Annotated in this window: 54 protein-coding genes, 2 pseudogenes and 1 riboswitch (2 of these 57 running past the window's edge); of the genes and pseudogenes, 25 read left to right on the top strand and 31 right to left on the bottom strand. The window is 70.0% G+C overall.

Annotation, left to right across the window (positions count from 1 at the left end; translation table 11 throughout):
• A protein-coding gene (locus EST54_RS00500) for a M28 family metallopeptidase (protein ID WP_129243535.1) crosses the window boundary here: on the top strand, window positions 1–485 show its 3' portion. It extends 460 nt beyond the left edge of the window; the window shows 485 of its 945 coding nt (coding positions 461–945); the start codon falls outside the window, past its left edge; it ends in the stop codon at window positions 483–485.
• 39 nt (window positions 486–524) lie between these two features.
• On the opposite strand, the gene EST54_RS00505 is transcribed toward EST54_RS00500, so the two are convergent.
• The 9 genes and pseudogenes from EST54_RS00505 to EST54_RS00545 all read right to left on the bottom strand — a co-directional run bounded on the left by EST54_RS00505 (window position 525) and on the right by EST54_RS00545 (window position 10,080).
• A complete protein-coding gene (locus tag EST54_RS00505; protein ID WP_129243538.1) occupies window positions 525–839 on the bottom strand; it encodes a type II toxin-antitoxin system Phd/YefM family antitoxin in 315 nt (104 codons plus the stop codon).
• Window positions 840–1,520: 681 nt separating this feature from the next.
• Window positions 1,521–1,888, bottom strand: a pseudogene (locus EST54_RS00510) (transposase); the annotation flags it as partial.
• Between the two features lie 77 nt (window positions 1,889–1,965).
• Entirely contained in the window at window positions 1,966–2,712 is a 747-nt protein-coding gene (locus EST54_RS00515; RefSeq protein ID WP_129243541.1) for a SpoIIAA family protein, read from the bottom strand.
• 581 nt (window positions 2,713–3,293) lie between these two features.
• Entirely contained in the window at window positions 3,294–3,548 is a 255-nt protein-coding gene (locus tag EST54_RS00520; RefSeq protein WP_167511454.1) for an acyl carrier protein, read from the bottom strand.
• Window positions 3,545–4,945, bottom strand: a complete 1,401-nt coding sequence (locus EST54_RS00525; protein WP_129243544.1) for a 2-oxo acid dehydrogenase subunit E2 — start codon at window positions 4,943–4,945, stop codon at window positions 3,545–3,547. Before EST54_RS00525 ends, EST54_RS00520 begins: the two co-directional genes overlap by 4 nt.
• A gap of 2 nt (window positions 4,946–4,947) precedes the next feature.
• Window positions 4,948–5,943, bottom strand: coding sequence for an alpha-ketoacid dehydrogenase subunit beta (locus EST54_RS00530; RefSeq protein ID WP_129243547.1), 996 nt, complete (start codon window positions 5,941–5,943; stop codon window positions 4,948–4,950).
• 2 nt (window positions 5,944–5,945) lie between these two features.
• Window positions 5,946–7,049, bottom strand: a complete 1,104-nt coding sequence (gene pdhA, locus EST54_RS00535) for a pyruvate dehydrogenase (acetyl-transferring) E1 component subunit alpha (protein ID WP_129243550.1) — start codon at window positions 7,047–7,049, stop codon at window positions 5,946–5,948.
• Window positions 7,046–8,839, bottom strand: a complete 1,794-nt coding sequence (acsA, locus tag EST54_RS00540) for an acetate--CoA ligase (protein WP_129243553.1) — start codon at window positions 8,837–8,839, stop codon at window positions 7,046–7,048. The genes pdhA and acsA overlap by 4 nt, the downstream gene beginning before the upstream one ends.
• A gap of 251 nt (window positions 8,840–9,090) precedes the next feature.
• Window positions 9,091–10,080 (bottom strand): Acg family FMN-binding oxidoreductase, encoded by a 990-nt coding sequence (locus EST54_RS00545; RefSeq protein ID WP_129243556.1) that lies wholly within the window; start codon window positions 10,078–10,080, stop codon window positions 9,091–9,093.
• Between the two features lie 229 nt (window positions 10,081–10,309).
• On the opposite strand from EST54_RS00545, the gene EST54_RS00550 reads away from it, so the two are divergent.
• Together EST54_RS00550 and EST54_RS00555 are read left to right on the top strand one after the other, a co-directional pair.
• Window positions 10,310–11,002 carry a CBS domain-containing protein gene (locus EST54_RS00550; RefSeq protein WP_129243559.1) on the top strand — a complete coding sequence of 231 codons (693 nt, stop codon included), beginning with the start codon at window positions 10,310–10,312 and terminating at the stop codon, window positions 11,000–11,002.
• Between the two features lie 127 nt (window positions 11,003–11,129).
• Window positions 11,130–11,840, top strand: a complete 711-nt coding sequence (locus EST54_RS00555; RefSeq protein ID WP_239013860.1) for a helix-turn-helix domain-containing protein — start codon at window positions 11,130–11,132, stop codon at window positions 11,838–11,840.
• A gap of 615 nt (window positions 11,841–12,455) precedes the next feature.
• On the opposite strand, the gene EST54_RS00560 is transcribed toward EST54_RS00555, so the two are convergent.
• A complete protein-coding gene (locus EST54_RS00560) occupies window positions 12,456–12,863 on the bottom strand; it encodes a Crp/Fnr family transcriptional regulator (protein WP_372448280.1) in 408 nt (135 codons plus the stop codon).
• 50 nt (window positions 12,864–12,913) lie between these two features.
• Window positions 12,914–13,618, bottom strand: a complete 705-nt coding sequence (locus EST54_RS36090) for a universal stress protein (RefSeq protein WP_392567414.1) — start codon at window positions 13,616–13,618, stop codon at window positions 12,914–12,916.
• A gap of 243 nt (window positions 13,619–13,861) precedes the next feature.
• On the opposite strand from EST54_RS36090, the gene EST54_RS34225 reads away from it, so the two are divergent.
• The gene (locus EST54_RS34225; protein WP_239013859.1) at window positions 13,862–14,674 is read left to right on the top strand and encodes a universal stress protein; all 813 of its coding nucleotides are present in this window, start codon (window positions 13,862–13,864) and stop codon (window positions 14,672–14,674) included.
• 397 nt (window positions 14,675–15,071) lie between these two features.
• Window positions 15,072–15,929: a universal stress protein gene (locus EST54_RS00575; protein ID WP_129243568.1), complete on the top strand. Its 858-nt coding sequence runs from the start codon at window positions 15,072–15,074 to the stop codon at window positions 15,927–15,929.
• A 166-nt stretch (window positions 15,930–16,095) separates the two neighbouring features.
• On the opposite strand, the gene EST54_RS00580 is transcribed toward EST54_RS00575, so the two are convergent.
• The 5 genes from EST54_RS00580 to EST54_RS00600 are packed head-to-tail and all read right to left on the bottom strand — an operon-like array spanning window position 16,096 to window position 20,710.
• A complete protein-coding gene (locus EST54_RS00580) occupies window positions 16,096–17,469 on the bottom strand; it encodes a Ni/Fe hydrogenase subunit alpha (protein WP_129243570.1) in 1,374 nt (457 codons plus the stop codon).
• Window positions 17,466–18,254, bottom strand: coding sequence for an NADH-quinone oxidoreductase subunit B family protein (locus EST54_RS00585; protein ID WP_129243573.1), 789 nt, complete (start codon window positions 18,252–18,254; stop codon window positions 17,466–17,468). The genes EST54_RS00580 and EST54_RS00585 overlap by 4 nt, the downstream gene beginning before the upstream one ends.
• A 1-nt stretch (window position 18,255) precedes the next feature.
• Entirely contained in the window at window positions 18,256–19,080 is an 825-nt protein-coding gene (locus EST54_RS00590; RefSeq protein WP_239013858.1) for an FAD/NAD(P)-binding protein, read from the bottom strand.
• Window positions 19,077–19,559, bottom strand: coding sequence for a cyclic nucleotide-binding domain-containing protein (locus EST54_RS00595; protein ID WP_129243576.1), 483 nt, complete (start codon window positions 19,557–19,559; stop codon window positions 19,077–19,079). The genes EST54_RS00590 and EST54_RS00595 overlap by 4 nt, the downstream gene beginning before the upstream one ends.
• Window positions 19,556–20,710 carry a 4Fe-4S dicluster domain-containing protein gene (locus EST54_RS00600; RefSeq protein WP_129243579.1) on the bottom strand — a complete coding sequence of 385 codons (1,155 nt, stop codon included), beginning with the start codon at window positions 20,708–20,710 and terminating at the stop codon, window positions 19,556–19,558. The genes EST54_RS00595 and EST54_RS00600 overlap by 4 nt, the downstream gene beginning before the upstream one ends.
• A gap of 181 nt (window positions 20,711–20,891) precedes the next feature.
• Between EST54_RS00600 and EST54_RS00605 the strand changes: the two genes are divergently transcribed.
• Window positions 20,892–21,398, top strand: coding sequence for a hydrogenase maturation protease (locus EST54_RS00605; protein WP_129243582.1), 507 nt, complete (start codon window positions 20,892–20,894; stop codon window positions 21,396–21,398).
• A 122-nt stretch (window positions 21,399–21,520) separates the two neighbouring features.
• On the opposite strand, the gene EST54_RS00610 is transcribed toward EST54_RS00605, so the two are convergent.
• Window positions 21,521–22,414, bottom strand: coding sequence for a universal stress protein (locus EST54_RS00610; RefSeq protein WP_129243585.1), 894 nt, complete (start codon window positions 22,412–22,414; stop codon window positions 21,521–21,523).
• Between the two features lie 288 nt (window positions 22,415–22,702).
• Here EST54_RS00610 and EST54_RS00615 point away from each other — a divergent pair, with 288 nt between their 5' ends.
• Window positions 22,703–24,412, top strand: coding sequence for a sensor histidine kinase (locus EST54_RS00615; RefSeq protein ID WP_129243727.1), 1,710 nt, complete (start codon window positions 22,703–22,705; stop codon window positions 24,410–24,412).
• A 246-nt stretch (window positions 24,413–24,658) separates the two neighbouring features.
• Window positions 24,659–25,159, top strand: coding sequence for an Rv1733c family protein (locus EST54_RS36330; protein ID WP_455343354.1), 501 nt, complete (start codon window positions 24,659–24,661; stop codon window positions 25,157–25,159).
• A 72-nt stretch (window positions 25,160–25,231) separates the two neighbouring features.
• Here EST54_RS36330 and EST54_RS00625 read toward each other — a convergent pair whose 3' ends face one another.
• From EST54_RS00625 to EST54_RS00635, 3 genes are all read right to left on the bottom strand, one after another.
• A complete protein-coding gene (locus EST54_RS00625; RefSeq protein WP_239013856.1) occupies window positions 25,232–25,822 on the bottom strand; it encodes a CBS domain-containing protein in 591 nt (196 codons plus the stop codon).
• A gap of 57 nt (window positions 25,823–25,879) precedes the next feature.
• A complete protein-coding gene (locus EST54_RS00630) occupies window positions 25,880–28,576 on the bottom strand; it encodes a bifunctional acetate--CoA ligase family protein/GNAT family N-acetyltransferase (RefSeq protein WP_129243591.1) in 2,697 nt (898 codons plus the stop codon).
• A 158-nt stretch (window positions 28,577–28,734) separates the two neighbouring features.
• The gene (locus EST54_RS00635) at window positions 28,735–29,427 is read right to left on the bottom strand and encodes a CBS domain-containing protein (RefSeq protein ID WP_129243593.1); all 693 of its coding nucleotides are present in this window, start codon (window positions 29,425–29,427) and stop codon (window positions 28,735–28,737) included.
• A 292-nt stretch (window positions 29,428–29,719) separates the two neighbouring features.
• Between EST54_RS00635 and EST54_RS00640 the strand changes: the two genes are divergently transcribed.
• Window positions 29,720–30,100: a hypothetical protein gene (locus EST54_RS00640; protein WP_129243596.1), complete on the top strand. Its 381-nt coding sequence runs from the start codon at window positions 29,720–29,722 to the stop codon at window positions 30,098–30,100.
• 43 nt (window positions 30,101–30,143) lie between these two features.
• A complete protein-coding gene (locus EST54_RS00645; protein WP_129243599.1) occupies window positions 30,144–31,631 on the top strand; it encodes an AAA family ATPase in 1,488 nt (495 codons plus the stop codon).
• 23 nt (window positions 31,632–31,654) lie between these two features.
• On the opposite strand, the gene EST54_RS00650 is transcribed toward EST54_RS00645, so the two are convergent.
• Window positions 31,655–32,074 (bottom strand): CBS domain-containing protein, encoded by a 420-nt coding sequence (locus EST54_RS00650; RefSeq protein ID WP_129243601.1) that lies wholly within the window; start codon window positions 32,072–32,074, stop codon window positions 31,655–31,657.
• Between the two features lie 337 nt (window positions 32,075–32,411).
• Here EST54_RS00650 and ftsH point away from each other — a divergent pair, with 337 nt between their 5' ends.
• On the top strand, window positions 32,412–34,355 hold the full coding sequence (gene ftsH, locus EST54_RS00655) for an ATP-dependent zinc metalloprotease FtsH (RefSeq protein WP_129243605.1): 1,944 nt from the start codon (window positions 32,412–32,414) through the stop codon (window positions 34,353–34,355).
• A 217-nt stretch (window positions 34,356–34,572) separates the two neighbouring features.
• On the opposite strand, the gene EST54_RS00660 is transcribed toward ftsH, so the two are convergent.
• From EST54_RS00660 to EST54_RS00675, 4 genes are all read right to left on the bottom strand, one after another.
• A complete protein-coding gene (locus EST54_RS00660) occupies window positions 34,573–35,055 on the bottom strand; it encodes an Hsp20/alpha crystallin family protein (RefSeq protein ID WP_129243608.1) in 483 nt (160 codons plus the stop codon).
• Between the two features lie 141 nt (window positions 35,056–35,196).
• Window positions 35,197–35,892: a CBS domain-containing protein gene (locus EST54_RS00665; RefSeq protein WP_129243611.1), complete on the bottom strand. Its 696-nt coding sequence runs from the start codon at window positions 35,890–35,892 to the stop codon at window positions 35,197–35,199.
• Between the two features lie 80 nt (window positions 35,893–35,972).
• Window positions 35,973–36,956 carry a 1-phosphofructokinase family hexose kinase gene (locus EST54_RS00670; protein ID WP_129243614.1) on the bottom strand — a complete coding sequence of 328 codons (984 nt, stop codon included), beginning with the start codon at window positions 36,954–36,956 and terminating at the stop codon, window positions 35,973–35,975.
• Complete coding sequence (locus EST54_RS00675; RefSeq protein ID WP_129243618.1) at window positions 36,953–37,327, bottom strand: hypothetical protein; 375 nt, start codon at window positions 37,325–37,327, stop codon at window positions 36,953–36,955. The genes EST54_RS00670 and EST54_RS00675 overlap by 4 nt, the downstream gene beginning before the upstream one ends.
• Window positions 37,328–37,931: 604 nt before the next feature.
• Here EST54_RS00675 and EST54_RS00680 point away from each other — a divergent pair.
• From EST54_RS00680 to EST54_RS00690, 3 genes are read left to right on the top strand one after another with little or no spacing between them, the layout of a single operon-like run.
• Window positions 37,932–38,120 (top strand): hypothetical protein, encoded by a 189-nt coding sequence (locus tag EST54_RS00680; protein WP_129243623.1) that lies wholly within the window; start codon window positions 37,932–37,934, stop codon window positions 38,118–38,120.
• The gene (locus tag EST54_RS00685; protein ID WP_129243626.1) at window positions 38,117–38,761 is read left to right on the top strand and encodes a cytochrome b N-terminal domain-containing protein; all 645 of its coding nucleotides are present in this window, start codon (window positions 38,117–38,119) and stop codon (window positions 38,759–38,761) included. Before EST54_RS00680 ends, EST54_RS00685 begins: the two co-directional genes overlap by 4 nt.
• A complete protein-coding gene (locus tag EST54_RS00690) occupies window positions 38,758–39,714 on the top strand; it encodes a hypothetical protein (RefSeq protein WP_129243628.1) in 957 nt (318 codons plus the stop codon). Before EST54_RS00685 ends, EST54_RS00690 begins: the two co-directional genes overlap by 4 nt.
• Window positions 39,715–39,813: 99 nt before the next feature.
• Here EST54_RS00690 and EST54_RS35810 read toward each other — a convergent pair.
• Window positions 39,814–40,290 (bottom strand): annotated as a pseudogene (locus EST54_RS35810) (hypothetical protein); the annotation flags it as partial.
• A gap of 207 nt (window positions 40,291–40,497) precedes the next feature.
• On the opposite strand from EST54_RS35810, the gene EST54_RS00705 reads away from it, so the two are divergent.
• From EST54_RS00705 to EST54_RS00715, 3 genes are all read left to right on the top strand, one after another.
• The gene (locus tag EST54_RS00705; protein WP_129243631.1) at window positions 40,498–41,133 is read left to right on the top strand and encodes an ATP-dependent Clp protease proteolytic subunit; all 636 of its coding nucleotides are present in this window, start codon (window positions 40,498–40,500) and stop codon (window positions 41,131–41,133) included.
• Window positions 41,134–41,139: 6 nt separating this feature from the next.
• A complete protein-coding gene (locus EST54_RS00710; protein WP_129243633.1) occupies window positions 41,140–41,448 on the top strand; it encodes a hypothetical protein in 309 nt (102 codons plus the stop codon).
• 285 nt (window positions 41,449–41,733) lie between these two features.
• Window positions 41,734–41,926: riboswitch (cyclic di-AMP (ydaO/yuaA leader) on the top strand.
• A 4-nt stretch (window positions 41,927–41,930) separates the two neighbouring features.
• Window positions 41,931–42,404, top strand: a complete 474-nt coding sequence (locus EST54_RS00715) for a C40 family peptidase (protein WP_129243636.1) — start codon at window positions 41,931–41,933, stop codon at window positions 42,402–42,404.
• A gap of 121 nt (window positions 42,405–42,525) precedes the next feature.
• On the opposite strand, the gene EST54_RS00720 is transcribed toward EST54_RS00715, so the two are convergent.
• On the bottom strand, window positions 42,526–43,740 hold the full coding sequence (locus EST54_RS00720; RefSeq protein ID WP_129243639.1) for an 8-amino-7-oxononanoate synthase: 1,215 nt from the start codon (window positions 43,738–43,740) through the stop codon (window positions 42,526–42,528).
• Between the two features lie 156 nt (window positions 43,741–43,896).
• On the opposite strand from EST54_RS00720, the gene bioB reads away from it, so the two are divergent.
• The 4 genes from bioB to EST54_RS00740 all read left to right on the top strand — a co-directional run bounded on the left by bioB (window position 43,897) and on the right by EST54_RS00740 (window position 48,043).
• Window positions 43,897–45,057 (top strand): biotin synthase BioB, encoded by a 1,161-nt coding sequence (gene bioB, locus EST54_RS00725; protein ID WP_129243642.1) that lies wholly within the window; start codon window positions 43,897–43,899, stop codon window positions 45,055–45,057.
• A complete protein-coding gene (locus EST54_RS00730; protein WP_129243645.1) occupies window positions 45,050–46,354 on the top strand; it encodes an adenosylmethionine--8-amino-7-oxononanoate transaminase in 1,305 nt (434 codons plus the stop codon). Before bioB ends, EST54_RS00730 begins: the two co-directional genes overlap by 8 nt.
• Window positions 46,355–46,515: 161 nt before the next feature.
• Entirely contained in the window at window positions 46,516–47,217 is a 702-nt protein-coding gene (gene bioD / locus EST54_RS00735; RefSeq protein ID WP_129243648.1) for a dethiobiotin synthase, read from the top strand.
• 154 nt (window positions 47,218–47,371) lie between these two features.
• Window positions 47,372–48,043, top strand: coding sequence for a class I SAM-dependent methyltransferase (locus EST54_RS00740; RefSeq protein ID WP_129243651.1), 672 nt, complete (start codon window positions 47,372–47,374; stop codon window positions 48,041–48,043).
• Window positions 48,044–48,073: 30 nt separating this feature from the next.
• On the opposite strand, the gene EST54_RS00745 is transcribed toward EST54_RS00740, so the two are convergent.
• From EST54_RS00745 to EST54_RS00755, 3 genes are all read right to left on the bottom strand, one after another.
• Window positions 48,074–48,445, bottom strand: coding sequence for a fic family toxin-antitoxin system, toxin component (locus tag EST54_RS00745; RefSeq protein ID WP_129243654.1), 372 nt, complete (start codon window positions 48,443–48,445; stop codon window positions 48,074–48,076).
• A complete protein-coding gene (locus EST54_RS00750; protein ID WP_129243657.1) occupies window positions 48,442–48,714 on the bottom strand; it encodes a toxin-antitoxin system HicB family antitoxin in 273 nt (90 codons plus the stop codon). Before EST54_RS00750 ends, EST54_RS00745 begins: the two co-directional genes overlap by 4 nt.
• 172 nt (window positions 48,715–48,886) lie before the next feature.
• Complete coding sequence (locus EST54_RS00755) at window positions 48,887–49,522, bottom strand: CAP domain-containing protein (protein ID WP_244942412.1); 636 nt, start codon at window positions 49,520–49,522, stop codon at window positions 48,887–48,889.
• Between the two features lie 556 nt (window positions 49,523–50,078).
• On the opposite strand from EST54_RS00755, the gene EST54_RS00760 reads away from it, so the two are divergent.
• From EST54_RS00760 to EST54_RS00775, 4 genes are all read left to right on the top strand, one after another.
• Window positions 50,079–50,504 (top strand): GNAT family N-acetyltransferase, encoded by a 426-nt coding sequence (locus EST54_RS00760; protein ID WP_129243663.1) that lies wholly within the window; start codon window positions 50,079–50,081, stop codon window positions 50,502–50,504.
• A 256-nt stretch (window positions 50,505–50,760) separates the two neighbouring features.
• The gene (locus EST54_RS00765; protein WP_129243666.1) at window positions 50,761–52,104 is read left to right on the top strand and encodes a hemolysin family protein; all 1,344 of its coding nucleotides are present in this window, start codon (window positions 50,761–50,763) and stop codon (window positions 52,102–52,104) included.
• On the top strand, window positions 52,101–53,120 hold the full coding sequence (locus tag EST54_RS00770) for a hemolysin family protein (protein WP_129243669.1): 1,020 nt from the start codon (window positions 52,101–52,103) through the stop codon (window positions 53,118–53,120). Before EST54_RS00765 ends, EST54_RS00770 begins: the two co-directional genes overlap by 4 nt.
• A gap of 120 nt (window positions 53,121–53,240) precedes the next feature.
• Window positions 53,241–54,488, top strand: coding sequence for an FAD-dependent oxidoreductase (locus EST54_RS00775; RefSeq protein WP_129243672.1), 1,248 nt, complete (start codon window positions 53,241–53,243; stop codon window positions 54,486–54,488).
• On the opposite strand, the gene EST54_RS00780 is transcribed toward EST54_RS00775, so the two are convergent.
• A protein-coding gene (locus EST54_RS00780) for a TetR/AcrR family transcriptional regulator (RefSeq protein ID WP_129243674.1) crosses the window boundary here: on the bottom strand, window positions 54,457–55,042 show its 3' portion. 38 nt of this gene lie beyond the right edge of the window; 586 of the gene's 624 nt are visible here — the last part of the coding sequence; its start codon lies off the right edge, out of view; it ends in the stop codon at window positions 54,457–54,459. The genes EST54_RS00775 and EST54_RS00780 overlap by 32 nt on opposite strands.

Genomic DNA, 55,042 nt, shown 5'->3' on the forward strand with positions numbered 1-55,042 from the left:
ACCTCAAGCCCACCAAGCACCTCCGCTTCGCCTGGTTCGGCGACGAGGAGGACGGCATGGTCGGCTCGAAGGCCTATGTCGACAAGCTCGGCGCCGACAAGTCGAAGATCGACTCGTATCTGAACTTCGACATGATCGGCTCACCCAACCCGGGCTACTTCGTCTACGACGACGACACCCGCCTGGAGAAGGTCTTCAAGGACTGGTTCGCCACCAAGAACATCGCCACCGAGAAGGAGACCGAGGGCGACGGGCGCTCCGACCACGCCTCCTTCAAGGACGCCGGCATCCCGGTCGGCGGCCTGTTCTCCGGCGCCGACTACATCAAGACCGAGAAGCAGGCGAAGGCCTGGGGCGGCACGGCGGGCAAGGCGTTCGACGCCTGCTACCACCAGTCCTGCGACACCTCGAAGAACCTCGACGACAAGGCGCTGGACAACAACACCGACGCCATCGCGCACGCGATCTGGACGCTCAGCTCCTGAGCCGCCCGCACCATCGCGCGGTCAGCTCCGGCTGACCCCTCAGTGCCCGCGACCCGGCCGCCGATCCCCGGCGGCCGGGTCGCGGTGTTCCGCGGCGATCCCGAACCGCCGCCGTTCGCCCGGAGCGGACGGGAGCGGCCGCACGGCCGAGACCGTGCTGATCACCTGCTCCTCTTCCGTGTCCTTCTCGCGCCGCCCCAGCTCTTCGAGAAGCTGCAGGTCAGCGGCGGACACCAGGGCCACCAGCGGCTTGCCGTGGCGGGTGACGACCACCCGCTCGCTGCCGTAGACGACTCGGTTGATCAGATCCGCCAGCTCCGCCCGGGCTTGCGTCACCGGAATTTCGTAGGCCATGCTCCTAGCCTATGTAATGTTCACCTGGTCCACCGTGATCCGTGGCGACAGCGAATGTCCAGGTCAGAGGTCCCCGTGCGCTCCCGCGCGCTCTCGTTTGTGAGAGATGTGTGAGACGAAGATTCTTCTGGTCACACTGACACCCCGGCGGGTCTCCGGTGCGGCGGGACACCCCGCTCCACCGGCCCCGCTCGGAGCTCCGGCCCGGCGGCTGCTTGCCCGTCGACGTACCGGAGGCTGAGCGGATCTCTGCCCAGCTTCCACATCGGCAAGCCGTGGTAAGTACCACGCGCGGCGGCGTGATCCCGGCGGTTGGGCTCGCCCATCGTCTCGGGATCCGCGACGTGCGGACCGTCGGGATCACCCGCACCACCAGCGCCAGTATCGATGCCGAAGCGGCGCGCCCCTCGCCCACACGGCGGACGTGATCCGCGCCCGCGACCCCGCCCGGCCGCTCAAGGCGTCGACGGTCACACCGATCCGCCCTCCGGTTTTCGCATCGCTGCCGCGCCCGGGTCAGACGAGATGGAGGTGGTCAGCGGTTGATGGCTGCGGCGCCCTCTTCCTCGTACGTCTCGGCCGAGGGGACGGGCCTTGGACACCGGCCCGGGTTACGTCATCGGCGTCACGCCGACCTCCTCCCTACGTAACCACTCACAGCGTGCGACCTCGCGTCGCACCCCCAATCTGGCAGTTCTCGGTACGGCCCGCCGTACCGAGAACTGCCGCTGCACACCGGCAGAAGTGACGCCCTTCTTCAGGAAACCGGTGTCATCGACGATCGGAACCCTGTCCGGGGCGCCAAGCCGCTCGGCGACGTACTGCTGCAGATCGTCCCGGACCGCTTCAGCGTCCCAGGAGGCGCCGTTCAACAGCTGCTGGAAGCCGGCCGGCCCGCGGTGACCTGCATACTCGGCCGGCTGCCAGCCATTCTTCCGCTCCACCGGAGCCAGCAGACCGCGCACGTAGTCCCGCATCCGCCACCGCAGAACCACCCGCGAGAACCGGCGCGCCACACGCGCGAAGGCCGACTCCAACTCCCCACGCACAAGTCAGCTTCATCCATCCCCACCATGCTCGGAACAACAAAGCCGACCAGCTCAGGCAACGATTTCTCACTGGAGTACTAACGGACCGGAGGGCTGGCTGCCCATGCGAGGGCGTCATTGAGTTCGTCGTATGCGAACCGCCGCACTTCGGCTCGGACGAAGTGATTCGCAAGCTGGGGTACCAGGGCGGCGACCTTACTGTCAGCCGCCAGTGCGATCTTCCTGACCTTCCGGTGGTGGTCGCGAATGAACCGCACATGACGGATCAAGCCCCCGATATTCTCCCATCCGGGGAACTCACGCGCATGGATCACGACGCCGGCCAATTCGGTGTGCGTCCCGAGCCAGCTGTCCACGGTCAAGGCGACGGCATCGAAATCCTGTGCACGCAGGGGCTGTTCGACCTCGACCACGAGCACGCCGGATTCGGTCAGCCGGTGGGAGATGCCAGGGCCCTCGGGAAGCGACGCCAGCCAGCGCAGGGCCTCGTCACGCTCCTGGCTTCCGAAGACGCGCACAGGACAAGCCATCAGAAAGCTTGCCAACCGGGTCGACTCACGGACCCAGCGCACATCACTGACGACCGCACACCCCTCGAACAGTCTCATGGCACCCATGCCGACCTTGAGGTCCTCCCAGGCGGCTGCGGGGGTGAGGGACGTGAACTCGGGACCGATCTCGCACAGGATCCGAATGCGGCGGCCTTCCCTCCGAGCATCCTCGATGAGTGGCTCGACCACCGTCTGGTAGTCGTTCTTCGACACGGCCCCGATCGCCTTTACCGCGTCGACGCCGGCGGGTGCGTCCGTGGCTCTCTCCAGCATGTCGTTCCCTCTCCGCGCACAGTGCGCCGTGCGGCCCGAGCGGAGGCCAACACAGGGCCCAGCGCGACTCGGGTTCAATTTTTACGTCCGGCCGGAGCCCAGGCTTCGGGCCTGTCCGTCGTACCCGCCCGGGTCCGGGCCGGGGATTCCGTCAACCGTTGCCCGGGCCTCCCGCGTCGGTCGGCGAGGGCCCGGAAGGCATCGGAAGGGTCGGCAAGTCGGACGGGAGCCATGCCCTCATCGTCACGGCGGTCGCTGAAGGGCGCATCCGGGGTCGGTTCCGAGGCGTGGCGACCGGCCTCAGCGCTCACACCCGTTCGGAGTAGGGCACGTCCTCGACCGTCGTGTGCCGGCGCGCCCGCGCTCCCCGTTGCGTCCGAGCCTGTACGGCCACGACCGGAGCGCTCATCAATCCGGAGACGTTCACCGACCCGCACGTCCGCCGATTTCGGCCACGGCGTCCAGCCGATGCCGGGGCAGCCGCGCCCAGGGCGGGATCCGCGCCCAGGACGGAATCCCGCCCCGCTCATGCGAGCCGCGGCAGCGGCCGCCGAGTGTGGTCAAGGCCATGCGCCCTTCCCTCATGACCCGTCAGCCGTGCGAGCGACGAGGAAGTCTGCGCTGTCCGCCAGCGTGGTGAGGTGCGCGGTGTCCTCGTCCTCGATCCGGAATCCGGTGCGTCGGCCGAGGATCTCGATGAAGCTGAGGAAGTCGAGCGAGTCGATTTCGAGAGCCTCCCGGAACTTGTCATCGGGCCCCAGGGCCGTGACGTCGGCGTCCGGGACGACCTCGGCCAGCGATTCCTTCACCATGTCCAGTGCTTCGTCGCGCTTCATATCTCCTCCGGGCTCTGCAAGAAGCGGTCAACCGCAGTGAGATAGCGGGCTCCGACAGCCCCATCAGTGGCCCGGTGATCCGCCGACAGGGTGGCCGTGACCACCGGCCGCACGCCGAGGAGGCCATCGACCGCCCAGGGCCGTTCGACAACCCTTCCGAAGCCCACCAGAGCCACCTGTGGCGGGTAGATCACACCAAGAACGGATTCCACCCCCTGGTCGCCCAGGTTGGTGACCGTGATGGTGGCGTCGGACACCTCGGAGCCCCGCAGTCTGCCCGTACGGGCACGGTGGACCAGGTCCTTCAAGCCGGCCATCAGCTGGGGGAGTTCGAGAGTATCGGCGTCGTGCAGGGCGGGGGCGACGAGTCCACCGCCGCGCAGGGACACGGCCACCCCCAGGTGTACTCCCCGGCCCGCGCTGAATCCGTCATCGGTCCAGAAGCCGTTCAGTGCGGGGACCTCTCGCGCCGCCCGGGCCGCGGCCTTGAGCAACAGGGCCGCGGGAAGCAGCCGTGCACCGGGTGGACAGTGGCGGTTGTACTCGTGCATCCAGTCCATCGCGGCGGTCAGGTCGACGGTCGTGGACAGGTAGTAGTGCGGGATCTCGCGGTTTGCACGAGCCATCAGGCCTGCGATGGCCTCGCGCATCCCTGCCGGCCGGCGCTCCGCAGAGGGACTGGCAGCAGCCGCACCGCTGCTCTCCTGCTCGGCAGGCGCTGTTGGGCCGGGGGCTGCCTGGCGAACGTCCGCCGCGCGAACGGCGCCGTCCCTGCCGGTACCGGTCACTCCGGAGAGGTCGACGCCCAGCTCACCGGCCAGTCGTCGGGCCAGGGGGGTGATGCGGGCGGGCAACCGCCGTGCCGCAGCCGCCCGCTCGACGTCGGCTCGGGTGACACGTTTTCCGGGCCCGGATCCGTGAACGGCGTCCAGGTCGACTCCGGCCTGCTCCGCCAGATGCCGGATCAAGGGGCCCTCGTCGCCGCGGACGCCGTCGTTGACGCCGGCCGGAGCCGGGACCGGCTCCTTCGCGGGGCCCGGCGCCGGCTGGGCGGCCGGTCGCCGCTCCTGGGCCTCCCGTTCCTCCGGTCGCGCCTCGTCACCCCTCCGGCGCTTCTTGGGTTTGTCGGGCTTCTCCCGCTCTTTCGGCGCCCCGGGCTCCCCCGCCGGCTCGATCAGCGCGAGCGCGGCGCCCACCGGGACCGTCGTCCCCGGGTCGACGAGAAGCTTCCCCACCGTGCCCGTCTCAAAGCACTCCACCTCGATCGTGGACTTCGCGGTCTCGACGACCGCGACCGCATCCCCTTTGCGCACCCGGTCGCCGGCGCGCACCAACCACTCCTGCAACGTGCCCTCGTCCATGTCGGCACCCAGCGACGGCATCGTGAACTCGGCCATCGTCAGTCCACCGCCCGGTGCGCAGCTGCGACGATGTCGGCGGTCCGCGGCAGCGCCGCCTGTTCCAGCAGACGCGCGTACGGGATCGGCACTTCCGCGCTGCACACCCGCTCGACCGGCGCGTCCAGCTCATAGAGCGAGCGTTCGGCGATCCGCGCCGATACCTCGGCGGCCAGGCTGCCGGAGCGCCACGCCTCATCGACGATCACTGCGCGGTGTGTCCGCGCCACCGAGGCGTCGATGGTCTCGTCATCGAGTGGCCGCAGCGTACGCAGGTCGACGACCTCGGCACTGATGTCGTCGGCCGCCAGCTCGTCCGCCGCCGCGAGCGCCTTCGGCAGCGAACCGCCGTATGTGATCAGGGAGATGTCGGTGCCGCGCCTGCGGACCGCAGCGCGATCCAGGTCTACCGGGGAGCTGAGCGGGGCCAGTTCACCTGCGGTGTTGTAGAGACTGCCGTGTTCGAAGATCAGCACCGGGTCGGGGTCGGCCAGCGCCGGAGCCAGCATGTGGCGGGCGTCCCCGATGGTCGCCGGAGCGAGCACCCGGATGCCGGGGATGTGTGCGTACCAGCCTTCAAGGCTGTGGGAGTGCTGGGCGGCGAGCTGCCGGCCCGCGCCCGTCGTCATCCGGATCACGAGTGGAACGGGCAGTTGGCCGCCCGACATGTGCAGCAGCGTGGCGGCGTTGTTGAGGATCTGGTCGAGGGCGAGCAGGCTGGAGTTGACGGTCATGATCTCGACGATGGGCCGGAGCCCGGACAGTGCCGCGCCTATGCCCGCGCCCACGAACGCGGACTCCGACAGTGGCGCGTCGCGGATCCGCTCCGGCCCGAACTCCTCCAGCAGGCCGAGGCTCACGCCGAAGCAGCCGCCATACCGGCCCACGTCCTCGCCCATCAGAAAGACCCGGTCGTCGGCGCGAAGCGCCTCGCGCATGGCCTCGCGCATCGCTTCCCGGTATGTCGTCTTCCGCTCGTCCGCCCGGCCGGTGCCCATGGTCAGGTCACCTCCGTGGAACGACTGGTGACGTGGCGCAGCAGGTCCTCGACCGACTCCTCAGGTGCCTGCTCGGCAGCCTCCACGGCGGCGTCGATCTCCTCGGTGATCCGGCGCTCGATCCCGGTGAGCTCCTTCTCGCCCAGCTCACCGTCCTCACGGGTACGGTCCATGAGCCGCGTGACCGGATCCCCGGCCTTCCACTGCTCCACCTCCGTCTTGTCGCGGTAGCGGTCCGGGTCGTACATGGAGTGGGCTCGGAAGCGGTAGGTGCGCATTTCGAGGAAGCGCGGTCCCCCGCCGCCCCGAATGCTCTCAGCGGCCCGGCGCGCGGCACGCTCCACGGCCTCGACATCCATGCCGTCCACCGCCCATGCCGCCATGCCGTACGAGGCGGCGCGCAGAGCCAGGTCGGTCTGCGCCTCATGGCGTTCGATAGCGGTGCCCATGGCGTACAGGTTGTTCTCGCAAACGAGCAGCAGCGGCAGGTTCCATAGGGCAGCCAGATTCGCCGTCTCGTGGAACTCCCCTTCCGCGTAGGCACCATCACCGAAGAAACAGCAGGTGACACGGGGCTGGCCGCGCATGCGATCGGCGAGCGCGAGCCCGGCGGCCAGCGGGAGCCCGCCGGCGACGATCGCGTTGCCGCCGTAGAAGCGGCGGCCGGCATCGAAGAGGTGCATGGATCCGCCACGGCCCCCGCTGCATCCGGTCGTCTTGCCGTACATCTCGGCCATCACGGCCTCGGCCGGGATACCGCGGGCGAGCGCGTGTCCGTGCTCGCGGTACGTGGCAACCACCGCGTCCTCGGATGTCAGTGCTTCGTTGACGCCGACGGCGACGGCTTCCTCCCCGATGTAGAGATGGACGAAGCCGCGGATCTTCGCGGCGCTGTACAGCTCGACGCAGCGCTCCTCGAAGCGCCGGATGCGCAGCATGGCGTGCAGCAACTCGCGGCGGTGCTCGGTCCTCGGCCGGCCGGCGACAGGCTCCCGTTCGGACGCCGCCGCAGCCGACGTCGCGGTGGTCCGGCCCGTGCTCGCCGTGCTGGCCCCCTGCGTGGAGGGGGAGGCCTTCCGCTTGCGGGTACCGCGGGCGGGGCTCATGCCGGTCCCTCCAAGGTGGACAGGTCGCCGGTGGGCAGCCCGAGTTCGCGGGCGCGCAGCAGCCGGCGCATGACCTTTCCGCTGCGGGTCCTGGGCAAGTTCTGATCGAAGGCGATCTCCCGCGGCGCGACGGCGGGGCCCAGCCGACGGCGGGCGAAAGCCAGCAGCTCGCGCTTCATCGCCGGCGTCGGTTCGGTGCCGGGGCGCAGTGAGACGAACGCCTTGACGATGTTCCCGGCGACGGGATCGGGCCGTCCTATCACCCCGGCCTCGGCGACCGCCGGGTGTTCCATCAACGCGCTCTCCACTTCGAAGGGGCCGACCAGGTGCCCCGCCGACTTGATGACGTCGTCGGCACGCCCGACGAACCAGAACCAGCCGTCTTCGTCCCGCCTGGCCAGGTCCCCGGTCAGGTACCAGCCGTCGGCGAACGCGGCCTCGTAACGCTCCTTGTCGTTCAAATAGCCGCGGAACATGGACGGCCAGCCGGGTCGCAGCGCCAACTCGCCCTCGACACCAGGCTTTTCCAGCACCGTCACCTTGCCGTCGGTGATCAGCGCCCGTCCGTCCTCGCCGCGCTCCAGCACAGCCGCCTCGACACCCGGCAGCGGCCGCCCCATCGAGCCGGGCCGGATCTCGCAGGCGGCGAAGTTCGCGACCATGATGCAACCCGTCTCGGTCTGCCACCAGTTGTCGTGGACGGGTAGGCCCAGCACCTCCTGGCCCCAGACCACGGCCTCGGGGTTGAGGGGTTCGCCGACGGACGCGACGAAGCGCAGTGCCGAGAGGCCGTACGTGACAGGCAGGTCGTGGCGTTCTTGCCGGGGAGTGGTACGCATGAGCATGCGCAGGGCCGTGGGCGCGGTGTACCAGACACTGACACGCTGCTCACCGAGGATCCGGTACCAGCGCCGGGCATCGTAGTCGCCCTCGTCGACCACGAGTGTCACGCCATGGACGAGCGGAGCGATGATGCCGTACGACATGCCGGTGACCCAGCCGGGGTCGGCGGTGCACCAGTACACGTCCTCGGAGTGCAGATCGAGGGCGTATGCCGCCGTGGCGTGGTGAGCGACGACCGCTTCGTGCACGTGGATCGCGCCCTTGGGAGCACCGGTGGTACCGCTCGTGAAATGCAGCAGCGCCATGTCCTCGGGAGAGGTCGGCGGGATGGTGAACTGCTCGGGGGCCGCAGCGGTCAGCGCGTCGAACGAGAGGGTGCCGGGCAGTTCCCCGGAACCGGGTCCGACGATGAGGACGTGCGCGAGACCGGGGAGCGACGGCCTGCGGTCCGCGACCTTGCGGCGGTAGAGAGAAGCTGTGGTGACCAGCACCCTGGCGTCGCCGAGCCTGAGGCGCTGCTCGACGGGGTCGGGGCCGAAAGCAGAGAACAGCGGACAGAGCACGCTCGCGTTCTTCAGCGTGCCCAGCACTGCCGTGTAGAGCTCCGGACACCGTCCGAGGAGGGTGAACACCACGTCGCCCCGACCGACGCCCAGCGACCGCAGCACGTTCGCGAAGCGGGCCGTCCGACGGGCCAGCTCGGCATAGGTGACGGTCGAGACGGTGTCGTCACGCCCGATGCACCGCAGCGCAACCTTGCCGCCGCGATCGGCGCCCGCGTGCCGGTCGACAGCCTCGTACGCCATGTTCAGCCCGCTGCCACCAGGCAGCCCGGCCAGCGCGGCACGCGCCCGCGACCAGGTGAAATCGGCGCGGGTCCGTTCGTAGTCGGCGAGATTCGGCGTGACGCCCGGTGTGGCGTCCTTGCGGATCGTCTCCCAGGTCATAGCGATTCCTTCCGGAGCCTGCCGCTGATTCCAGAGTCGCGGACCCCGGCCTGGCTCGCATGGGCCGAAGGGCCCGGTGAGGAGGCCGGGCGGTCGGCCCGGCGCGTCTGCGCGATGCTCGGGCAGCTGGGCCGAGACGCCTCTGGGGGCGGATTGCGCAGGTAGGCCATGACATCCCCGTGACGCGGCATCCACCTTTCTCAGCCGGTGAACACCGAGTGCCGGCCAGGAGGCCACGAGCGCTGCTGGGCTCACGGCTTGATCGTCAGCACCTGATCAACTGGCCGACGCGGTGTGCGAGGCCCCCGCGGGCCGTATCCCAAGCGCAGGATCATGTGCACATGACCGGTCCCGGAGACCGGGTCGCGCAGGATCCAGCGCAGGTCCGGCCATTCGACGGCCTGCGTCGCGAAGGAGCTCGCAAGCCCCTGGAGCGTGCCAAGGAGCAGGACGCGTTCCAACGCCTGGCCCGCGCGAAGCCAGTCGGCCGGTCCGTCGCTCGTGGTGCTGAGTGACGCCAGCTGGGGGCAGCGTTCGAAGTCCGCGTACGCGCGACCGGGCACAGTGCGCCGGCCGGCGAAATCCCGGGTAGGAGCCGAGCCGCCGCGTTTCACGGGACCGAAGGCGTAGTCGGGGACGCCGGCGGTGGGCTCCTCGGAAGATGTGCCGTGGGTCCAGCGACGCTGTTCTTCCTCGCGGGGCGCGTCCATGCGGTTGTAGCCCTCGGCATTCATGATCAGGTCGAGCACGGTCTCGCGGTGCGGAGTGGTGAGAAAGGTCAGCTGTGCTCCCTCTCCGGCGGCGGCCGCGGTCAGGGCCGCGCGGACGTTCTCCGGGATCTGGCGCTCCGAGAACGGGAACCGGCTGGTGTGCCGGTCGTGGATTGCGGGATAGAGACCGGGGAGGGACTCGTCCATGTGCTCGTGAGAATCATCCAGCCGCATGGCGGCCAGGAGTGCCGGAGCATGGGGGTCTGGCAGGAGGGTCGTCCTCGTCTGATGCCCGGCATGCGCAGCGGCGACGCGCAGGTTCAGCAGTGCGGCTCCACAGCCCAAGTGCATGCCCCGGGTCGTGGGGTCGGCGCGCGGCATGGCGCGTTCGAGGTCCAGGGAGAGCGTGAAGGTGCGGCTGTGTCGGGCGTAGTCGAAATACCAAGGCTGGGCGTTGTGCATGGACGGCGCGGTGACGGCGTCGGCGACCAGGTGTGTGACCAACGTGTCATCGAGGGCCTGGATGAACACCGGGAGCCTCCCGGGCGGGGCGGAAGCGGATCGATGGATGCCTTCAGCGTGGTGGGAGCGGTTCTTCCTGCGTCAGGGGCCATAGGTCCCTGACGCAGGCCGACCGGGCCCCCTTCGGTCCTGCCGGCCGTCCGATGGGGCCGAGTGGCTCATGTCGGGACAGCCGTCGCTCCGATCACCCTTGAGATGCGGGGCAAGGCGCCGGGCGCCCTGGCGAAAGGAGCCGGAGATGGAGCACCGCACGATAAGTGAGCTCATGACCAGGCAGGTCGCGAGCGTTCAGCTCGATACACCGTTCAAGGACATCGCGCAGAAACTCGCCGACAGCGCGGTGAGCGCAGTGCCGGTACTAGACAGCCTCGGCAGACCGGTCGGGATCGTCTCGGAGGCCGATCTGCTCCGGAAGGCAGCCGACCAGTCCGATCTCTCCGGCAGGACGCCGTTGCCGCATCTTGAGGCGTGGGAACGGGCACGGGCCGAGGGGCGCACCGCCTCCGAGCTCATGTCGGCTCCTGCGGTGTGCGCGCATCCGGAGTGGACCGTTGTCGAGGCTGCACGTCTGATGGAAGTGCAGCACGTGAAGCGCCTCCCGGTGGTCGATGAGACAGAGGCACTGTTGGGCATTGTCAGCCGGAGCGACCTGCTGCGCGTCTTCCTGCGCAAGGACAAGGCGATACAGGAGGAGATCACGCGGGAGATCATCGGGCGCACGGCGCGTATCGGGGCCGGTGGTGTGACCGCTGAGGTGATGCAGGGGGAGGTGGCATTGCACGGTTCGGTGGAGGACCCCCTCCTCATTCCGGTTCTGGTACGCATGTGCACCGGTGTCGACGGCGTCATCTCGGTCGCCGAGGACCTGAAGCCAACCATGACTGCCGGCCCTGCCGACTCCGTCGAAGGGGCCCAGCTCGGTCATGAATGACCTCATCACCGTCGGTCCGGACGGCAACAGGCGCCTTGAACGCGCGCGTCCACCACGAGCCCGGGCCCGACCGCTTTTGACGAGGTCCCCGCCCCCGGGCATACCGGGACGACAAAGGGATGTGTACATGATGACGAACCCCGAGACGGGATCCGCCTCAGCGGTCTCCCGGACGCGCAGTGACCTGGGACGGCGGGCCGCCCTGCGCAGGCAGGAGTTGGGCCTGACTCGCGAGGAGGTCGCAGCCCGGGCCGCTGCCTCGCCCGGGTACCTCCAGTACGTGGAAGAACATACTGCCGACCCGGACATCGGATTCATGCTGCGCCTCGCCAGTGCACTGGAGACCACGGTGGCTGAGCTTGTGGGAAGGACGACGGAACTGCCCGCGGGCTTCGGCAAAGCCGCGGCGCATCCCGAGGTACTGGTGCTCAGCGCCGCCGAGTGCCGCGAGCGGCTCTCCACGCACGGCGTCGGCAGAATCGCGGTAACAATCGATGACGCACCCGCCATCTTCCCCGTGAACTACACCGTCGCCGACGAGTTGATCGCCTACCGCACCGCGCCGGAAGCCGGCCCGGCCGCGGCAGCCGGCCAAGACGTCGCGCTGGAGGTCGACCACATCGATGACGCCTTCAGCCAGGGCTGGAGCGTCCTGGTCGTGGGCCCCGCCCATGTGGTCACCGACTCCCACGAGACCCGTCGGTTGGAGGAACACGCGCATACCGGCCCGTGGATAGGAGACGGACGCCACCAGTGGATCGCGATTCATCCGAATCGGATCACGGGCCGCCGGATTCGTGTCATGGGCGCCCATGCACCCTCGAAGGCGACGCCGTGAGGACGAGCATTCAGCGTCCGACGCCGGTCGCCGCGACCCGTCTGCCGGGCGACGCAGAGAGGTGACGCTCGCGGTCCCAGAGCCGCACCGTCGTGTTCCCCGACCTCCTCCGCGAACACCCCGTCCAGCACGGCCGCTGCCCGGTCTTCGTGGTAACGCTCCGGCTCTCCGGCGAGCAGCGGATGGTCCGTGGTCTCGTGTGCGGGGCGGCGCCGGGCGCGCACGGCTTCGAGAGTGCAGCCGCGAACTCGGCCTCCCGGAAGGCGAACCTGAGGGCTTCCGAGCCTTGGGCCGAATCACCGACACCGAGAAGGACGCCCTCGTGCGTCCCTTCCAGTCCCGCCTTGTCTCCACGCACGACGATCACCGGGCACCGGGACCGGGCTGATTACGGCCAGCCCCACGGACGACCCCAGCAACAGGCCGGTGAATGCGCCGCGCCCAGGCGAGCCCACGACCACCGCGGACGCATCGCGCCCCGCCCGCAGCAACGTGCCCTTTCCGTCACCGTCGCACGGTCGGCCGCCAGGGAGCAGGGCCGGCCGGAGACGAAGGTCGGGCGGCTGCTGTGATGAGGTGGCGGGCACAGCATCGCTGTCGCAGGCGCGTGCCGCTTCACGGCGGGGCCGGCATGGTGCTCGCCCTGGGGCCGTACATGTCGCTCAGACGATGCCGCGTGGCCTGAAGGCGGCGGGCGACGACGGCGAGGACGCGACGGGTCACCGCCAGGCTGAGGGCCGGGTCCGCCTCGCACAAAGCCCGCACCGCCGTCGCGTCGAACTCGTACGCCCGCACGGGGGTGAAGGCCTCCGCACCCATCCGCCAGGCGTACGGCGGCAGGAGCCATGACCATCCCAGCAGGTCGCCATGGCCCAGTGACTCGACGACCACCGGCGGTCGTCCTGCCTCATGGATATCGAGATTGACCGAACCTGTGCGGACGATCCAGAACCGGTCGGCGGGCTTCCCTTCTTCGAAGATCCGCGTTCCTGCCGGAAAGGTCACCTCGCGGGCAAATTGCATCAGGCGTGCGCGTCCCTCCGGTGGAAGCACATGGAGCAATGGTGCGGTGGTCATGGCACTCTCCCGGTTCCAGGCCGACGACGTGTCGGCCTTGCCTTGCCGGTCACCAACAGAGTGCGCACCCGACCGAGATGCGAGACAAGGGCTGTTCGGCGCGGTGTGGTGGGCCGATGGACCCCAAGGCTGAGCCGTTCACCGGTCGGGGTGGCTATCGCGGCGGTCCGGGATGCACAGGCCAGGAAGGCTCCCGCCGGCCGGGGCGTGGCAAGAGGCCGGCGGCAGCCGGGCTTGACCCGCTCGATCTCACTGGCTCCGTATGACGACAACCGGGCAGGGGCGTGCTGGGTGCAGTGCTGACCGACCGATCCCAGGAGCGCCCCGCTGAAGCCGCCCAGTCCGCGGCTGCCCACCACCAGAAGTGAGGCGCCTCGTGCCGCCTCAAGAAGCGTGGCCGCCGCCGTTCCGTACGCCACAGTCGGCTCGACCCTCGGCGTGCCGCCCTCTTTCACGACCTCCCTGATGGCGTCGTCGAGCGTCTGCCCTGCCCACACCTTCATGTCGCTCGCGAGTGACTGCGGCGCATCGAGCCAGCCGATCGAACCATAAAGGGGCGGGTACTCCCACGCGATCACCGCATTGACGCTGTCATGGGTCAGTTCCGCCTGCCGTACTGCCCAGCGCAGTGCCTCTTTGGACGATTGCGACCCGTCGACCCCGACGACGATGCGGCCGCTTTCCTTCGGTTGGCTGCTCATGGCTACCTCCGCGATGCGACATCCGGCCGGCGCGCCCACCACCGCCGTGCACACTCGTGCTCTCCCCCCAGCTTCCGATCCGCAGGGCCACCCCCGCATGTGTCCACAGGGCCACACCACATGCCCTCCCGACCCGAGGCCGACCAGTCCGTTGTTGGGCCATTGAGCCCCTGTTACGTCTTTCATCCCAGCCGCACGATGGCAGCTGACCAGCAGGACTCTTCCCCGTCAGGCGGTGACCGCATGGAGTCTCCTCTGGTCGTAGGAATCGACGGCTCTGCCGCGAGATGGGCGCCCTATGAAGGGCCTGCCTGCCCTGCCCACAGGCTTCGGCAGCTCCGCCCCGTCCGCGCCGGCCGGACCATAGCGGCCCTCGCTGAAGAGCGGGCACGGTTGCGGTCCCCAGGAGTGGCCGTGACCACCGACGAGTGCGACGAGGACCCGGTCTACGCGCTGGTCGATGCGAGCGACCATGCCGCGGCGATCGTGGTCGGCAGCCGGGGGCACGGTCTGTCCGGCAGCCTCCTCGGGTCGGTGAGCCTGACAGTCGCGGCTCGTGCCCACTGCCCCGTCATCGTGGAACGTGAGGGTGCTTCGGCGGCCGCCGGCGACCGATGGGTCGTGCTCGGACTGGGAGAGCCGGGGAGCAGAACCGCTGCGGCCGTCGAGTTCGCGTTCGCAGAAGCCGCTCTCCGCAGCTGCGGAGTCGAAGTGGTGCATGCCTGGACGAGGCCTCACCGGGAACGCGCTACCGCGCGCAGCGGTCGGTTCGACGAGAGCAGGATTTTCCACGAGCAGCGGGAGAAGCAGCGGCTGGACGAAGTTCTCTCACCTCTCACGGCCGCGCATCCTGATCTGGCCGTGCGTCGCATCGTCGTCGAGAGTCGTGCGCGCCCGGCGCTCTTGCAGGCCGCTTCCCAGGCGAATCTGCTGGTGGTGGGGGCCCAACGGCGAAGAAACGTGCTGGGACTGCAGCTCGGACTCGTCAACCACGCGATGCTGCACTACGCCCCGTGTACCGTCGCGGTCGTTCCCTCCGAGGAGAGCGACGGCTGACCCATCGCCTGGCGGGAAGCGCACAGCGGCGAGGAGGACTGCCCACTTCTCGCGGGCCCTGATTGCGCGGTGCACGGTTTCGCTCCGCTGCTCCGCGTCTCCATGTCCTCCTCGTCACCTTCAGTAAAGCGCACACAGGCAGCTCGGAGGAGGTCCGTTCGGGCTCTGCCGAGGGGCCGAACGGCCCTGATGTCAGCCCGGGCCACCCCGGCCGCCTCTCCGGCGCTTCGTCCCGGATGCCTCGCCCCACAGGGCCACGGCCGGGTCCTCGGCACCCCAGCGCGCCGTATGTCCCCTGGTAGGTCCCGACCGGCCCATGGGTCTGCGTCAGCGCCGCCCCGATGCTGGATACGAGGAAGAGTGAACCCCGCAGCCCTGACTGTGGCGGAGGTACGTCATGGGCGGTTCTGTTGTCGTAGGACTGGACGGAACGGGGAACAGCGTGCCGGCGGTCCACTGGGGCGCCGAGGAGGCGGCGGCCCGGGGCTTCTCGCTTCACCTCTTGCATTCCTGGGTCTCCCAGCCCCTGAACATCCCCATCGCTCAGGAGGCCGCGAACAAGCAGCGTTACGGAGCCGAGGTGCTCGGCTCAGCCGAAGCCATGGCGCTTGAGCTGCATCCGGGGATCTCGGTGACGACCGAACAGGTCTCCGAGCGGGCGGTGGACGCGTTGGTGGACCGCAGTGGGCGGGTCGCGATGATGGTCCTCGGATCGCGTGGGCACGGTGCAATCTCCGGCTTCCTGCTCGGCTCTGTCAGCCTGCACGTTCTGGGACGCGCACTGTGCCCGGTCGTCACCGTGCGGGAGGAGGGCGCCGCCTACGCGAGGCCCGGGATTGTGGTCGGCGTCCAGGAGGCCGGGACACAGGGGGAGGCAGTGCTGGATTTTGCGTTCGCCGCCGCCGAGGCCCATCACGCCAGCGTGCGCGCCGTGCGGGCGTGGGAACCCCCTGCACTCGTCGGTTTTGCGCCCACTGCCCGCACCCCGTCACCGGTTGAAGAGGAACCCGCCGCCGACGAGGAGAAGAAGCTGGCTGACATCCTGGCGCCGTGGAGGGCGCAGTTCCCCACTGTTCACGTCATCGAACACGTGCAACGGGGCAGAGTGGCAGCGGTGCTGGTGGGGGCCTGCTCGCAGGCGAGTCTGCTGGTCGTCGGGCGTCGAATGCAGCGCACGCCGATGCTTCTCGGCCCCGTCGTCTTCGCCGTTCTGCACCATTCGCCCTGCCCCGTCGCGGTCGTACCGCGGATCTGAGTTTCGACGTCAAGACGCCGGGACACCCATCCGGGCGCGGACCGGCAACGATCGGGAACTGTGCGTGGTGCTGGGCGCCTGACTGGCCGAACCGCGGAGCATCCCGGCGCCCCCAGCGCCCGAGGGGCTCCCCACTCCAGGGGGCTGCACGAAACCGGCCGCGCTGTCAGGCCTCGCGCTCGACGGTCAGGTCGAGGAAGTGTGTGGAGCAGGAGATGCACGGATCGTGGTTGCGGATCACTCGTTCGCACAGGGCGGTCAGCTCGTCATCGGTGGGACGGTCACCGGCACGGAGGCGTTCTTGCACTGTGCGGCGCAGATCCTGTTCGATCGCTGCCTGGTTCTGGGCGGTCGGCGGGACGAGGGCGGCCTCGGTGACGGTGCCGTCGAGGTCGAGTGCGTAGCGGTGGTAGAGGAGGCCACGGGGGGCTTCCGTCGCACCGTGTCCGGTGCCCTGCCGTGCGGGTACCTCGACATACGGGCCGGGCGGGGGTTCGTAGGCGTCGATCAGGCGCAGGGCCTCGCCGACGGCGTACAACACCTCGATGGCACGTACGACGATGCTGCGGAACGGGTTGCGGCACACCGTTCCCTCGTATGGGTCGCCCAGTCCGGCCTCCCGTGCGACCTGGCGTACCTCGGGCGGCAGCCAGCGGCCGCTGATGGCGTAGCGGGCGAGCGATCCGGTGAGGTGGCGGCGCCCGTCGAGCAGGGAGTGCAGGGCGGTGGAGTGCGGCACCTGGGTCTCGACGACGTGATCGATGAACGTGTCGAGTGGGAAGGTGCGGGTGGGCAGCGCACGGTCCGTGTCCGCGGGCAGGCCGGCGGAGCCCGGGGCGGCCATCGCCGTGGGGGTCCCGGATTCGATGGCGTAGGCGCCGGGTTCGGCGAGCGCGAGCAACTCGGTGTCGATGCCGGCATCGGGGAAGTCGAAGCCGGCCACCCAGCGCACGGTCGCCTCCGCGTCATCCCGGGCACGCTTCAACCGTTCTGCGAGGGGCCGCAGTTCCGACTTCGTCGGTACTCGGTGGAAGCCGCCGAGACGTACGTTGACCGGATGGATGGCGCGGCCGCCGAGCAGTTCCATCATGGCGTTGCCGGTCTGCTTGAGACCGAGGCCCCGCTCCACGTCGGTGCGGTGGGTACGCGCGAGGTCGATGACGCTGTCGCCACCGAGGAAGTCCGGGGCGTGCAGCAGGTAGATGTGCAGGGTCTGGCTTTCGATCCACTCGCCGCAGTAGAGAAGTCGGCGCAGCGCTGCCAGTTGCCCCTCCACGACGGTGCCGCAGGCGTCCTCGACCGCGCGGCAGGCGCTCATCTGGTAGGCGACCGGGCAGATCCCGCACACCCGCGAGGTGATGTCGGGCGGCTCGGTGTAGGAGCGTCCGCGCAGGAAAGCCTCGAAGAAGCGCGGGGGTTCGTAGATCTTCAGCTGAGCCGCGGCGACTTCCCCGTCGACGAGGCGCAGGTGCAGCGCCCCCTCCCCTTCGACACGGGCGAGCGATTCCACCCGCAGCACCTTCGATTCGCGGCGGGTCACTCCGGGAGTTCCTTTCGCACGGCCTCCTCGAACTCCGGCGCGGCAGTGTTGAACGTGCGCAGCACCCGCACCACGTCCAGGGTCTCTACGCCATCGCGGCGCAACAGCGGGATGAAGGAGGGGAAGTTGGTCGAGTTCGACGGGCCGAAACAGCCGTAGCAGCCCCGGTTGTACGTGGGACACAGTGCGCCGCAGCCGGCGTGGGTGACCGGCCCCAGACAGGGGGTGCCGTGCGCGACGGTCACACAGACGGTGCCTCGCCGCTTGCACTCGAAGCACACGCTGTGGGCGGGCACGTCGGGCGTCCGGTCGGCCAGATATGCGGTGATGACCTCGATGAGCTGCCCCCGGTCGATGGGGCAGCCGCGCAGTTCGAAATCGACCGGGACATGTGCGCTGATGGGGGTGGAGGTGGCGAGGGTCTCGATGTAGTCCGGCCGGGCATAGACGGTGGCTTGGAACTCTGCGACGTCGGCGTAGTTGCGCAGCGCCTGGACGCCGCCCGCGGTGGCGCAGGCGCCGATGGTGACCAGACGGCGAGACGCTGCGCGGATCCGCCGGATCCGCTCGGCGTCCTGGGCGGTCGTGACCGATCCTTCGACCAGTGACAGATCGTACGGTCCCGGGCCGGGCGCACTGGAAGCCTCCAGGAAGTGGGTGATCTCCACCCGCCCGGCGATGCCGAGGAGTTCGTCCTCGCAGTCCAGCAAGGTGAGCTGGCAGCCGTCACATGAGGCAAACTTCCACACGGCCAGCCGAGGACTTCTCTCCTGCACCGCTGTCATGTCACAACTCCCGTACGGCAAGGAGGGGTTCGCCTCGGGTCCAGGTGACCACCGGTCCGTCGAGGCACAAGAGCAGCGGGCCGAGCTGACAGTGGCCGCAGTGGCCGGTGCCGCAGTGCATGGTCCGTTCCAGGGAGATCCGGATCCGGTCCGTGTCGAGGCCACGATGGGCAAGTTCGCGGGCAGTGGCCCGGATCATCACCTCGGGCCCGCAGACGAACGCGGTCGCGTTGCCCGGGTCGAAATCGGCTCGGTCGAGGAGGGCGGTCACCACGCCCACGTCCCCTTGCCAGGTGTCGTCGGGGCGGTCGACCGTGACCTGGATGCGGGCTCCGGCCTTCCGCCAGTCGTCGATGTCGCGGGCGCAGACCAGGTCGCCGGGGGTTCGGGCACCGATCAGGATGTTCAGACGCCCGAATCGCTGCGGTGCGGCGAGCGCGTCACGCACCAGCGGCCGCAGCGGCGCGAGTCCGAGACCACCGGCGACGACCAACAGGTCACGTCCGGCTTCTGCGAGCAGGTCCCAACCGATTCCCAGCGGGCCTCGCACCCCGGCGGTCCCCCCTGGCCGGAGGTTGTACAGGGCTCGGGAGACCGCGCCGACCGCTCGGACGGTGTGGGTCAGCCGGTGCCCGTCGATGCCGCTCAGCGACAGCGGGATGTCGCCGACGCCGAACGCGTACACCATCGCGAACTGCCCCGGACCGAACGACGGCAGTGCCGATGCCACGGGTTCCAGGACGATCTCGGCGGTGTCGGGAGTCTCCTCCGTGCGTCCTACCACCCGGTACGGCAGCGGCACCAGGTACGGGCGAGCAGCCATCATGGTGCTTCCCCGCCGGCCGCCACGGCTCTGCCGCCGGGCGGGCCGTACAGGTCCAGAAGGCGGGTACGGGCGGCACGCAGCCGTCGGCCGATGGCCACCGCGGCCACGCACCGCGTGATCGCGAGACCGAAAACGGGGTCCTCGTCGATCTCTTCCCGGACCTGCTGCGCGTCGAACTCGTACGCCTCGACCGCACTCCGGGTCCGTGCGCCCAGGTGCCAGCGGTAGGGATCGAAAAGCCAGGACCAGCCCAGCAGTTCCCCCTCGCCCAGGGTCTCGACGACCGTCTCGCCGCGGCCCGGTTCCTGCACGTCGAGGGCGATGCGTCCGGAGCGGATGATCCAGAACCGATCGGCCGCTCCGCCCTCGTCGAAGATGCGCCGGCCCACCGGGAAGGACACGTCGTGGGCGAAGCCGAGCAGTTGGTCACGAGGGCCGGGGGGCAGTGCACTCAGGAAGCCGTGCCCGCCGGCCGTCATGGAGCGGCCCCCTCCGGGCCGCCGGCGGCCTGGCGCTCCGCGTTCAGGGCGTGGGCCTCCTCGGTGATGTCGATGCCCACCGGGCACCACACGAGGCACCGCCCGCAGCCGACACAGCCCGAACTGCCGAACTGGTCGTACCACGTGCCGAGTTTGTGGGTGGCCCACTGTCGGTAGCGGCTGTGCCCGGAGGCGCGTACCGGTCCGCCCGGCAGATGCGAGAACTCCAGGTCGAAGCAGGACTCCCAGCGCCGCCACCGCTCGGCGTGGTCCCCACTGAGGTCGGTCACGTCCTCGGCGGTGGTGCAGAAGCACGTCGGGCACACCATGGTGCAGTTGCCGCAGGTCAGGCAGCGCGAGGCGACATCGTTCCAGCGCTCGGCGTGCAAAGTGTCGCGCATCAGCAGCTGCAGGTCCACGGGCGGCATGCTGCGCCCCATGCGGTCGGCCGCGCCCGCGACGCTCTCCCGGGCGGCGCACTCGGTCGCATGGTCGGCGGGCCGGCGCGGGAGCTCGGCCAGCACGGATGCGCCTTCGTCGCTGCCGGCCCGTAGCCAGAACCGGTGGCCACCGCCGTCGATCACCTCCGTCATCGCCAGGTCGTAGCCACCGTCGACACCGGGCCCCGAGCCCATGGAGGTGCAGAAACAGGTGGCGCCCGGCTCGGTGCACTCCACGGCCACCAGGAAGGCCCGCTCACGGCGAGCACGATAGCGGCCGTCGGTGTGCGGACCGCCGGCCAGCACACGGTCCTGCACGGCGATGGCCCGCAGATCGCAGGGGCGCACCCCGAGGAACGCGTACGACGGCGGTGGTGCGTCGTCCTCGGTCACCGTCAGCCCGCCGTCGGCCCCGCGGTCGACGCTCCACTCCCGCTCTCGCTGCGGGTGCAGATATGTCTTCCACGACTGCGGTCCCGCACTGTGCGCGAACGCCGCGCCGTCCTCGCGCGGGCGCAGCCGGTAGTGCCCGGCTTCCAGTTCGACGCCCCAGCCGTACGGCAGCTCCGCACCCTCGGCGATCTCGGCCAGCACGATGGCCCCGTCCCGCACGGTCGGCCCGATGACCGTACGACCACGCGCGGCCAAGGCCCTGATCAGCGCATCCAGCCCGTCCTTGCCGATCACCGCGGTGCTTCCGTCGCCCGTCATCGCCCGCCTTCCGGCATACGCATGCCAACGCGGCCAGTGTGTGTCCGCACTGATCCAGCGCATGGCCGACGGGCCTTCCTGTGGCCCATACGGCCCCCGTCGACCACCCGGACGGGCCCGGACAGCAGCACGTCACCGCTGCATCGGAGCTTCCAGGCCCAGGCGGGGAAGTCATCACGCCATGGAGACTTCTGCCGCCGCTGCGCGGATCGCCGTCATCGGTGTCGGCAATGCCTACCGCCGCGACGACGGCGTGGGCTGGACCGTGGTGGCCGACCTCGCGCAACGCAGGAAGCAGAACCCGCTCCCCCACGGCATCAGATTCACCTGCACCGACGGCGATCCGACGCGGCTGATCAGCGCCTGGGAAGACGTCCACCTGGCCATCGTCGTGGACGCCGCACGCGCTCGCCCGGCCCGGCCCGGCCGCGTGCAGAGGCTACGGCTCGGGGGCGATATCCCACGCACACCCCGGGGGAAGACCGGCTCGCACGGCTTCGCGCTCGACGACACCGTCCGGCTCGCCCACGCACTGGACCGGCTGCCCGGAGAGCTGCTCGTCTACGTCGTCGAAGTCGCCGACATCAGTCTCGGCTCTGGACTGTCACCGCAGGTCGCAGCCGCCGTCGGACCGCTCGTCCAACGCATTGAGGAGGACATCATGCACCGCGCTGTTGCCGGACAGTGATCGGAGGGTCTGGCGGCCGGAAGCCCTGGCCTCAGGCTCCTCAACGGGGCCGGTCGGGCCCTCCCTGGGGGAAAAACCAACCCCTTCCTGCCGTGCTGCCGCGGGACTGCTGCACGCCGTACTCAGTCGTGGGGGACCACGGCCACGGGGCAGGTCACGTGGTGGATGGCGGCGTGCGCGACCGGGCCGACGCGCGGCGCGAGAAACGGTCGGTGCCGTCGACGGCCGACGGCCAGGAGTCCGGCCTCCGGGGCCGTCTGGACAATGGCCCGGGTCGCGCTCTCCGGCAGCACGGTCAGCTCCACCGGAACGTCGTGGAAGCGGGCACGCCACGGACTGATGACGTCCCGCAGCTCACCGTCCGCCTGCCTGACGACTTCCGCCGCGGCATCCGGGTCCACGCCCCAGGGCGCGTAGGCCTGTACAGGGAGCGGACGCCCGTGTACCACCTGTAGCGGAATTCCACGACTCGCCGCGGCGTCGAAAGCGAATGCGAGGAGCGGTTCGCAGGGTCCATTCAGGCTCACGCCGACGACGATCCGTGATGCTGCGCCATGGGGGGTACCCGTGGACTCAGCAGCGTCCGGTTGCGCACGTTCGCTCGCCCGGACCAGGACGACCGGCCCGTCGGCCCGGCCCATGACGTCCAGGCTGACATCGCCGAGCGCAAAGCTCTCCCACGCGCCGAGAGCCCGCGAACCCAGCACGACCATCCGCGACTCCTCCCCAGCGCGCAGCAGTGCGGGCTCGGCCTCGGAGCCCACCAGATCCTCAATGATCTGCAGATGCGGATGGCGTTCGCGCACCACTTCCAGGGCCTGGCGCACGATCCGTCGTGCACCGGCGTTCTGATCGCGATCGGGCGGTGTGTCCGCCACTTCGGCGGCGAGCAGTTTCCAGGCATGGAGAAGCCGCAGCACGAAGTGCCGCCGGTCGGCTTCGTCGGCTGCCCACTGTGCAGCTGCCAGACTTTCTGGTGAGCCGTCGAGTCCGACAGTGACGATTTCCGGCTCCATGACTGCCCTTCCTTCGGGAACGGACGGAGAAAGGAAACCGTCCTGACCGGGTCCTGACGCCGGAGCACCGGAGGGCAGACGTACCACGTTCACCGGCGGCGAGCGGTACGTATCTGCCGTGTGATCGAGATTGCTCCATGGTCCGCCTTCCGGCCAATGAGCCGATGGGCGCTACGAGGGGACCGAACAGTCCACCGTTCAGGGTGCTCATCCGTCCACGGTCACTACCGTGGGTGGTGTGACCGCACCGCCTGGGCGGCCACATCGGAGGGCGTGGTGGGTGAAGAGATGCCTGGCCGATTCGGAGCCACGGAGAGGCAGGTCGTGGCGCTTCCGGAGGAGTTGCAAGAACGCCTCCAGACGGTGGAACGGAGCGGGGGCGGACTGCCCCGTCTGCTCGTCGAAGCGGTGCTGTCCGTGGGCAAGGGACTGGAGCTGCCGCAGGTTCTGCGCCGCATCGTCGAGGCCGCGGCCGCGCTCGTGGACGCCGAATACGGGGCGCTCGGCGTGCTCGGTGACGACTCCCGCATCTCCCAGTTCCTGACGGTAGGAATCACCGAGGAGGAGGCCGAGTCCATTGGCGAGCTGCCGGCGGGCCACGGGATTCTGGGAGAGCTGATCCGCCATCCCGTGCCGCTGCGCCTTGCCGAGCTGGGCGAACACCCCTCGTCGTACGGATTCCCGCCGAATCACCCACCGATGCGGTCGTTTCTCGGGGTACCTGTCAAGGTCCGCGACAAGGTCTTCGGAAATCTCTACCTCACCGAGAAACGCGGGGGCAGGGAATTCGACGCCGAGGACGAGACCATGCTGTCGACGCTGGCGGTGGCAGCCGGTGTGGCCATCGAGAACGCCCGACTGTACCAGGAGGCCCGCTACCGCCAGCAGTGGCTGGCGGCCAACGGCGAGATCGTCGCGGGGCTGCTGACCGGAGCGGGCGGGGCCGACGTCCTGGAGACGATCGTGGACCACGCGGTGCGCATCCTCTCCGCCGACCTCGGTGTGCTGGCGCTGCCCGAGGACGACGACAACCTGCGGGTGGCGCTCGCCATCGGTGTGGATGCCGAGGCACACCGCGGTCTGCTCCTCCCCCGCCATGGATCATTCGCCGGCGCGGCACTCACTGCCGGAAGCTCGTTGATCAGCCTCGATGTCGAGCACGATCCCAGGATCACCGCCGGCCCGCCGCGGTGGGCCGGGCTTGGGCCCGCGGTCGCCGTTCCGATGACCGCCGGCGAGCGGGTGCACGGCGTGCTGTTGCTGGCCCGGCTCCGCGGTCGTGATCCGTTCACCGAACCGGAGGCCAAGCCACTGCTGACCTTTGCCGGTCAGGCGGCCCTTGCCATGGAGATGGCTGATCAACGCCAGGGCGCCGAGCAGCTGACCCTGCTCAAGGACCACGAACGCATTGCGCGTGACCTGCATGATCTGGCTATCCAACGTCTCTTCGCCACAGGAATGACGCTCCAAAGTGCGCTGCGTTTCGTCGATCATCCGGAAGCCAGCGAACGCCTGTTGCGGGCCGTGGACGATCTGGACGAGACGATCAAGATCATCCGGTCCACCATCTTCGGGCTCCGCACGCACGACACCCGCCGGGCCGCCCACGGCCTGCGGGTCCGGACAGTCACAGTGGTGGAGCAGGCAACCCGCACGCTGGGCTTCACACCGGCGCTTCACATGGAGGGGCTCATCGACACAGATGTGTCGGCCGAGATCGCCGAGCATGTGCCTGCCGTGCTCGGCGAGGCGTTGAGCAACATCGCACGGCATGCACACGCCAGCGCTGCGGACGTCGCACTGGTCGTTCGTGACGGAGGCCTGACACTGACGGTGAAGGACAACGGTGTGGGCACGGCGGGCGACGGCCGGCACAGCGGATTGCGCAACCTCACGAAGCGGGCGGAGAGCCTGGGCGGTGAGATGACCCTGGAGTCACCGTCCGAGGGCGGCACAAGACTGGTGTGGCGAGTACCGCTGCGCATTCCTTCGGGGTGACGCTCGCCGTACCGCACTGCTCAGCTCTGATGCAGCCGCCGTGCCGGGGCTGAACGGCCCCCACACCTGCCGCGCAGTGGCACCCGCACAGCCTCCGGGTGGGCCCGTTCGGCCCCTCTCCTCTTTTCGCCGGGCATGCGACGGTCGGACTACAGGAGAAAGAGGTGCATGATGCCTCCCTCGAAGATCCGCTGGCCTTGGCAGCGCAGCCCCCTCAAACGCAGCACCGACGTGGCGGAATCCTGGATGATTCTGACCACGGGGGTACTCATTGCCGTGCTGGCTCCGGCTGCAGGCGCGGTGGCCGGGAGCGCAGTGGACGACGCATCACAGCAGCAGAGCCGCCAGTGGCACACCGTCTCCGCGGTGGTGACAAAAGATCCTCCCGCGAGCATCGGTGTAGAGCCCTTGGGCGGCGCGGGTGGCAGACCTCATACCACGGTGCGATGGACGGCCCCGGACGGCACGGTCCGGACCGGAGAGGCGGCCGTGGCACCGGGCGTGAAGGCAGGCGACCGGACCACCGTCCGGCTCGACCGGCACGGCTCCGTGGTGCGGAACCCCGTCAGTCCGGAGGGTTCCCTCGCCGAAAGCATCGCGATGGGAACCGTTGCGGCGTCCGGCACCGGAGTGGTCCTCCTCGGCGCGGAGCGGGCCGGCGCGCACCTGCTGAACCGCCGACGCTACGCGCAGTGGGAGAAGGAATGGGCGGAGGCGGACTCACAGTGGCACCACCCCCAGAGGTGAACCGCCGCGAGCTGCCGCGTCGCGCGAAGGGTACGGCACACCGCGTCGCGGGACCGCGAGGCGGACGACGGGCTACACCGGCCTTTGGTAAGGAGCCTCACGCCGGTAGGTGAGGCGATTGACCACGGCAGTGACGCCGTCCACCTGTCGCATCATCCGTATGGCGACGGCCACCTGGCCGCTGCTCTCCAAACTCCCCGCAACGGTCACCAGACCGTCGTGGACCGACACTTCTACGCTCCGCGGGCTCAGCCACAACGCCCGCACCACGATCTCGTCCATCACTTCGTCGCGGATTGCGGAGTCCGGACGGGCGAAGATCTGCAGCACATCGCGCCGTGTGATCATGCCGACGAGCCGTGCCTCCTCATCCACCACGGGAAGCCGCTCGATTCCGCTCGCGCTCATGAGGCGGGCCGCACGGACAACGGAGTCATCGGCACGGACCGTGCGAGCCGGAACCGACATCAACTGGCCGGCATCGGGATTGGCGCCACAGCCGGTCCTGCGCCCCTCGGGCTCCAGGTCCGTCGCGGAGACCACGCCGATCACTTTGTCATCGCCATCCACCACGGGCAGGCCGCTGATGTCGTACTCCGCCAGCAATCGCACCATTTCTTGGGCGGATGTCCTGCTGCGCACGCGGACGACATCCCCAGTCATGACGCTTCCCACCTGTCGGCGCTTCATCTCCTGCCCTCTCTCGGCTCGTGCCCGGCCTCACGGAAGCCGGCGCAGGTAGGGGTCACGCGCATGGCGCGGCAGCAGGCGCACCCGGGCATCGACGACAGTGACGCCATCCGGCCTGGCGATCACCGGATTACATTCCGCCTCGGCAAGCTCGGGCAGGTCGTCCGCCATCCGGGAGAGGCGTGCCAGCAGGTCCTCCAAGGCCGCGATGTCGGCCGGGCTGCTGCCCCGGTAGCCGAACAGCAGGGGCGTGTACCGGGGTGCGGTGACGAGTTCGTGCACATCGGTGTCGGTGAGCGGGGCAAGGCGCGCGGCGTGGTCGGCGAGCAGCTCGCTGATGGTCCCGCCGAGGCCGAAGAGGAGCAGCGCTCCGAATACTTCGTCCTGGACGACTCCGGCCAGCAGCTCCGCGCCACTGGCAGCCATCGGCTGGACCAGAACTTCGGTCATCGCGGTGCCGAGGCGGCGGGTCAGATCACGGTAGGCGGCCAGCACTTGAGACTCCCCGCGCAGTTCCAGGAGGACGGCGCCCCGCTCGCTCTTGTGAAGGAGCCCGGGCCCCTGTGCCTTGAGCACCGCCGCACCATCGGGCCCCGCCAGGCGTGCAGCAGCATCGACAGCCTCCCGCTCCGTGGTGACGCATGCCTGCGGCAGCCGGGGGATGCCGTAGCAGCCGAGGAGCCGTGCAGTCTCACGCGCATCCAGCCAGCCGCCGACCGGATCCCGCGCGAGAAATGCCTCCACGAGGGCATGTGCACCCGGCCCGTCGATGCCTGCCGGCTCCACGCTCCTGCCCGGTGGCCTGGCCAGCCAGCGTGCCCGTTCAGCGGCATGGAACAGAGCCTGGGCCGCCGACTGGGGTTCGCCGTAGGAAGGCACCGCCGGACCGTCTTCCGTGCGCAGCAAGCGGACGCGCTCCGGCTGATCGAGCAGCGCCGCAACAAGCGGTACGCCGGGACGCCCCATGGGCGCTGATGTCGCCGCAGTGACGAGATCGGCACCGACAGCCGCGTTCAAAGCGGTCGGCACCAGTGCAACCAGGACGGCGTCCGCCGCTCCGGAGCGCGCAAGCCGGCCTACGCACTCGCTCAATTCCTGCGCGCTCACTTCCGGTGTGGTGTCGACCGGATTTCCGGCACCGGCACCTGCCGGCAACAGGGCCAGCAGCTTCCCCCCGAGGTCCGACGGCAACTCGGGGACGGTCAGTCCCGCATCCACGCAGGCATCCGCAGCCAGCACTCCGGCGCCCCCGGCGTTCGAGACCACGGCGACCCGCCCGCCCGCAGGAAGCGGCTGGGAGTGCAGCAGCGCCGCGGTGTCCAGCAGCTCACCAAGGGTGCGGGTGGCGGTCAGGCCGGCCTGGGTGAACAGTGCCCGGCGGGTCATGGTGGGGGTTGCCGCTGCCGCCGTGTGCGAGGCGGCAGCACGACGGCCTGCTTCCGAGCGCCCGGCATCGACCGTGAGCACCGGCATACGGCGGGCAACACGCCGCGCCGTACGGGAGAAGGCCTGAGGGTTCCCGAACGACTCCAGGTGCAGCAGCGCCAGTTCGGTCCTGCCGTCGCCCTCCCACCACTGCAGAAGATCGTTGCTGCTGACATCGCGTTTGTCACCGAGCGAGACGAAGCTGGAAATGCCGATACCCAGGCGGGAGAGCCCGTCGAGAAGCGCGATGCCCACTCCGCCGGACTGCACCGCGACCCCCGCGGTACCCGGCACCGGCTTCGTCACGGCGAAGGTCGCGTCCATGCGAACGGACTCCTCCGTGTTGGCAATGCCCAGACAGTTGGGGCCGACCATCCGCATACCCCAGTGGCGGCATGCCTCGGTCAGCTCCGCGATCGCGCCGTCGTCCAGACCGGATGCCAGGACCACCAGCGCTCTGACTCCGGCCTTGCCGCACTGGACCACCGTGTCGCAGACAGCGGCAGCCGGTGTCGCGATGACGGCGAGGTCGGGCGGGTGAGGAAGGTCGGTGACGGATGCGTGGGCGGGGATGCGCAGCACGGCGTGCGCGTGCGGGTTCACTGCGTAGAGCGACCCGTTGAAGTGGGCCTCACGCAGGTTGTGCAGTACGGCCCGGCCGGCCGAACCCGATCGGGTTCCGGCTCCGATCACCGCGAGGGAGCGGGGACGCAGAAGTGGCTGCAAGCTCGCGGTGCCGGCGGTGCGGCCCCGGTTGTCCACCGCTGCCAGATAACGTTCGCCCGGTTCGAGCCGGATGACCCCGCGTACCGTGGGTCCGTCGTACTGACGTGTGACGCGCAGGCCGAGGTCGGCGAAGACCTTATGGATGAGGTGGTTGTCGGCGAGCACATCGGCGGTGAAAGCGGAAACGCCGTTCTCGCGGGCGATGTGGACGAGGTGCTCCAGCATCAGAGTGCCGACGCCTCGGCGGTGGAAGTCGTCGGCGACCGCCAGGGCGATCTCGGCGGAGGTGGCGTCGTCGCCGAGCTCGTACTCGGCGACGCCGATGAGCCGGTCGCCCTGTACCGCCACCAGCGTGCGGTGGCCGGCTTCTGGGGGCGCGCAGAGCCGGTCGGCAGCCTGCTCGCCGGAGCGGCGGCTCACCACGAAGAACCGGCTGCGCAGACTGTCCTCGGACATGTCCCCGTAGAGCCGAAGCACCGGTCCACGATCGTCCGGGCGCGCCGGACGGAGCCGGACCGTACTTCCATCGGACAGCAGTGCACAGACCTCTCGCGCACCGGAGGCTGTGTCCGTCATGGCGGTTCCATTCCTCACGGCCTCTCCCTCTTACGATCCGTCCTCGTGGGCCATCGGCCCGAGGACCGTCCGGTGCCGTCCGGAGGGACCGACGCTCTCCCGACGGCTCTGTGTGCCGGCCGCGCATCGTGCAGTTCTCCTCCCCCGTGAACGGGCCCCTACGGATGCTCGAAGTGGCGGCCCACCACCGGCCCTGTCCGTTCGGGATCCGCTCCTTTGAGGTCGAACGTCACATCCACGACCCCCTCGACCGCCCGCACCAGCCGTGCCGCCACGAAGAGGAGCGACTTGTTGCGGATCTGGCCGCTGAGCGTGACCACCCCATCGGTGACGCTGACCGACATCTCCTCTGCGGAATCGGAGAACAGCCGGTTCACGACCTCCGCACGTACCTCCGCTGCCAGGTCCTCGTCGGACCGGAGAAAGACCTTCAGCAGGTCCGAGCGGCTGACGATGCCCTGGAGCAGCCCTCCGCTGTCGACCACGGGAAGCCGCTTCACGGACTTGTACGCCATCGTCCGCGCCGCCTGCGCGAGGGAGTCGCCGGCTTGCACCGTGAGGGCGGGCGTAGTCATCAGCTCCCCCGCCGTCAGGGCGCCGGCCTTGCGCACCCCGTCCGATCGCCGCAGCTGTTCCATCCGGTCGGGGTTCGCTTCCCGGAGCTCCTCCTTGAGCAACAAATCGGCCTCGGAGACCACCCCGATCACCCGTCCTTCCCCCACAAGCACAGGCAGGGCGCTGACCTTCCACTGCTCCATCGTCTCGACGATCTCCTTGAAACGCGCCTCCTGACCGATAGCCACCACCGTCTGAGTCATCACATCGCTGACCGTGCACGGGGTGTGCTCCATGACGCCTCCTCGGTACGGACTGCCGTCGCGCGGCCGCTACGACACCTTCAGCTTGCGCGTGGCCGTCCGTGCCGGGCAGGGGCCGTCCGGCCCCTTCGTCTGCTGATCGGCAACGTCGGTCGACGCAGTACGCCGTGCCACGCGCACTCCGTCCGCGCCACCCGTTGGGCCGGTCGGCCCGCGATGAGGCCCTGCGGCCCATCCCCTCGGCCGTGCACTCCGCGCAGCGTGGAGAGGCAAGGATGCTTTCGCTCCCCCGGAGGTACACGATGACGCGCCCCGTGACCGTCGTGTGGACGGATCACCTGCGGGCCTGGCCGCCGCCGACTGGGGAGCGCGGGAGGCGCAGCTCAGGACGGAATTGGCACGCCGTCCGGATGCCCGCGAACTCCCCCTCGTCGTCGACCACTTCAAGGAGCTCATCAAGGCAGCGGCCAACGATGACTTCCCACAGGACCCGGCCAGGCAACTGCAACGCGCCGGGCATGCCGTGAAGCACTTCGCCCGGGCCGAAATGCGACGGTTCGGGAACGACGAACTCGACAGCCCCGACCTGATCCGATACAGCTCCGGACTCATCGCCCGGCTCGCCCCGGTGACGTACCGACAGTTCCTCGGGTACCCCGGACGGACCAGTCGGCAGGGCGTGGACACGGCATCGGATATGTACTGAATGGACCACGACGCCGTCGGCCGCCGAACGAGGGGAGCGGGCCGTGTCGCCATCGGATGCCACCGCCCACCCGGCGAAGCCCGATCAATTGTTTGACCGAGACGTGGAGTGGGCCGACCTGGTGGGCTTCGTATGCGACCCGCGTCCTGGGGCCACGCTCGGCCTGGTCTCCGGCCGGCGCCGGCAGGGCAAGACCTTTCTGCTGGAAGCCATTGCCAAGGCCGCTGACGGCTTCTACTTCGACGGGCATGCGGCGGCGGAGGCCGAGACCTTGCACCGCCTCGCCGAGCGTTTTGGGGAACATACTCGGGCGACGCATCCACCGCACTGGCAGCGATGGGAGGATGCGGTGGACGCGCTGCTGGCACTGGGCGATCAGCACCCGACCCCCGTGATCATCGACAACTTCCCCGACCTTGTGGGCCCGAGCCCGGCGCTGCCATCCGTCATTCACCGGGCCTACCGCCGTCTTCACCAGGTGCGTCGGCACAATCGGGCCCGCCTCATCCTCAGCGGCGGGACTCCCTCCCTCATGCGGAGGCTCTTCTCCGGCCCGTCGTCCCTGCACCGGATCGCCTCGCTGGAGCTCCTGGTGCGACCGTTCGACTTCCGCGAAGCGGCGCGCTTCTGGGGCATCCGGTCCCCACAGCTTGCCGTGCAGGTACATGCCGTCGTGGGCGGCACTCCCGCCTATCGGGGGGACCTTGTGTGCGACGACGCCCCTGCCGGCCCGCATGACTTCGACGCATGGGTGTGCAGAACCGTCCTCAACCCCCGCGTCCCCCTGTTCTGGGAGGCGCGCAATCTGCTGGAGGAGGAGAACCACGCGGACCGGGCGCTGTCCCACTCCGCGCTGGTCGCGATCGCAGCAGGCCGCTCCACGCCCGGTGAGATCGCCGAATGCTTCGGAGCCCAGCTGACCGACGTCTCCCACGTCCTGGCCGTACTGCAGAACCGTGGGCTGTTGCACGCAGAGCCGGACGCGTTCCGGCCCGCACTGACCCGCTACCGCATCGCCGAGCCGCTGCTGGCCTTCGAGCATGCCGTCGCCTGGCCCCATCGCGCCGCGATCGAGCAGGGCGACACCGCCACCGTGTGGCAACACGCACGCGCCACGTTCGACTCCGCCGTGGCAGCCCCCCGCTTTGCCCAGATCTGCCGGGACTGGGCCACCGCCTACGCCGGTCCTGGCACCTTCGAAGGGGACCCCGAAACGGCCGTGCGCGGCGCTGTCTCCGGCCCTGTGGGGTCCACCCGGCTCGACGTGGACGTGGCGGTACGAGGGAACGTGGACGGCCGGCCCGGAGCCCTGCTCTCGGTCGGTCTCGCCCGCTGGAACGAGACCATGGACATCCATCACCTGGAACGGCTGCGCCATATTCTGTCCGTCCTCAGCACGTCCGGCGAGGACGTCGGCGGGGCCGTGCCGGCGTGTTACAGCGGGGGCGGGTTCGGTCCGGAACTGCGGGCTGCGGAAGCCCGGGGCGAGGTTCTCCTGGTCGACGTCGACAGGCTGTACCACGGCGAGTGACCGGCCGTCACGCGTTCAAGCGGTCAAGCGGTCGCACAGATGGTTTCGACGAAGTGCCCGACCTTCTTTTCTGCCAGGTGCCGGGCAAGGTCGGCTTCGCTGATCATGCCGACCAGCCGGTGGTCGTCGATGACCGGCAGCCGCCGGATCCGGTGCTCCTCCATGGCCTTCAGGACCTGTTCCGCTCCGGCGTCGGCACCGATGGTGACGGGCTTGCCCTGCGCGAGTTCACCAGCGGTCATGGTGTGCGGGTCCTTGCCCTTGGCGAGGCATTTGAGGACGATGTCGCGGTCGGTGATGATCCCGTGCAGGCGGTCGTCGGGGCCGCAGAGGGGCAGTGCGCCCACATCGAGCTCGCGCATCCGACGTGCCGCGTCCACCAGGGTCTCGCTCTCCTGAACACAGGTGGCACCACTGTGCATGATGTCGCGTGCGGTGGTCATGGCGGTGACTCCCTCAAGTTCGTCCGGTTGGGGCGGGCACGGGGCTATGTCCCCTCGTGCGCCCGTGCGCCGCCCCGTGGGGCCTGGAATCAGTCTCCGGGGTGCGGGCCATACATGAAATGGGTCGAATGGGCCAGCCTCGGGTCGGGCGGCCACGGCGTCCGCCTGACTGCACGACCGGCCTCGCCCGCGGGGCGAGCGGGGCAGGACCCGTGCTGTCACATTTCGTGCGGCAGGTCAGGGGAATAGCGTGGAAGGGGGGACGCCCGCGGTAGCCTGCACCGGCCGTCCGGCGGAAGAGCCGCGTCGTGGGAGGCCTCGTCGAGGAGCCATCCAAATGATCACAGCAGTCCGCCTACCAGGACGGCATCCGACGCGATCGGTCAAACCGGGGCCGCCACGCGAGCCGCCCAAGCCGCCGGCTTCGCAACCCAGGCCCACTTGGCGGACGTGGCTGCTGCCCGTCGTTCTGGTGATCGTGTTCCTGGTCCTCCTCATGCGCTCCCAGCCCTCGCCGGGGGTGTCGGTTTCGTACAGCCAATTCCTCGGCAAGGTGAACACGGGCCAGGTCAAGACGGTCGACATCGACGACAAGGGAGCTGTCGACGGAACCCTCGAAGACGGACGGAAATTCACCACCCAGATCCCCACCGCACTGGACAACAGCAGCCTTGAGCAACAATTGCGGTCCGAGAATGTGGACATCACCGCCTCCCACGGCGGCGGCAGCGGCCTGGGGACGCTGCTGGCATTCGTCCTGCCGCTGGTCCTTCTCGGTGCGCTGTTCCTGTGGACCGGACGGAGGGCCGCCCGCACGCTGTCCGGGGGACTGAGCGGCATCGGACGGTCCCGGGCCAAAATCATCGAGGCCGAGCGGCCGACCACCCGCTTCGTCGACATCGCCGGATACGAGGGCGCCAAGCAGGAGATCAGCGAGGTCGTTGACTTCCTGCGCCACCCGGAGCGGTACGCACTGGCCGGAGCCAAGGGACCACGCGGAGTGCTCATGGTCGGGCCACCGGGCACCGGCAAGACGCTGCTGGCACGCGCCGTCGCCGGCGAGGCCGAGGTCCCCTTCCTGTCAGTGACCGGATCGGCGTTCGTGGAGATGTTCGTCGGGGTCGGCGCCTCCCGGGTCCGCGACCTCTTCGCCGACGCACGCAAACGTGCCCCCTCGATCATCTTCATCGATGAGATCGACGCCGTCGGCAGCCGCCGCGGCGGGGTGCGCCTGGGCGGCAACGACGAACGCGAGCAGACCCTCAACCAGCTCCTGGCCGAGATGGACGGCTTCGACCAGAGCAGCGGCATCGTGGTGCTCGCCGCGACCAACCGGCCCGAAGCCCTCGACACGGCGCTCCTGAGACCCGGACGCTTCGACCGGCATGTGACCGTCCCGCTGCCGAACCAGGCCGAGCGAGCGGCGATCCTGATCGTCCACGCCCGCGGCAAGACACTTGCACCCGACGTCGACTGGGACGTCGTGGCGCGAGCCACGCCCGGTTTCTCCGGAGCCGATCTCGCGAACCTCGTCAACGAGGCAGCCATCCACGCAGTCCGCGCGGGCGGCACCGTCATCTCCGCCCAGGACCTGGACTCCGCCCGCGACCGGGTTCTCCTCGGTCGGCGGGAAACCTCCAACGCCCTGCTTCCCGAAGAACGCCATGCGGTCGCCGTCCACGAGTCCGGGCATGCCCTCGTCGCGGCTCTGTGCGAGCACGCCGACCCGGTCGCGAAGGTGACCATCCTGCCCTCCGGACCGACCCTCGGCGCCACCGAGCAGCTCCCCGAAGCCGAACGCCACCTCTACAGTGAGGGCTATCTGAACGATCTGCTGACCGTCCGGCTCGGCGGCCGGGCCGCCGAACTCGTCGCCTTCGGCGAGGGCTCGACCGGCGCCGCCGACGACCTGGCCGGCGCCACCCAGATCGCCGGCCGCATGGTCCGCGATTTCGGCCTGTCCCCCGCCCTCGGCCCGGTCGGCTACGCCTCGGGCACCCCTCAACGCCTCGGCGGAGAGCCCCCCGAAGCAGCCCCGCAGCGGCCGTACTCCGAGCACACCCAGCGCATCGTCGACGAGGAGACCACCCGCCTCGTCCGGCAGGCCGAGAAACGCGCCGTGGCCCTGCTGCGCGAACACCGCACGGCACTCGACGACCTCGCAAAGCGGCTCATCATCCACGAAACCATCGCCGGTTCCACCGTCCTGGACGTACTACGAGGGCAGCCAACCGCTGATGACGATGCCACCACGGCGGGCGGCAACAGGACGCCGCGGTGAGCCGCCGGGTAACAGCGCCGGCTTCGCGGCAGCTCGCAGATGGTGCGGGCCGCATGCTCGGCACACCGCGCCGTGTGGTGGAGAGGGTGCTGCCGCGGAGCCCGCTGCCGGCCTGTTGCCTCCGCACGGATCGAGGACGGTCGTACGCGGACGGTCCTTCGCGTTACGGGGCGGATGCCGCAAGGCGCCCGCCCCATACGGTGTTTCGACGGCAGTCTCAGGTCGTGATGTCGATGTGCCGTGGCATTGTGGCCTGTGTTTTGGGGACTGAGACGGTCAGTACACCGTCCGCCAGGCTCGCCGTGACCTCCTCGGCTTTCACATCGGCGGGCAGGAGGGCCCGGTATTCGAAGCTGCCTGTCCGGCGAGTGGTGCGGCGCAATACGCCTTCGCGCTCGCTTTGCTTGTACTCACCGGAGATGTGCAACCCCTGACCGCTGACCTCGACATCGATGTCGTCACGCTTCACACCGGGCAGCTCCGCCTCGATGATGTAGGCGTCATCCGTCTCGTGCATATCCGCCAGTGGCGCCCAGTGCGTCCCTGCGCCCAGCGAGGGCGCGGCACCGGCGGACTCCAGCAGGTGCTCCATGCGCTGGAACAGTTCATCGATCTCCGAGGTGATGGGACCACCCCAGCTCAGGGAGGGCACAGCACTTTCCAGCAGGCTACCGGGCCGGTGTCGAACGGGCATGTTCATCGCGGTCACCTCCGCGAATCGAGTGCGTTCGGATGCGTTCCATGGTGCGCGCGCGAACGTTGCTCGGCGACCCGGACCAGCGCCCCGGGGGGGGGCGCAGCCGAACCCTCCATCCGGAGGCCAGGGGATGTGCCGTCCTCCTCACCGTGCTTCTCCCAACCAGTCCGCCGCCGTGGGCCCCGTCCGTGCGGCATCCGGGCAGGTCACATCGAATTCCACGTCCACCACGCCCTCGACAGCTCGCACCAGGCGCGCAGCCACCGGGATGAGTGAAGTGTCCCGAACCTGCCCACGCAGCGTGACGACGCCGTTGGTGACAGTGACATGCAGATCCCGGGTCGGTGCCGCGAACAGCGCGCCGAGGATGTCCCGGCGGACTTCCTGCGCCAGGTCGTCGTCCGAGCGCAGAAAGACCTTCAGCAGGTCCGCCCGACTGACGATGCCCTGGAGCACCCCGTGCGCATCCACCACCGGAAGCCGTTTCACCGACTCATGCGCCATCGTTCGAGCGGCCTGGGAGAGCGTGGCATTGGCACGCACGGTATGGGCGGGGCTGCTCATCAGCTCTCCCGCCGTCACGGCTTCCGCTCTGCGGACGTCATCGACCCGTCGCAGTTGCTCCAGACGGTCGGGGTCCGACTCCCGGAACTCCTCCTTTGGCAGCAGATCCGCTTCGGAGACCACGCCGACCACCTGGCCCTCCCCCGCAAGCACAGGCAGAGCACTGACCTTCCACCGTTCCATGGTCTCGACGATCTCTTTGAACCGCGCCGCACGGTCGACCGCAGCCACGGTCTTCGTCATCACGTCGCTGACAATGTGCGGGGTGTTCAGCATGACGTCATGCCTCCTCAATGCCGACGGCCGGTGTGACGGGAAGTGGATCCGTACGGCGGAAAGGCGTCCGACGTTGTCATTCACGAGCTGGTTCGGAACGTGATCCCTACATCGGGGCAGAGGGACTCGGCCATCCCACGGTCGAAGGGCTCGGTGCCGGGAGTGAGCACCGACGCGGCGGCCACGGCCACCCCCAGCGCGCAGGCACTGACCGGATCGTCCCCTGCGGCCAGCCGTACGGTGAGCGCGGCCACCATGCTGTCTCCGGCCCCGGCGTCGCTGAGCAGCTCCCCGGGCATCGGCGGTGCACGCAGTTCGGTGTGGCCGTGACGGGTCGAGCAGAGCGCGCCCAGGTCGCCGATCGTGGTGATGGTGATCTCGGCGGCGCCCATGGTGAGCAGTTGCTCGTTGACGGCCAGGGCGTCGTCGAAGCTGCGTACGGTCCGGCCGAGGAGATCGGCGGCCTCTGTGCGGTTGCACCTGAGCAGAAAGACGCCTTCCGCCAGCGCCTGCCGCAGCGCCGGGCCCGACGTGTCCAGCACCAGCCGGGATCCGGCCGCTTTGACCCGGCGGGCGACGGCCGTGTAGAAGTCGTCAGGCAGGCCGCCGGGCAGGCTGCCGCTTGCTACTACGTACCTGCTGGTGCCGATCGCCTGCCCTAGCACGTCCAGGCAGCGTCGTCCCTCCTGGTCGTCGAGGTGTGGGCCGGGCGGGACGATGTGATGACTGCGGCGCGCCCCGGTCTCGAACAGCACGAGTGCTTCGCGGGTCTCACCATCGATGCCGACGGCGATGTGGTCGATGCCCTCTTCGTCCAGCAACCTGTTCAGGCGGCAGCCGACCTCGCGGCCGGCGGTGTGGACGGCAGTTGCCCGTCCTCCGAATCGCGCCACACCGCGGGCGACGTTGATTCCCCCGCCCCCGCCGGCCACAGACCTGACCCGAGCGCGGTTCTTGCCGACGTCGGCAAGGTGGTCGACATCCCAGCAGATGTCGACGGTGGGGTTCATCGTCAGGGTGAGAACTGGCCCGGCCGTGGCGGGATCCGGTGCTGCTGTGCTCATCGCGGAGCTGCCGCCTCGCCCGGTATGGCCACGGCCTGGCGGACCATCTGCTGAACACGGCCCCGCTCGTTGTCGTACCCGGCCGTGACCGCCGGCAGGTCGTCGTCGGCAACGGTGGTCAGCGTGCGCCCGACGGCGGATGCTCGCGGACACGCCACGATGCCGCTGAGTACCAGGGGTTTGTCCACGGCACCCAGGCCATCCTGGTAGCGGCCACGTGCGGCCTTTTGCCGGAAGATCTCGTTGGCCTCCTCCGCTTCGATCGTCTTCCGTGCGGTCACGCAGACGATGCCGGCAACGTCGAAGGCATGCTCGGTCAGCGCCGAGCGGCCGATGCAGCCGAGCCCGTTGATGGCAACCCGGGCGGCCATGGTTCGCTCCCCACGTTCTCGGCCGAACTGCTGACGAAGCGGCCCGACACCTGGGGCCTCGGTCGCGGCCGATCGCGATCGGCTCACATGCCATGAACGGGACGGCCGATGTTGCGTGTCACTGGCCCCGACCCAGCTTCGACGCTAACCCTTCCGGCAGCCCGACGCACCTCGTCGCGTCACCGGCAGGTCGCCGGCGGAGATCACGACGCGGTGCCCGGCGGCGAAGATCTCGCGTGCCTGACGGATGGCGTCGCGAGCCGGGGACGAGCAGGACGACGTCGTCGGCGGCGCGGGCGGCACAAGTACCCAGGAACACCAGCACCGCACTGCGGCGGTCCTCGGCGATCTCATTCGGCCCCACCCGCTCCAGTCGGCCACGTGGCCGACGAGACATGGCCTGCACCCTCATCTGCTACCGACGACTCGCCACATGAGATGAGCTGTTGGCGCAGGTCCCACCGGATGAGCAAGGCAGGGATACGCCGCGGACCAGGCAGCTCTTGCGCGATTGAGCCGTTCGGGCCAGGGTCCGGCCGGGTCAGCAGGCCGAGGGTCTGACAAGGCGCTCTACTTGCTCTCGGACTTCGAGGGGAGCCGACCCATGACAGGACATGCGCACTCCGTTGAGCGCGTGCTTTCCCCGCCGATCGATCTCAACGGGACTGGGCGCTACGTCCACTGGGGAGTGGTGCAGCTGTCCGTCGCCAACCTCGTGGTCATCGGGGTGATGCTGGTCGTCTTCGTGGCGGCCCTGCTCCTGCCCTTCCCCCGAGGGCGAGGCCGACGATGAGCGAGGTGGGAGGAGGCTGGACCGGAGCGGTCCGGCGGCGGGCGGTGCGGGCACTGCCCCCGGACAAGTTGCTGCCGGACACCCAGCCCGCGTACATGGCCTCATGGATCTACGTCTTCGGTGTGCTCACCGTGGCCGCGCTGATCGTCGTCCTGCTCACCGGCGGGGTGCTGGCCCTGAAGGGGCCCGCATGGTGGCATGTCTCGGGGACCGGCACGTACGTGAACGGCCTGCACCTGTGGAGCGTCGAGCTGTTCATGTTCTTCATGGTGATCCACCTGTGGGGCAAGTTCTTCATGGCCGCCTGGCGCGGTCGGCGGGCGCTGACCTGGGTCACCGGTGCGGTGTGTTTCTTCGCCTCGATCGGCACGGCCTTCACCGGCTACCTGGTCCAGCAGAACTTCGACTCCCAGTGGATCGCCGGGCAGGCCAAGGACGGGCTCAACTCGGTCGGCATCGGCGCGTTCTTCAACGTGCTGGACTTCGGCCAGATGCTGATGTGGCACATCGTCCTGCTGCCTTTCGCCCTCGGCCTGCTGACGGTCTGGCACATCCTGTTGGTCCGGCTGCGCGGGATCGTGCCGCCGATCGACGCCGCGCCGGATCCCGCGGAGGGGCCCACGCAGGAGGCAGCGCAATGACCCGACGCGCCGGCAAGCGCGCCGTGCCGGACCCGGCCGCTTTCCCCACCAGGCCCTACGACCTGGTCAAGGAGTTCACGATCGCACTGGTGGTGGTCGCGCTGCTCACCGCGGGCCTGGCCGCCGTCTTCTCCTCGCCCGACGTCAAGCCGGTGACGCTGGCCTCCTGGTCGAGGGCCGACGGCGCCGACTTCACGGCGACCGCCGTGTCCGAGCTCGGCGGCACCAGCGGCACGGCCCAGTACGGGCCGCCGTACAATCACACGCCGGGCGCGGCGCAGAAACTCGGGCCGGTCGGGCTGCAGAGCGCCGCGGGGGTCCGCGTCCCGGTGGACACGGCAAACGACTTCGTGCTGCGTCCACTGCGCAATGCCCCCGAACCACCCGCCGTCAGCGCGGGCCTCGCCGCCTGGACCGCCGCTCCGGCGGCCCGGCGCCAGGCATGGACCTCGGCCTACTCCGACGCCCTGGCCAAGGCCGGCGGCGGCGCCCCCGCGAAGGGCGATTACGGCCCGGTCCCCGTCCTCATCGCACGCCTCCTCGGTCTGGCCCGCAGCGGCGCCCTGGATGGCGAACTCCAGGCGGAGGGCAAGTTCTACCAGACCGACTACACCCGTCCGCTGCTCTTCCTCTCCGATGGTTCCTACCTGGAGTCCCGTGCCCGTGCCGAGCACCTCGGCGGCGACCAGTGGGGGATGATGAACGAGACCGGGAACTACCCGGGCCAGGCGTGGCTGTGGCTCTACACTTTCTGGTATCAGATCGAACCCTTCAAGTCCTCCGGCAACGCCGACGCGCTGATCTGGGGCCTGATGGCGCTGCTCAGCCTGGGCCTGATGCTCGTGCCTTTCATCCCCGGAGTGCGATCCGTACCGCGCTGGACGCGGGTGCACCGGTTGATCTGGCGCACGTACTACCGCGAACAAGCTGTGGAACGGAACAGCCAGGAGTGATCTTCGCTCTCCGACGTACGCTCACTGCGGGTGTTGCACCGCTTGTGTGATGGCGAGGGTGGCGGGATCGACGGGCAGGAGGCCGGTCTCGGCGGGGGTGTGCGCGGGTGCTCGCTGCAGGTCAACAAGGATCGATTCGTCGTCGCCCACGCCGCCCCCGCCGACGACGTTGTCACCGGTGTGCCTGACCGAACCGTCATCGCTGATCAGTGCGCGGGACGAGCCGGCGATGGCGAGCAGCGCAGCCTGGTCGGCAGCCGCAATCGGTCTTCCGCCGACAACCGGTGCCGAGCGGGCGGCGGCCTCGATCGGCTCCAGAGTGGCGATCACCCGTCGCGCGGCGGCATCGCGCTCCTCGGCGGCCTCCTCCAGCTGGTCCAACGTGCGGTCGATACGCGCGAACAGGGCGGCGTCGACGGGGAATTCGCCGCCGGAAAGGCGATGAAGGAGGGTGCGGTGGAAGGCCACGCCGGTTTTGGTCCGGGCCAACTCGCGGTGCAGATCGACCAGGTGGGTGTATGGCTCGGTCGGCGGGATCCGCAGGGCGGCGTCCTTGGATACCCGCGGGCGGTCCATCTCGTCGATCGAGCACTCGACGACCCGCCCGGCCATCCGAAGGATCTCAACCTTGTGCCGCAGTTCCAGGAACAGCTTGTGAGATATCCGCCCTCAGCGAACAGTTAAAACAGTCTCTGACCTGGGACTTGTAACTGATCACTAGAATCTGCTCCCATTCTAACGGGATGTACATCCTGTACATTTTTTACAGAGAGAGGAGCACGCATGCTGCCACCGACGGCCCGCTATGTCCTTCCGGAGTTCACCGAGCGCACCTCCCAGGGCACGCGCACCATGGACCCCTACTCCAAGCTGCTCAGCGAGCGCATCATCTTCCTGGGCACCCCGGTCGACGACGCCTCCGCCAACGACGTGATGGCGCAGCTCATCCACCTCGAACACGCCGCGCCCGAGCAGGACATCTCGCTCTACATCAACTCCCCCGGCGGCTCGTTCACCGCGATGACCGCCATCTACGACACGATGAACTTCGTCTCGTGCGACGTGCAGACCGTCTGCCTGGGGCAGGCCGCCTCCGCGGCCGCGGTGCTGCTGGCCGCCGGCGCCCCCGGAAAGCGGCTGGCGCTGCCCGGCGCCCGGGTACTGATCCATCAGCCGTCCCTCCATGAGCCGATCCAGGGCCAGGCCACCGATCTGCAGATCCAGGCGGAGGAACTGCTGCGCACCCGCGAGATGTTGGAGGAGATGCTCGCGCGGCACACCGGACAGCCCCGCGAGCGGATCGCCGCCGACATCGAGCGCGACAAGATCTTCGACGCCCACGCCGCCCAGGAGTACGGCCTGATCGACGGCCTCACCCGGCACCGCAAGCAGTCGGCACGTCCCCTCGTTGCGCGGTGACGCCGGATGCTGCCCCCCGAACTCCCGCCGCTGCCCGCCCTCACGCGTGCCGAGGGTGAGTTGATCGACCGCTATCTGGAGGTGCTCGATCTGCTGGGCCGTATCAACCCGGCGCGCGGCGGCGGCACCTACAGCGGGCTGCGTGCGGCCCAGGCACTGGTCGGCACGGCCGCCGGACTGCGGGACGCGCTGACGCTGATGCACCAACGCGGCGAGAGCGAACTGCACCACGACACGCTGGCACGGGCCCTGCGGGTGCTGGACGGCGAACGGCGGGCCGGGCTCGTCGCCGTGCCGCCGCCCGCGGAGCGTTGACGCGACACGCGGCAGGGCTGCCCATACGGCGTAGCGCGCACGCCCGTTGCGAACCACCCCCGAATTGCCGGTTCATCCGGAATTTTTCGGGTCCCGGATGTTTCGCTCCTGGTCCAGGGCGCGCGACAGCCGGGACCCTGACACCTTGAGGAACAAATCCCACCATTCAGGCCAAATGTGACCCATCTCACATACGGCATTTTCAGCTCGGAGTTTGGGCGCCGGGTGCGTGAGGATCCCTTCGACGACAAGACCCCGCCACAGCGACGGGGCGGTCCGGACGGGCGCCTAATCCCGCCGCCGTCCGGATGTCCGGTCGACGTTCGTGGATCGGCGGGAGCGGAGGACCCGAGCAGGACGGGGTCCACGGCCTTCACGGGCCGGCGGACTCCTTGGGGTGAAGCCGTACGCACGGCCGGGCATCTTCGCCTGCCCGAACCCGACAGGTCTTCCTTCGCAGGCGGCTGACGAAGGGTTTGCGCATGACTGTGCGCATGCATACGCCGAATCTGCTGGCGCGCACCGGCACCGTCGCCGCTCTGACACTCGTCACGCTCGGCGGGACGACCATCACCCCGGGAACCACCGGGGGCGCCGAAGCCGCATCCGTGTCCGCACACGCGCTGCGGGTCGCCGCCTCCAAGCGGGGCTCCCCGTACCAGTACGGGGCCCAGGGGCCGGACGCCTTCGACTGTTCCGGGCTGACGCTGTACTCGTTCCTGCGCGCCGGCCGGGCCCTGCCCCGTACCGCCGCCGCGCAGTACAGCCGCACCCGGCATGTCCCGGCCGGCGCCCGGCGACGCGGCGACCTGGTCTTCTTCCATTCGGCCAACGGCATTTACCACGTGGGCATCTACGCCGGGAACGGCCGGATGTGGCACGCGCCCAAGGCCGGGAGCACGGTGCGACTGGAGCGGATCTGGAGCCCCGGGGTCTGGTACGGGCGGGTGCGCTGACCTGCGCGCTCGTCCTGCAACCCGTCAAGTGCCGGCGGTGGTGGGCCAGGTGGCCGACCCCGGCCGACCGGTCGGGCCGCACCGTGCCGTTCGTCGGACAAGCGCTGCCTCGCGCCCCGGTTCAGACAGCCGGCGCCGTGGCCAGGATCGTGCCGACCGCCGTGTCGATCTGATCGTCCGTCAGGTCCGCGCGGGCGGTCAGCCGCAGCCGGGAGATCCCGTCGGGTACGGACGGGGGCCGGAAGCAGCCGACGATGAGTCCGGCCGCGCGGCAGTCGGCAGCCCAGCCGACCGCCGCCTCCGGTGAGGGGGCGCGTACCGAGACCACCGCGGCGTCCGGCCGCACCGCGACCAGGCCCGCCGCGGTGAGCCGGTCGTGCAGCTTCCGTGCGACCTGCCCGGCCCGGGCGGCGCGCTGGGGTTCACGGCCCAGCAGCCGCAGCGCGGCGAGCGCACCGCCGGCCGCCGCCGGGGCGAGACCGGTGTCGAAGATGAACGACCGGGCGGTGTTGACCAGGTGCTCGATGACCCGGGCCGGGCCGAGCACCGCACCGCCCTGGGAGCCCAGCGACTTGGAGAGCGTCACGGTGGTCACCACATCGGCGTCGCCGGCGAGCCCGGCCGCCCACAGCGCGCCGCGACCGCCCTCGCCGAGGACGCCCAGGCCGTGTGCGTCATCGACGAGCAGTGCGGCGGCCCGCGTTCGGCAGACCTCGGCGAGGGCGGGGAGCGGGGCGGCGTCGCCGTCGACCGAGAACACCGAGTCGGTCACGGCGAGCGCCCGGCCGTCATGACCGCTCAGCGCGGCGCCTACGGCCTGGGGATCGGCGTGCGGGACCACTTCGGTGCGGGCCCGGGAGAGCCGGCAGCCGTCGATGAGGGAGGCGTGGTTGCCCGCGTCGGAGACGACCAGGGTGCCGGCGGCGGTGAGCGCGGTGACCGCGGCGAGATTGGCGGTATAACCGGACGACAGCACCAAAGCGGCCTCGAAGCCGCAGAAGGCGGCGAGTTCCGACTCCAGCCGGGCATGCAGTTCGGTGCTGCCGGTCACCAGCCGGGAGCCGGTGGCTCCCGCGCCCCAGCGGTGTGCGGCAGCCGCCGCGCCACGGGTGACCTCGGGATGCCGGGCGAGTCCGAGGTAGTCGTTGCCGGCCAGGTCGAGCAGCGGGTGGTCGGCCGGGCGGGGACGCAGGGTGCGGGTGAGTCCGGCGCGCCGGCGCGCGTCGCGGGCTTCATCCAGCCAGTCGAAGGCGGCTCCGTGGGGCGGCCGGCGGGGCCCGGCGGGGGCGGCCGGCGAGCCCTCGCGGAGCAGCGTGGGGGCGGAGTCCTGCGGCATCGGCGTCCTTCGTCCGTGGGCCTCGATTGTGGGCTGTTGCTAGACGTTAGCGGTCGTTCCGTGGGCCCACAGTGTGGCGATACACACACCTCCATCCTGGGTCGTTGTGGGAATCCTCCTTGGCCGGGGGCGGTGCCGTACGCCAGGATCAACGCCATGGACCTGCTGAGCACACTGGTGGACAAGGGACTGCGGCGCGAGTTGCCGACCCGCGAAGAGGCGCTGGCCGTACTGGCGACCTCCGATGACGAACTGCTCGATGTCGTGGCCGCGGCCGGAAAGGTGCGCCGCCAGTGGTTCGGGCGGCGGGTCAAACTCAACTATCTCGTCAACCTCAAGTCGGGCCTGTGCCCCGAGGACTGCTCGTACTGTTCCCAGCGGCTGGGGTCGAAGGCGGAGATCCTCAAGTACACCTGGCTCAAGCCGGATGACGCGTCCAAGGCGGCCGCGGCAGGGGTCGCCGGCGGCGCCAAGCGGGTCTGTCTGGTGGCCAGCGGCCGCGGCCCCACGGACAAGGACGTGGACCGCGTCTCGGAGACGATCTCCACCATCAAGGAGCAGAACGAGGGTATCGAGGTGTGCGCCTGCCTCGGTCTGCTCTCCGAGGGCCAGGCCGACCGGCTGCACGCGGCGGGCGCCGACGCGTACAACCACAACCTCAACACCTCGGAAGCCACATACGGCGACATCTGCACCACGCACGACTTCTCGGACCGGGTCTCCACCGTCCAGCAGGCCCAGGCGGCCGGAATGTCCGCCTGTTCCGGGCTGATCGCCGGGATGGGGGAGAGCGACGCCGATCTCGTCGATGTGGTCTTCGCGCTGCGCGAGCTGGACCCCGACTCCGTCCCGGTGAACTTCCTGATCCCGTTCGAGGGCACCCCGCTCGGCAAGGAGTGGAACCTCACCCCGCAGCGCGCACTGCGCATTCTGGCGATGGTGCGGTTCGTCTGCCCGGACATCGAGGTACGGCTGGCCGGCGGCCGCGAGGTGCATCTGCGCAGCATGCAGCCGCTGGCGCTGCACCTGGTCAACTCCATCTTCCTCGGCGACTATCTGACCAGCGAGGGCCAGGCCGGCAAGGACGATCTGGCGATGATCGCGGACGCCGGCTTCGAGGTCGAGGGCACGGACACCACGACGCTGCCCGAGCACCGCCGCCCGGGCTGCGGCGGTGCGGACACCGCGGAGTCCGGCTGCTCCGGCGACGACTGCGCGCCCGCCGCCACGATCCCCGCGCCGCCCGAGGAGACCCGCCGCGACCTGGTCTCGGTGCGTCGCCGGGGCGCCGGTACCGAGCTGCCGCCCAATGCCTGAGCCGCTCTCCCCCCGCGAACTGCTGGCGCTCGACCGGCAGCACGTGTGGCATCCGTACGGGCCGATGCCCGGCCGGGCCGCGCCGCTGCTGGTGGAGTCGGCGTCCGGGGTCCGGCTCCGGCTGGCCGAACCGGTCGAGGGCCAGGACGAGTTGGTCGACGGCATGTCGTCGTGGTGGTCGGCGGTGCACGGCTACAACCACCCGGTGCTCAACGACGCCGCGCGCGGCCAGCTGGGGCGGATGAGCCATGTGATGTTCGGCGGGCTCACCCATGAGCCCGCGGTGCGGCTGGCGAAGCGGCTGGTCGACATCACCCCGGAGCCGCTGGAGCATGTCTTCCTCGCCGACTCCGGTTCGGTGTCGGTCGAGGTCGCGGTGAAGATGTGCCTGCAGTACTGGCGCTCGCTCGGCAAGCCGCGCAAACAGCGGCTGTTGACCTGGCGGGGCGGCTACCACGGCGACACCTGGCAGCCGATGTCGGTGTGCGATCCGGACGGCGGGATGCATGAGCTGTGGCAGGGGGTGCTGCCGCGGCAGATCTTCGCGGACGCGCCGCCGGCCGGCTTCGATACCGCGCCGGACGAGGCGTACGCGGCGCAGCTGCACGAGCTGATCGGCCGGCACGCCGAGGAGCTGGCGGCGGTGATCGTGGAGCCGGTGGTGCAGGGCGCCGGCGGGATGTCGTTCCACTCCCCCGGGTATCTGCGGGTGCTGCGGGAGGCCTGCGACGCGCACGACGTGCTGCTCGTCTTCGATGAGATCGCGACCGGCTTCGGCCGTACGGGTGCGCTCTTCGCGGCGGAACATGCGGGCATCGCACCGGATGTGATGTGTCTTGGCAAGGCGCTGACCGGCGGTTATCTGACCCTGGCGGCAACGCTGTGCACGGCGGCCGTCGCGGACGGCATCTCCCGCGGTGCCCTGCCGGTGCTCGCGCACGGCCCGACCTTCATGGGCAATCCGCTCGCCGCGGCGGTCGCCGATGCCTCGATCGAACTGCTGCTGTCCCAGGACTGGGCGCGGGAGGTCAAGCGGATCGAGGCCGGGCTGTGGGAGGGGCTGGCCCCGGCCCGGAGCCAGGCCGGGGTCCGCGAGGTACGGGTCCTGGGCGCGATCGGTGTCGTACAGCTCGATCACGAGGTGGACATGGCGGCCGCGACCCGGGCGGCCGTCCGGGAGGGCGTGTGGCTGCGCCCGTTCCGGGATCTGATCTACACCATGCCGCCGTACATCACCGGCGACGACGATCTGGCGCGCATCTGCGCCGCGGTGTGCGCGGCGGCCCGCGAGGGCTGACGCACGGTCGGCGGTGGCCGGCGGGCCGGGGCGTCCGGCCGGCCACCGTCCGCTGCACCGCCGGCACGCCGCCGCCGTCGCGGCACACATCGGCACTCTTCACCAGGAACCAATCGCGGCCCTCCCCTGGGGGACGGTCCGCGCGGAGTCGGAGGCACACCATGTCAGTGCTGTTCGTGACGGGTACGGGCACGGAGATCGGCAAGACCGTGACCACTGCCGCGATCGCCGCGGCGGCGCTCGCCCAGGGGCGTTCCGTGGCCGTGCTCAAACCGGCCCAGACCGGTGTCACGGCGCACGAGACGGGCGACGCGGCGGAGGTCGGGCGACTGGCCGGCCCGGTCACCACCCTGGAACTCGCCCGCTTTCCGGACCCGTTGGCGCCCGCGACGGCCGCACTGCGGGCCGGTCTGCCCCCGGTGCTCCCCCAGGACATCGCCGAGGCCGCCGCGAAACTGGCCGCCTCACACGACCTGGTGCTGGTCGAGGGCGCGGGCGGGCTGCTCGTCCGCTTCGACGGGGACGGCCACACCCTCGCCGACGCCGCGCGGCTGGCGAAGGCCCCGGTGCTGGTGGTCGCCCAGGCGGGCCTGGGCACCCTCAACGCCACCGCACTGACCGCGCTGGCGCTGCGCTCGTACGGACTCGACTCCCCCGGCGTCGTCATCGGCAGCTGGCCGGCCGCACCCGACCTGGCGGCCCGCTGCAATCTGACGGACCTCCCGGACGCGGCCGGCGCCCCGCTCCTCGGCCTGATCCCGGAGAACTCCGGCGCCCTCACTCCGGACGCCTTCCGCGCCGCGGCTCCCAACTGGCTGGCCCCGGCGCTCGGCGGATCGGACGCGTTCCGAATCCCCTCGTGACGGCCGCGGAAGGCGGAAGACTGACCGGCGGGGCACAGCACCCTCGGCCCGTACGGATGTGCGCACCGCGGACCGGGTGACTCCTGGGGACTCCTTGGCCGCCCGTTGGGGAGACTGACGGCAGGAGCGGGCATCGCCGGCGAAGGGGTCCGTCATGTGGCAGCGCAGGAGAGTTCCGCACGGCACCGTGCATCATCCGGTGTTCGCCCGCTTCTACGCGAGCTGCTGTGGTCCGGCCGTGGATGCGCGGGCGGGGGTGGCCGCGCTCCGCAAGGAACTGCTGGCGGGCGCCACCGGCCGGGTCATCGAGGTCGGCGCCGGCACCGGGCTGAACTTCGCGCACTATCCGGGGACGGTCTCGGAGGTGGTGGCGATCGAGCCGGAGCCCACGCTGCGGGAGGTGGCCCGGTCTGCGGCGGCGCGTGCGGAGATGCCGGTGGATCTGGTGCCGGGGGTGGCGGAGGCGCTGCCGGTCAAGAGCGAAGCGTTCGATACGGCGGTGGCTTCGCTGGTGCTGTGCTCGGTGCGCGAGGTGCCGCGGGCGCTGGCGGAGCTGCGGCGGGTGTTGCGTCCGGGCGGTGAGCTGCGGTTCTTCGAGCACGGGCGGGCCGCGGGCCGGGGGCTGGCGGCGGTGCAGTGGTCGCTGGACCGGACGATCTGGCCGCTGCTGATGGGCGGCTGTCACACCGGCCGGGATCCGCTCGGCGAGGTCCGGGCGGCCGGGTTCGAGGTGGTGCGGGTGCGCCGGCTGACGGTGCCGGAGCACGGGCCGACGCTGCCGACCTCGCCGGCGGTGCTGGGCCTGGCGCGACGGCCCGCCGACTGAGCGGCCGCGCGGCCGAAGCGACCAGGGCGGTCAGACGGTCCAGGCGCGCAGCGCGTCCGCGATGGCGCAGACGTCGGCCGTACCGTCCTTGACGAGGCGGGCGAGGTCGCGGACCTGCTCCGGGGAGGTGGCGATCTTCAGTCCGCTGGCGACGAGATAGCCGTAGGCGACAGCGGTCGCGAACATCGCATTCGACCCCTCCAACGCCGGTACGCGAAGCAGGAGTTGGAGCAGCGCGGCGGCACGGTCCTGGGCGTCGGCGTAGACGGGCACACCGAATATCTCGGCTTCGTGGCGGCTGACGGCGGCCACCAGGGCGCCCCAGTCGGTGACCTGGGGGTCTCCGGGGGTGTGCTGTTCGGCGATCAGAAGGAGCCAGGCGAGGTCGATACGCAGTGTCACGTCGTGCCCGACAGTCCTTCGCGCGGGACGGGGGGCGTGGCGTCCGGCGCCTCGCGTGGTTCCCGGCCGAATTCCTCGGCGAAGACACGCTCGTACTGCTTCATGAAGTCGGAGGCCGCTTCCACGAAGGTCTGGCCGACCTCGCCGGCGTCCTTCAGAACGAGTTCCTCGATGTAGCGGTTCATGCTCACCCCCCGCTGCAGAGCGCGCTCCCGCGCCGCTTCGGCAGTGGCCTCGTCCACCCGGACGTTCAACTGTGTCTTCGCCACCCCTCCAAGCTAGCGCGCAGGTGCTAGCAGCGGCAAGGAGGAGCGCGGCGGCGGACCCGGCGCGTGGTGCCGCGCGCCGGGCCGGGGGCCGGGTGCCGGGGCCCGGGGCCGCGCGCGGCGGCATCCGGACGGCGCGGCACCCGGCGGACGGCCCGGCGCCCTGCGCTCGGCCTTACTTGTAGCCGAAGTCCTGGGTCCAGTACGCCCGGAGCTTTCCGCCCAGGGCGACACCTATACCGGTGGCCTTCGAGTGGCAGGCAAGGATGTTGGCGCGGTGGCCGGGGCTGTGCATCCAGGCGTCGAAGGCTCCCTTCGGCGTGGTCGGCCAGGCATCGATGTTCTCCGCCGAGGTGTCGTGGTAGCCCTGTGCCTCCATGCGTTCCTTGGGGCCCTTGCCGTTGGGGGCGGTGTGCGCATAGAAGCCGTGCGCGGCCATGTCCTGACTGTGCAGCCGGGCCGCCTTGTCCAGGCGGGGGTCGCGGTGCAGGGGCGCACAACCGTGCTCGGTCCGCGCCTTGTTGACCAGCCGGTTGATTTCCGCCTCGTAGCGCTCGACCTTGCCGGCGGCCTGCCGGGAGGCGGTCGGCGTGCCGGCCGGAGCGGACGGCCGGGCGCTCGGGGCGGCCGTGGGTGAGGCGGTGTGCGCGGACGGCGGGAAGGCCTCACCCGCCTTCGCGTTGTCCTGGGAGTTGAACACCGCCAGCGATCCGGCGACAACGCCCACCGAGGCGACGAGGCCGATCGGGATCATCCTGACCCTGCGCCGGTGCGCACCGCGCGCCTCACGCTTCGGCGAGGTAAATTTCACGTTCAATTAAATCGTCTCCATGGGGGATACCCGGAAGAGGAGGCTCAGAAGCCTGAAAAGCCCTGCCCACTACCCATAGGCATGGCCGGTGAACCGAACCGCCTTTCCGAGAGCAGAGCCACCGTAACAAAGCAATCGGCAATCGATTCCGCGAATGACGAGCCACCCACGGCCCGCCATGGGCGTAATAGGCAACATGCCCGTTTTTCTCCGACCTTTAAAAGCAAGACCTCCCTTTCACCCGTCTCACAGCGCGCCGCCAGGGCCCTGAAGTGCACCTTCTCTCGAACTGGTGCGACGACAGCAGGTACGATCGACCCGCCTTGCTGGAAAAGTCGTCAATAAAGCTTCCGGAAAGTCGCCCGCACAGGCGCCGGATTTCCATGAGCCGATGCCCCTTTCCGGAGAAATACCCGGGACGTCGCTCGCGTTTCCCCCGACAGGGAAAGGAGAATTCGGGCCAGCCACAGAAAATATACGGCTGCACGGAGACGGCGGACCCGCGGCGCCCGAAAAGGCTTCGACACCGCACATCCCCCGGTGATGGGATCCGGTCATGAATGATCTACACGTCCGGGCCGGGACGCCGGCCGATCTCGATGCCGTACTGGCCTTCTGGAAGGACGCCGCGGAGGGGACCAGCATCAGCGATGACGGCGATGGCGTGGCACGGTTGGTTGCCCGCGACCCCGAGTCGCTCCTGCTGGCCGAACTGGACGGCACATTGGTGGGCACGGTGATCGCCGGCTTCGACGGCTGGCGCTGTCACCTCTACCGGCTGGCCGTGCACCCCGCGTACCGCAGGCAGGGCATCGGCGGCACGCTGCTGGCGACCGCCGAGGAACGGTTCCGCGCACTGGGCGGGAGGCGCGGTGACGCGATGGTGCTGGACCGCAACGAGTCGGCGCACCATGCCTGGCGCGCGGCGGGGTACGCCCCCGAGCCGCAGTGGAGCCGCTGGGTCAAGCACCTCGTCGACTGACGCACACGACTGACCACGCGTAGGCGACCGACCGCACCCGCCGACGAACGAGGAGGGCTCACCCCGGGGGACCCGCACCCGGGGGCGGGCCACCCCCTCCCTCGCGACTTTGCTGATCCTTTACCATGGAGGCTCCACCGACCCGGCGAAAGGTGTGTGAGCGTCCAGCCATGGGCGAACCTCCCAGTTGTCGAGCTACCTCCCGACATAGCGCGAACCTCCCGATCCTGCTCGATCATGGGACGGAGGTGACTCGATGACCGACCTGCTCTCTCTGGGCGTGGCGCTCCTCCTGACCCTGGCCTGCGGAGTCTTCGTCGCGGCCGAGTTCTCGCTGACGACCGTCGAGCGCAGCGACCTCGAACGCGCCGTCGAGCGCGGCGAGCGGGGCGCGGACAGTGCCCTGAAGGCCGTCCGCAGCCTCACCTTCCAGCTCTCCGGGGCCCAGCTCGGTATCACCGTCACCGGACTGGTCATCGGCATGCTGTCCAAGAGCGCCATCGCCACCTTGCTGGCCGGACCGCTGGACGCGATGGGCCTGCCGCGCTCGGCGGCGGACTCGCTGGCTCTGGTCCTCGGCACGGCGATCTCCACGGTCGTCCTGATGGTCGTCGGCGAGCTGGTCCCGAAGAACTGGGCCATCTCCAGCCCGCTGCCCATCGCGAGGCGCGTCGCCACCGCGCAGCGCGGCTTCAGCGCCCTCTTCCGGCCGCTGATCCGACACCTCAACAACGCCGCGAACCGCACGGTCCGCCGGATGGGCCTGGAGCCCGCCGAGGAGCTGGCCTCCGCGCGCGGCCCGCAGGAGCTGGTGGCGCTGGCCCGGCACTCCGCCGAGGAGGGCGCGCTGGAGGCCGACACAGCCGAGCTGTTCGTCCGTACCCTCAATCTCGCCGATCTGACCGCGGAGAACGTCATGACCCCGCGGGTGCAGGTGATGGCGCTGGACGTGCACTCCACAGCGGAGGACGTGGCCAACGCGACCCGGGCGAGCGGGCTGTCCCGCTTCCCGGTCTACCGCGGCAGCCTGGACAGCGTCGTCGGGGTGGCGCACATCAAGGACGTGCTGACCATCCCGGCCGACCGCCGCCCCCGCCATCCGGTCTCCGAGCTGGTGCGCGAGCCGCTGCTCGTCCCCACGACGCTGACCGTGGACCGGCTGCTCGACCGGCTCTCCGGCAAGCGCACGATGGCCGTGGTCATCGACGAATACGGCGGCACGGCCGGCGTGGCGACGCTGGAGGACATCGTCGAGGAAGTCGTCGGCGAGGTCCGCGACGAGCACGATCCGATGGAGACCCCCGACCTGGCGCCGGCCGGTGCCGACGCCGACGGCCGCCCGCTCTATCAGGCCGACGGCGCCGCCCGCACCGACCAGCTGGAGCGGATCGGCCTGCGGCTGCCGGAAGGGCCGTACGAGACCCTCGCCGGCCTGATCGCCAGTGAACTGGGCCGGATACCCGTGGCCGGCGACGGCCTGGAGGTTGCCGGCTGGTCGATGGATGTGCTCGACGCCACCGGCCATCGCGCCGCGCGGGTGCTGCTGCACGCCCCGCTGCCCGGCAGCTCCGACGAGCGCGGGACGGAGGCCGGCCGATGACCCTGGTGCAGTTGTTCGTGGGCCTGCTGACGCTGGTCGTCAACGCCTTCTTCGTGGGCGCCGAGTTCGCGCTGATCTCGGTGCGCCGCAGCCAGATCCAGCCGTTCGCCGAGCGCGGGGACCGCCGGGCGGCCAGCGTGCTGTGGGGGTTGCAGCACGTCTCGGCCCTGATGGCGGCCGCCCAGTTGGGCATCACCCTGTGCACGCTGGTGCTGGGTGTGGTCGCCGAGCCGGCCATCGCCCACCTCCTGGAGCCGGTGTTCCACGCGGTCGGGATCCCGTCCGCGCTGAACCAGCCGATCGCGTTCGTGATCGCGCTGTCGCTGGCCACCTACCTGCACATGCTCTTCGGCGAGATGGTGCCGAAGAACGTCGCCCTGGCCGAGCCGGTGCGCAGTGCGCTGCTGCTGGGGCCGCCGCTGGTCGCGCTGACCCGGGCGCTGCGCCCGGCGATCTTTGCGATCAACGCGCTCGCCAACGGTCTGCTCGCGCTGCTGCGGGTGGAGACCAGGGACGAGGTGGCCGCGACGTTCTCGCACGCCCAGCTCGCGAAGATGGTCGAGGACTCCCGGGCTGCCGGACTGCTCGACGAACGGGCGCAGGAGCGGCTGCGGGACGCCCTGGAGCTGGGCCGCCGCCCGGTGCGGGACGTGGTGCTGCCGGCCGACAAGGTCGTCTCCGCGCGGATGGGGATCACCCCCGAGGAGCTGGAGCAATTGGCCGCCGATTCCGGCTTCTCCCGCTTCCCCGTCGTCGACGACACCCGCCGCATTCTCGGCTATCTGCACGTCAAGGACGCCCTGGACGCCACCCCCCGCCGGCTGCCCTTCCCGGTGTCGGCGCTGCGCCCGATCGCCCGCGTCAAGGCGGCGACGCCGCTGGACGACGTGCTGACGGCGATGCGCGGATCCCGTACGCATCTGGCCGCCGTGATCGGTGACGAGGGCCGGCTGGCCGGGCTGGTGACGATGGAGGACGTGCTCCGGGAGCTGGTGCTGCAACAGCCCACGGCCTGACCCGCGGGGGCGCCTCATCGCCTCTCTGACCGATCGGTTAGATTGCTGACCGATCGGTCAGACGCTGCTGTGCCGGCGCCGGCCGTCATCGCATCCGTACGCGACGAGGGGGGCAAGGGCATGGACCGCACATCGTGCTGCATAGCGGGCGGCGGACCGGCAGGAATGATGCTCGGACTGCTGCTGGCGAGGGCAGGCGTCGAGGTGACCGTGCTGGAGAAGCACGGCGACTTCCTGCGCGACTTCCGGGGGGACACCGTCCATCCGTCGACCCTGCGGCTGCTGGACGAACTCGGCCTCGGCGAGGCGTTCGCGCGGCTGCCGTTCGCCAAGATCCGGGAGATGCGGGCGCAGATCGGCGACACCACGGTCGTGCTGGGCGACCTGCGCCATCTCCCCGGCCGGCACAAATACATCGCGATGGTGCCGCAGTGGGACTTCCTCGACCTGCTCGCGCGCGCGGCGGCCGAGGAGCCGCACTTCACCCTGCGGATGCACACCAGGGTCACGGGGCTGCGCACCACGGACGGCCGGGTGACGGGAGTGCGGTTCGTCGACGAGCACGGCGCGCCCGGCGAACTGGCCGCGGCGCTGACGGTCGCCTGCGACGGCCGGGATTCCATGGTGCGTGCCGCGGCCGGGCTCCGTCAGCGGCAGTTCGAGGTGCCGATGGACGTCTGGCAGGTGCGGGTCGACGGACCGGTCGACGACCTCAAGGACGGCCGGGTCTTCGCACGGTTCGGCGGCGGGCAGGCCGCGGTCACCATGGACCGCGGCACGTACTACCAGACCTCCTATCTCATCGGGAAGGGCCGGGACGCGGAGCTGCGCCGCCACGACATCCAGTGGCTGCGGGACCGTCTCGGCGCCCTGTTCGACTGGGACGACCGGGTGACCGGCGCCATCGCCTCCTGGGACGACGTCAAGCTGCTGGAGGTCACGTTCGGCCGGCTCAGCCGCTGGTACCGCCCCGGCCTGCTGTGCCTCGGCGACGCGGCGCACACCATGTCGCCGGTCGGCGGGGTGGGGGTCAATCTGGCGTTGCAGGACGCGGTCGCCGCGGCCCGGATCCTGGCGGGACCACTGCTCCGTGGCGTGCCCGGCGTGGCCGATCTGGCGCGGGTACAGAAGCGGCGGCAACTGCCGGTGGCGGTGGTGCAGAAGACCCAGCAGGCCGAGCACACGATGATCCGGGCAGCCCTGGACGGCACGCTCGACGGCGACCGGCTGCCGGTGCCGATGCGGCTGCTGCGGCGGGTGCCGCCCCTGCGGACGGTGACCGGCTATCTGGGCGGGATCGGCGTCCGCCCCGAGCGCGCCCCCGACTTCGCCCGGGTCAGGCCCGGCGCTCGACCGCGTCGAGGGTGAACTTCTCCACCTCGGCGGCCGCGGCGTCCAGGTCGTACTCCGGGTGCGCCAGCCAGTGCGCGATCACCCCGTCGATCGCTCCGCCGATCGCCAGGGCGATCGTCTGCGCGTCGAACTCCCGGAAGACGCCCGCCTGCTGACCCTCCGTCAGGAGATCGGCAAGGGCCTGCCAACGGCCGTGGGTGTCATGCGAGCCCGGCGTCTTGAGCCGGGTGCCTCCGGCGTCGTCGAGCAGCATCTCGGTGATCACCCGCACGTGTCGGCGGTTGGCCTGCTGGTAGCCGATCATCGCGCGTACATAGGCGACGAGCGCGTCCCGCGGGCCGGCCGCCCGGGCCAGCCGCTCGGTGACGTGGGCGCTGAAGTCCGCCAATACGTGCTCCAGCGCGGCCCGGGTCAGGTTGTCCTTCGAGGAGAAGTGGTAGAGCACCGCGGCCTTGGACAGCCCGGCCCGCTCGGCGATCGCCGACAGCGAGGTCGAGGGATGGCCGCGGGTGGAGATCAGGTCGATGGTGGCGTCGATGAGCTGCCGGCGGCGGGCCCGTTCGGTGAAC

It is taken from the genome of Streptomyces sioyaensis (genome assembly GCF_004122735.1).
Taxonomy (GTDB): domain Bacteria; phylum Actinomycetota; class Actinomycetes; order Streptomycetales; family Streptomycetaceae; genus Streptomyces; species Streptomyces sioyaensis.

Excerpts from the sequence above, each read along its gene's own strand:
- EST54_RS00590 (WP_239013858.1), bottom strand. The coding sequence starts at position 19,080 with ATGATGGCTGCTCGCCCGTACCTGGTGCCGCTGCCGTACCGGGTGGTA.
- EST54_RS00615 (WP_129243727.1), top strand. The coding sequence starts at position 22,703 with ATGCCTGGCCGATTCGGAGCCACGGAGAGGCAGGTCGTGGCGCTTCCG.
- bioD (WP_129243648.1), top strand. The coding sequence starts at position 46,516 with ATGTCAGTGCTGTTCGTGACGGGTACGGGCACGGAGATCGGCAAGACC.
- EST54_RS00775 (WP_129243672.1), top strand. The coding sequence starts at position 53,241 with ATGGACCGCACATCGTGCTGCATAGCGGGCGGCGGACCGGCAGGAATG.
- pdhA (WP_129243550.1), bottom strand. The coding sequence starts at position 7,049 with ATGAGCCCCGCCCGCGGTACCCGCAAGCGGAAGGCCTCCCCCTCCACG.
- EST54_RS34225 (WP_239013859.1), top strand. The coding sequence starts at position 13,862 with ATGGAGTCTCCTCTGGTCGTAGGAATCGACGGCTCTGCCGCGAGATGG.
- EST54_RS00555 (WP_239013860.1), top strand. The coding sequence starts at position 11,130 with ATGATGACGAACCCCGAGACGGGATCCGCCTCAGCGGTCTCCCGGACG.
- bioB (WP_129243642.1), top strand. The coding sequence starts at position 43,897 with ATGGACCTGCTGAGCACACTGGTGGACAAGGGACTGCGGCGCGAGTTG.
- EST54_RS00730 (WP_129243645.1), top strand. The coding sequence starts at position 45,050 with ATGCCTGAGCCGCTCTCCCCCCGCGAACTGCTGGCGCTCGACCGGCAG.
- EST54_RS00740 (WP_129243651.1), top strand. The coding sequence starts at position 47,372 with ATGTGGCAGCGCAGGAGAGTTCCGCACGGCACCGTGCATCATCCGGTG.
- EST54_RS00715 (WP_129243636.1), top strand. The coding sequence starts at position 41,931 with ATGACTGTGCGCATGCATACGCCGAATCTGCTGGCGCGCACCGGCACC.
- EST54_RS00635 (WP_129243593.1), bottom strand. The coding sequence starts at position 29,427 with ATGGAGCACACCCCGTGCACGGTCAGCGATGTGATGACTCAGACGGTG.
- EST54_RS00625 (WP_239013856.1), bottom strand. The coding sequence starts at position 25,822 with ATGACTGGGGATGTCGTCCGCGTGCGCAGCAGGACATCCGCCCAAGAA.
- EST54_RS00560 (WP_372448280.1), bottom strand. The coding sequence starts at position 12,863 with ATGCAATTTGCCCGCGAGGTGACCTTTCCGGCAGGAACGCGGATCTTC.
- EST54_RS00605 (WP_129243582.1), top strand. The coding sequence starts at position 20,892 with ATGGAGACTTCTGCCGCCGCTGCGCGGATCGCCGTCATCGGTGTCGGC.
- EST54_RS00575 (WP_129243568.1), top strand. The coding sequence starts at position 15,072 with ATGGGCGGTTCTGTTGTCGTAGGACTGGACGGAACGGGGAACAGCGTG.
- EST54_RS00710 (WP_129243633.1), top strand. The coding sequence starts at position 41,140 with ATGCTGCCCCCCGAACTCCCGCCGCTGCCCGCCCTCACGCGTGCCGAG.
- EST54_RS00525 (WP_129243544.1), bottom strand. The coding sequence starts at position 4,945 with ATGGCCGAGTTCACGATGCCGTCGCTGGGTGCCGACATGGACGAGGGC.
- EST54_RS00650 (WP_129243601.1), bottom strand. The coding sequence starts at position 32,074 with ATGACCACCGCACGCGACATCATGCACAGTGGTGCCACCTGTGTTCAG.
- EST54_RS00770 (WP_129243669.1), top strand. The coding sequence starts at position 52,101 with ATGACCCTGGTGCAGTTGTTCGTGGGCCTGCTGACGCTGGTCGTCAAC.
- EST54_RS36090 (WP_392567414.1), bottom strand. The coding sequence starts at position 13,618 with ATGAGCAGCCAACCGAAGGAAAGCGGCCGCATCGTCGTCGGGGTCGAC.
- EST54_RS00600 (WP_129243579.1), bottom strand. The coding sequence starts at position 20,710 with ATGACGGGCGACGGAAGCACCGCGGTGATCGGCAAGGACGGGCTGGAT.
- EST54_RS00760 (WP_129243663.1), top strand. The coding sequence starts at position 50,079 with ATGAATGATCTACACGTCCGGGCCGGGACGCCGGCCGATCTCGATGCC.
- EST54_RS00690 (WP_129243628.1), top strand. The coding sequence starts at position 38,758 with ATGACCCGACGCGCCGGCAAGCGCGCCGTGCCGGACCCGGCCGCTTTC.
- EST54_RS00610 (WP_129243585.1), bottom strand. The coding sequence starts at position 22,414 with ATGGAGCCGGAAATCGTCACTGTCGGACTCGACGGCTCACCAGAAAGT.
- EST54_RS00505 (WP_129243538.1), bottom strand. The coding sequence starts at position 839 with ATGGCCTACGAAATTCCGGTGACGCAAGCCCGGGCGGAGCTGGCGGAT.
- EST54_RS00670 (WP_129243614.1), bottom strand. The coding sequence starts at position 36,956 with ATGAGCACAGCAGCACCGGATCCCGCCACGGCCGGGCCAGTTCTCACC.
- EST54_RS00515 (WP_129243541.1), bottom strand. The coding sequence starts at position 2,712 with ATGCTGGAGAGAGCCACGGACGCACCCGCCGGCGTCGACGCGGTAAAG.
- EST54_RS00520 (WP_167511454.1), bottom strand. The coding sequence starts at position 3,548 with ATGAAGCGCGACGAAGCACTGGACATGGTGAAGGAATCGCTGGCCGAG.
- ftsH (WP_129243605.1), top strand. The coding sequence starts at position 32,412 with ATGATCACAGCAGTCCGCCTACCAGGACGGCATCCGACGCGATCGGTC.
- EST54_RS00675 (WP_129243618.1), bottom strand. The coding sequence starts at position 37,327 with ATGGCCGCCCGGGTTGCCATCAACGGGCTCGGCTGCATCGGCCGCTCG.
- EST54_RS00685 (WP_129243626.1), top strand. The coding sequence starts at position 38,117 with ATGAGCGAGGTGGGAGGAGGCTGGACCGGAGCGGTCCGGCGGCGGGCG.
- EST54_RS00680 (WP_129243623.1), top strand. The coding sequence starts at position 37,932 with ATGACAGGACATGCGCACTCCGTTGAGCGCGTGCTTTCCCCGCCGATC.
- EST54_RS00585 (WP_129243573.1), bottom strand. The coding sequence starts at position 18,254 with ATGACAGCGGTGCAGGAGAGAAGTCCTCGGCTGGCCGTGTGGAAGTTT.
- EST54_RS36330 (WP_455343354.1), top strand. The coding sequence starts at position 24,659 with ATGATTCTGACCACGGGGGTACTCATTGCCGTGCTGGCTCCGGCTGCA.
- EST54_RS00660 (WP_129243608.1), bottom strand. The coding sequence starts at position 35,055 with ATGAACATGCCCGTTCGACACCGGCCCGGTAGCCTGCTGGAAAGTGCT.
- EST54_RS00550 (WP_129243559.1), top strand. The coding sequence starts at position 10,310 with ATGGAGCACCGCACGATAAGTGAGCTCATGACCAGGCAGGTCGCGAGC.
- EST54_RS00665 (WP_129243611.1), bottom strand. The coding sequence starts at position 35,892 with ATGCTGAACACCCCGCACATTGTCAGCGACGTGATGACGAAGACCGTG.
- EST54_RS00705 (WP_129243631.1), top strand. The coding sequence starts at position 40,498 with ATGCTGCCACCGACGGCCCGCTATGTCCTTCCGGAGTTCACCGAGCGC.
- acsA (WP_129243553.1), bottom strand. The coding sequence starts at position 8,839 with ATGACCTGGGAGACGATCCGCAAGGACGCCACACCGGGCGTCACGCCG.
- EST54_RS00530 (WP_129243547.1), bottom strand. The coding sequence starts at position 5,943 with ATGGGCACCGGCCGGGCGGACGAGCGGAAGACGACATACCGGGAAGCG.
- EST54_RS00765 (WP_129243666.1), top strand. The coding sequence starts at position 50,761 with ATGACCGACCTGCTCTCTCTGGGCGTGGCGCTCCTCCTGACCCTGGCC.
- EST54_RS00720 (WP_129243639.1), bottom strand. The coding sequence starts at position 43,740 with ATGCCGCAGGACTCCGCCCCCACGCTGCTCCGCGAGGGCTCGCCGGCC.
- EST54_RS00630 (WP_129243591.1), bottom strand. The coding sequence starts at position 28,576 with ATGACGGACACAGCCTCCGGTGCGCGAGAGGTCTGTGCACTGCTGTCC.
- EST54_RS00595 (WP_129243576.1), bottom strand. The coding sequence starts at position 19,559 with ATGACGGCCGGCGGGCACGGCTTCCTGAGTGCACTGCCCCCCGGCCCT.